The organism is Paenibacillus sp. JT22N7 (genome assembly GCF_059383875.1).
Map to the genome: position 1 here is coordinate 574044 of NZ_JBXENY010000005.1, position 51371 is coordinate 625414.

At 49.5% G+C, this 51371-nt stretch carries 39 protein-coding genes, 1 tRNA gene, 1 rRNA gene and 2 pseudogenes (1 of these 43 only partly in view); 4 read left to right on the plus strand and 39 right to left on the minus strand.

What is annotated here, in order from left to right:
- The 6 genes and pseudogenes from AC50Y5_RS16900 to AC50Y5_RS16925 all read right to left on the minus strand — a co-directional run.
- Positions 1 to 1118: pseudogene (locus AC50Y5_RS16900) on the minus strand (glycoside hydrolase 5 family protein); its annotated part reaches 25 nt to the left of the window's first position; the annotation flags it as partial.
- Between the two features lie 196 nt (positions 1119 to 1314).
- The gene (locus tag AC50Y5_RS16905) at positions 1315 to 4224 is read right to left on the minus strand and encodes a cellulose binding domain-containing protein (protein WP_494862335.1); all 2910 of its coding nucleotides are present in this window, start codon (positions 4222 to 4224) and stop codon (positions 1315 to 1317) included.
- A gap of 287 nt (positions 4225 to 4511) precedes the next feature.
- The gene (locus AC50Y5_RS16910) at positions 4512 to 5174 is read right to left on the minus strand and encodes a vWA domain-containing protein (protein WP_494862337.1); all 663 of its coding nucleotides are present in this window, start codon (positions 5172 to 5174) and stop codon (positions 4512 to 4514) included.
- A 147-nt stretch (positions 5175 to 5321) separates the two neighbouring features.
- Positions 5322 to 5855 (minus strand): annotated as a pseudogene (locus AC50Y5_RS16915) (TerD family protein); the annotation flags it as partial.
- Between the two features lie 185 nt (positions 5856 to 6040).
- Positions 6041 to 7324, minus strand: a complete 1284-nt coding sequence (locus tag AC50Y5_RS16920; protein WP_494862339.1) for a cellulase-like family protein — start codon at positions 7322 to 7324, stop codon at positions 6041 to 6043.
- A gap of 208 nt (positions 7325 to 7532) precedes the next feature.
- Positions 7533 to 8444, minus strand: coding sequence for a LysR family transcriptional regulator (locus AC50Y5_RS16925; protein ID WP_056037452.1), 912 nt, complete (start codon positions 8442 to 8444; stop codon positions 7533 to 7535).
- 105 nt (positions 8445 to 8549) lie between these two features.
- On the opposite strand from AC50Y5_RS16925, the gene aroA reads away from it, so the two are divergent.
- Both aroA and aroC read left to right on the plus strand, forming a co-directional pair.
- Positions 8550 to 9902, plus strand: coding sequence for a 3-phosphoshikimate 1-carboxyvinyltransferase (gene aroA / locus AC50Y5_RS16930; RefSeq protein WP_056037455.1), 1353 nt, complete (start codon positions 8550 to 8552; stop codon positions 9900 to 9902).
- Between the two features lie 19 nt (positions 9903 to 9921).
- On the plus strand, positions 9922 to 10977 hold the full coding sequence (gene aroC, locus AC50Y5_RS16935) for a chorismate synthase (protein ID WP_056037458.1): 1056 nt from the start codon (positions 9922 to 9924) through the stop codon (positions 10975 to 10977).
- Between the two features lie 87 nt (positions 10978 to 11064).
- On the opposite strand, the gene pckA is transcribed toward aroC, so the two are convergent.
- The 23 genes from pckA to AC50Y5_RS17050 all read right to left on the minus strand — a co-directional run bounded on the left by pckA (position 11065) and on the right by AC50Y5_RS17050 (position 37460).
- On the minus strand, positions 11065 to 12642 hold the full coding sequence (gene pckA / locus AC50Y5_RS16940; protein WP_056037460.1) for a phosphoenolpyruvate carboxykinase (ATP): 1578 nt from the start codon (positions 12640 to 12642) through the stop codon (positions 11065 to 11067).
- Positions 12639 to 12860 (minus strand): hypothetical protein, encoded by a 222-nt coding sequence (locus AC50Y5_RS16945; RefSeq protein WP_494862255.1) that lies wholly within the window; start codon positions 12858 to 12860, stop codon positions 12639 to 12641. Before AC50Y5_RS16945 ends, pckA begins: the two co-directional genes overlap by 4 nt.
- Complete coding sequence (gene gap, locus AC50Y5_RS16950; protein ID WP_056037463.1) at positions 12842 to 13873, minus strand: type I glyceraldehyde-3-phosphate dehydrogenase; 1032 nt, start codon at positions 13871 to 13873, stop codon at positions 12842 to 12844. Before gap ends, AC50Y5_RS16945 begins: the two co-directional genes overlap by 19 nt.
- A 452-nt stretch (positions 13874 to 14325) precedes the next feature.
- Entirely contained in the window at positions 14326 to 15999 is a 1674-nt protein-coding gene (locus AC50Y5_RS16955) for a ribonuclease J (protein WP_494862258.1), read from the minus strand.
- Between the two features lie 118 nt (positions 16000 to 16117).
- Positions 16118 to 16753 (minus strand): spore coat protein, encoded by a 636-nt coding sequence (locus tag AC50Y5_RS16960; protein WP_056037540.1) that lies wholly within the window; start codon positions 16751 to 16753, stop codon positions 16118 to 16120.
- Positions 16754 to 17007: 254 nt separating this feature from the next.
- Positions 17008 to 18678 (minus strand): glycoside hydrolase, encoded by a 1671-nt coding sequence (locus AC50Y5_RS16965; protein WP_494862260.1) that lies wholly within the window; start codon positions 18676 to 18678, stop codon positions 17008 to 17010.
- A 9-nt stretch (positions 18679 to 18687) separates the two neighbouring features.
- Positions 18688 to 19704 (minus strand): carbohydrate ABC transporter permease, encoded by a 1017-nt coding sequence (locus tag AC50Y5_RS16970; RefSeq protein WP_494862262.1) that lies wholly within the window; start codon positions 19702 to 19704, stop codon positions 18688 to 18690.
- 20 nt (positions 19705 to 19724) lie between these two features.
- Positions 19725 to 20624, minus strand: coding sequence for a carbohydrate ABC transporter permease (locus AC50Y5_RS16975; RefSeq protein ID WP_494862266.1), 900 nt, complete (start codon positions 20622 to 20624; stop codon positions 19725 to 19727).
- A complete protein-coding gene (locus AC50Y5_RS16980; protein WP_494862268.1) occupies positions 20621 to 23182 on the minus strand; it encodes a DUF5696 domain-containing protein in 2562 nt (853 codons plus the stop codon). The genes AC50Y5_RS16975 and AC50Y5_RS16980 overlap by 4 nt, the downstream gene beginning before the upstream one ends.
- Before the next feature lie 16 nt (positions 23183 to 23198).
- Positions 23199 to 23822, minus strand: coding sequence for a YIP1 family protein (locus AC50Y5_RS16985; protein WP_494862273.1), 624 nt, complete (start codon positions 23820 to 23822; stop codon positions 23199 to 23201).
- Positions 23800 to 25248: an SMP-30/gluconolactonase/LRE family protein gene (locus AC50Y5_RS16990; protein WP_162241909.1), complete on the minus strand. Its 1449-nt coding sequence runs from the start codon at positions 25246 to 25248 to the stop codon at positions 23800 to 23802. The genes AC50Y5_RS16985 and AC50Y5_RS16990 overlap by 23 nt, the downstream gene beginning before the upstream one ends.
- A 19-nt stretch (positions 25249 to 25267) precedes the next feature.
- Positions 25268 to 26131, minus strand: a complete 864-nt coding sequence (locus AC50Y5_RS16995; RefSeq protein WP_056037486.1) for a carbohydrate ABC transporter permease — start codon at positions 26129 to 26131, stop codon at positions 25268 to 25270.
- A 5-nt stretch (positions 26132 to 26136) separates the two neighbouring features.
- Positions 26137 to 27009 (minus strand): carbohydrate ABC transporter permease, encoded by an 873-nt coding sequence (locus AC50Y5_RS17000; protein WP_442952539.1) that lies wholly within the window; start codon positions 27007 to 27009, stop codon positions 26137 to 26139.
- 115 nt (positions 27010 to 27124) lie between these two features.
- Positions 27125 to 29989, minus strand: a complete 2865-nt coding sequence (locus AC50Y5_RS17005) for an extracellular solute-binding protein (protein ID WP_494862342.1) — start codon at positions 29987 to 29989, stop codon at positions 27125 to 27127.
- A gap of 161 nt (positions 29990 to 30150) precedes the next feature.
- On the minus strand, positions 30151 to 31560 hold the full coding sequence (locus AC50Y5_RS17010; RefSeq protein ID WP_494862344.1) for an ABC transporter substrate-binding protein: 1410 nt from the start codon (positions 31558 to 31560) through the stop codon (positions 30151 to 30153).
- A gap of 37 nt (positions 31561 to 31597) precedes the next feature.
- Positions 31598 to 31792 carry a hypothetical protein gene (locus AC50Y5_RS17015; protein WP_056037493.1) on the minus strand — a complete coding sequence of 65 codons (195 nt, stop codon included), beginning with the start codon at positions 31790 to 31792 and terminating at the stop codon, positions 31598 to 31600.
- Positions 31793 to 31823: 31 nt separating this feature from the next.
- Positions 31824 to 32873 (minus strand): LacI family DNA-binding transcriptional regulator, encoded by a 1050-nt coding sequence (locus AC50Y5_RS17020; RefSeq protein ID WP_494862276.1) that lies wholly within the window; start codon positions 32871 to 32873, stop codon positions 31824 to 31826.
- A gap of 192 nt (positions 32874 to 33065) precedes the next feature.
- Positions 33066 to 33147, minus strand: a tRNA-Leu gene (locus AC50Y5_RS17025).
- A gap of 111 nt (positions 33148 to 33258) precedes the next feature.
- Positions 33259 to 34716: a DHA2 family efflux MFS transporter permease subunit gene (locus tag AC50Y5_RS17030; protein WP_056037554.1), complete on the minus strand. Its 1458-nt coding sequence runs from the start codon at positions 34714 to 34716 to the stop codon at positions 33259 to 33261.
- A 66-nt stretch (positions 34717 to 34782) separates the two neighbouring features.
- Entirely contained in the window at positions 34783 to 35367 is a 585-nt protein-coding gene (locus tag AC50Y5_RS17035) for a TetR/AcrR family transcriptional regulator (RefSeq protein ID WP_494862278.1), read from the minus strand.
- 115 nt (positions 35368 to 35482) lie between these two features.
- Positions 35483 to 36055: a nucleotidyltransferase family protein gene (locus AC50Y5_RS17040; RefSeq protein WP_494862280.1), complete on the minus strand. Its 573-nt coding sequence runs from the start codon at positions 36053 to 36055 to the stop codon at positions 35483 to 35485.
- A 275-nt stretch (positions 36056 to 36330) separates the two neighbouring features.
- Entirely contained in the window at positions 36331 to 36465 is a 135-nt protein-coding gene (locus AC50Y5_RS17045) for a hypothetical protein (RefSeq protein ID WP_257790757.1), read from the minus strand.
- Between the two features lie 38 nt (positions 36466 to 36503).
- Positions 36504 to 37460 (minus strand): carbon-nitrogen hydrolase family protein, encoded by a 957-nt coding sequence (locus tag AC50Y5_RS17050; RefSeq protein WP_494862283.1) that lies wholly within the window; start codon positions 37458 to 37460, stop codon positions 36504 to 36506.
- A gap of 191 nt (positions 37461 to 37651) precedes the next feature.
- Here AC50Y5_RS17050 and pdxR point away from each other — a divergent pair, with 191 nt between their 5' ends.
- Complete coding sequence (pdxR, locus tag AC50Y5_RS17055) at positions 37652 to 39097, plus strand: MocR-like pyridoxine biosynthesis transcription factor PdxR (protein WP_494862285.1); 1446 nt, start codon at positions 37652 to 37654, stop codon at positions 39095 to 39097.
- Positions 39098 to 39161: 64 nt separating this feature from the next.
- On the opposite strand, the gene AC50Y5_RS17060 is transcribed toward pdxR, so the two are convergent.
- The 8 genes from AC50Y5_RS17060 to AC50Y5_RS17095 all read right to left on the minus strand — a co-directional run bounded on the left by AC50Y5_RS17060 (position 39162) and on the right by AC50Y5_RS17095 (position 48024).
- A complete protein-coding gene (locus tag AC50Y5_RS17060; protein WP_494862287.1) occupies positions 39162 to 40244 on the minus strand; it encodes a GGDEF domain-containing protein in 1083 nt (360 codons plus the stop codon).
- Positions 40245 to 40306: 62 nt separating this feature from the next.
- Positions 40307 to 41320, minus strand: coding sequence for an HD-GYP domain-containing protein (locus AC50Y5_RS17065; protein ID WP_056037515.1), 1014 nt, complete (start codon positions 41318 to 41320; stop codon positions 40307 to 40309).
- Between the two features lie 126 nt (positions 41321 to 41446).
- A complete protein-coding gene (locus AC50Y5_RS17070; RefSeq protein WP_494862289.1) occupies positions 41447 to 42604 on the minus strand; it encodes a GNAT family N-acetyltransferase in 1158 nt (385 codons plus the stop codon).
- A gap of 31 nt (positions 42605 to 42635) precedes the next feature.
- Entirely contained in the window at positions 42636 to 43949 is a 1314-nt protein-coding gene (locus AC50Y5_RS17075; protein ID WP_056037519.1) for a F390 synthetase-related protein, read from the minus strand.
- A complete protein-coding gene (locus AC50Y5_RS17080; protein WP_494862291.1) occupies positions 43946 to 44791 on the minus strand; it encodes an MBL fold metallo-hydrolase in 846 nt (281 codons plus the stop codon). Before AC50Y5_RS17080 ends, AC50Y5_RS17075 begins: the two co-directional genes overlap by 4 nt.
- Entirely contained in the window at positions 44788 to 45786 is a 999-nt protein-coding gene (locus AC50Y5_RS17085) for an NAD-dependent epimerase/dehydratase family protein (RefSeq protein ID WP_081418895.1), read from the minus strand. Before AC50Y5_RS17085 ends, AC50Y5_RS17080 begins: the two co-directional genes overlap by 4 nt.
- Positions 45787 to 45803: 17 nt before the next feature.
- The gene (locus AC50Y5_RS17090) at positions 45804 to 47015 is read right to left on the minus strand and encodes an ATP-grasp domain-containing protein (protein ID WP_056037524.1); all 1212 of its coding nucleotides are present in this window, start codon (positions 47013 to 47015) and stop codon (positions 45804 to 45806) included.
- Positions 47005 to 48024, minus strand: a complete 1020-nt coding sequence (locus AC50Y5_RS17095; protein WP_056037527.1) for a beta-ketoacyl-ACP synthase III — start codon at positions 48022 to 48024, stop codon at positions 47005 to 47007. Before AC50Y5_RS17095 ends, AC50Y5_RS17090 begins: the two co-directional genes overlap by 11 nt.
- Before the next feature lie 791 nt (positions 48025 to 48815).
- Between AC50Y5_RS17095 and AC50Y5_RS17100 the strand changes: the two genes are divergently transcribed.
- Positions 48816 to 49595, plus strand: coding sequence for a YheC/YheD family protein (locus AC50Y5_RS17100; RefSeq protein ID WP_494862300.1), 780 nt, complete (start codon positions 48816 to 48818; stop codon positions 49593 to 49595).
- 34 nt (positions 49596 to 49629) lie between these two features.
- Here the strand turns inward: AC50Y5_RS17100 and AC50Y5_RS17105 are convergent, their stop codons facing one another.
- The gene (locus tag AC50Y5_RS17105) at positions 49630 to 50901 is read right to left on the minus strand and encodes an MFS transporter (protein ID WP_056037532.1); all 1272 of its coding nucleotides are present in this window, start codon (positions 50899 to 50901) and stop codon (positions 49630 to 49632) included.
- Between the two features lie 360 nt (positions 50902 to 51261).
- A 23S ribosomal RNA gene (locus AC50Y5_RS17110) occupies positions 51262 to 51371 on the minus strand; the annotation flags it as partial.

Genomic DNA, 51371 nt, shown 5'->3' on the forward strand with positions numbered 1-51371 from the left:
TGATTAGTCAGCAGCGTAGCCGTCGCGCTTGGATATATGATGCGGAAGCCGTCATAATCGGGATACAGCGTATTATCATCCTGAATGCCTGTTAAAATCCAAAACTGGCTGCCCGCACCGCCATATTGCTCAACCGCACCGAGCCAAGCAGCATAAACCTGATTGCGGGTCGCTTGATTTTGATAGCCGAATTCCTCCAGCACGACTGGCTTCTGCGCCGCATTGCCGTCCTCGATATGGTCGATAATCCACTGCGTGCCCCACTGCGCTGTACGGTTCCAATGATCCGGATATAGGTGAAACGTGCCGTAATCAATATTCGGAAGCGCAATCAGCCTTTCCCAATCAACGCCTTCCCCGCCGCCATACATCCAATCCGAATGCCCCGGAATGTTATAAAAGCCTTCATCCCCTACAGCGACCAAATGATTCGCATCGAGCGATTTGACGTAGGTGCTCATCTCATCCGCCCAATTAACAAGCTTGTTGCCCGTTGTGTCGGATTGGGCCCGCGGCTCATTCGCCAGCTCCCATGCCATAATGGCAGGATCATCTTTATATTTAACGCCTGTGTACGTATTCACCCGGTTGAGCATGTAGTTTACATAGTTTTTATAAGCTTGTTTAATAGAAGCATTCGTATAAAAAGCATCATGCGAGCCAGCATTAAACCATGCAACATACTGATTCATGCCGCCAAAATCATCCCAGTTGTTTACGAATGGAATAACCAGCTTAACGCCCGATTGTCCAGCCTTATAAATCGCATAATCCAGCTTGGTAAATCCCGATTCGTCATATACGCCGGGAGTCGGCTGCAGGACGGCATTATCCTGCGGCTGTCCATTATGGAAGCCCCAAATTCGGATCACCTTGAGATTCATCGCCACCATGTCCGCAAACACGTCATCGACCATTTTTTGCGACTTATAGTGGAAATAATAATTGTTCGTTCCGGCAAAATAAAAGTCTTCGCCGTCCAGCTGAAACTTGCTTCCTGAAGTCGTAACGAAAGCATCGCTATTTGCGGCGCTGGCCTTCGTATCGGCCGTCATCCACCCGCAAACGATAGCTAGCGCCAGTGAAAAAATCATGAACCGTTTGAGCTGCTGCTTCATGCGTAATAGCCTCCTTTTAGTTTTTTCACCCGAAATGGAAACGCTTGCTTATATTATCAAGCAAGGAGCCGCCTCGAAACTAGTCGAATCGTTACCTCTTTAATATCACTTTGGTGACCAAAAACGACGGCAGCGCCTGCATAAAAGGCCCATGCACCTTGCAAACCGGTGCATGAGCCTTTTACTCTTTTTTAAATTAAGATGGCTCTACGCCCCATTGCAGGCTGCCCGCTGCATAGCCGGTTGTTTTGTTCCAGTCTACATAGCTTGTCGCGCTGGAATTGAACGAATAATCGCCTGTTTGTGTATAGTTGCTCCAATTGTCCTTCGAAATCCGCGTTTGCAGCTCGATGCTTTGGCCTGCTGCCACTGAGCCCGCAGCGCTGGCAAAGCTAATTTCGACGTAGTAGTCTGCTCCCGTTACGGCCGTCGGCAGCTTGACGAAGGAAGCAAGGACGTTGGCGCTGCCAACGGTCGCCCAGTCGCACCAGAAGCTTTGGGCTTGCTCGCCGTCAATCGTGTAATAATAACGGAGCTTTACATCGGCCAGATTGAGTGAACTTGTGCCTGTGTTCACCAGCTTGATTTTTGGACTTAGCGTGTTTGTCGTTGCCGCTGTACCGCCGTTATATAGCTGCACTTTAAAGCTGCCTGCTGGGGACGGCGTTGACGTCGGCGTCGGCGTCGGTGTCACTGTTGGTGTTGGTGTCGGTGTTGGTGTTGGTGTTGGCGTTGCTGTTGGTGTTGGCGTTGCTGTTGGTGTTGGTGTTGGTGTCGGTGTTGGTGTCGCTGTTGGAGTCGGTGTCGGTGTTGGGCCATTCACCGTATCGCCATAGACGATACCGCGGCCATTCGTGCCGATATATACGCGTCCGAAGATGCGCGGATCACCCGTAATCGTTTCGCCTGTAAACGCATATTGATGTTGGTCATCATTAATTCTCACCCAATTTGCCCCGCCATTATCGGAGCGGAAAAATCCTCTGACCTGATCGATTTGCGCGGATACATAAAGTGCAGGATACGTCTGGCCCGGCGCTGCCATACCGAAGCCAACGACATCTGCTTCCTCGACGTTGCTAAGCTTCGTAAACGATGCGCCCGAGTTCGTCGAATGCCACAATCCATACACGCCGCTGTCCTCGTTGCCGCCAGCCAGCCAAATATCGCCTTCCACGCCTGGAAGCGCTTTAAATTTCATGTTGCCTTCAGCTGGAAGCCCTGCTGCTGCCGACATCGTGAACGTTGCACCGCCGTCGGTGCTTACATAGAACTTGCCTGCTGCTGCTGCATAAAACTTGTTTTTGTTGACGCGGTCTGAGACAACCTTTGCACCAGCTGGAACGCCTGTGCTTGCAGTCCATGAGTTGCCTGTCGTTTTGGAATAATAAACGCCGACATCAGAGGTGCTCCATACGAGCGAGCTGTTATCAGCCGCAACGGCTATGAAACCGCCGCCCGTTGTATTGGATGGCTCTGCATTCGGGCTATACCAGTTCGTTCCGCCATCGTAGGACAGAGCAATCGATTTTTCATTAGGATATTTCGCCTTGTCTGCATTTCCAACGCGCGCAATGAATCCAGCGTTTAGTTCAGCGAAGTCTATGCTCGTGGAGCTGCTTGGACTGATGAACATTTTTGCAGGTGCCGCCGTTAAATCATTATGTCGGTAGCCTGACACATCAAGCATGGCGCTTAACAGGTGAGCGCCAGTCGGCGGGCTAATCAATTCTTTGATTGACGTTTCCTCAATGCCCTTGGCCATAACAGACAAAGCCACTTTGCCTCCGCTATCCCAAGCCGTCAAGTTCGTCGTGCCGTAAACCGTAGCGCCTGTGCCATATAGCATGCGGTCAGAGTTGAAAGGATCAATTTCAATATCCCCAATCATCCAGCCGAGCTTAGGCGATACTTCCGGCGGCGCAGAACTTACGCCCCAATCGAGCCATGGAGCAGCCGAAATATCCTGCGTGTAGGAGAAAGTGCGGTTCGGGTAAGAGCCATACTGCCAAATCGGCTTCCACGTTGCACCGCTATCCGTACTGCGATAAAGGTTGGCGTCCGGGAACCATGAATTTAGCGTTGCGACGATCAGTGTGCCCGGGTTCTGAGCATCCACCGCAAGGCCGCCATAGCCGAAATAATTGTCCGCGCTGCTTGAAGGCACGGGGCTAATGTTCGTCCACACGCCAGTGGCTGTATTCAGCCTCCATACATCGCCCTTCGAGCCGTTATATGGACCTGTACCGTTGCTATATGTAACATACAGCTGCCCATTCGAATCCAGCTCGCCATGATGCGGCAAATAGCCCGTCGGCTGTCCTGCAACGGCAGACCAGGTTGCGCCGCCATTCGTACTGCGGTAAATGCTGCTCGCTGTATCCGCTACACCGACATAAATCGTTTGCGTCGCCGTTCCAGGCGAGCCCGTCGATTCGTCAAAGGTGATCCAGGCGAGTCCCATAATATCCGCCGTGTATTCATAAGAGGGGTCCTCGACAAAATTACCCGGATTCGGGAATGCCGTTACTTTGCTCCACGTCACGCCGTAGTCGGTACTTTTCCATAGGCCGTTGCCGCTGCGTGCGCCAAAATACAAAATATTGTTTTTATTCGGGTCTACCATCAGCCGCTCGCCCATGGATCGCCCTGGCATATTGCCGCCAACCTTGAAAGGCAGCTGCGTTTCCTGCCAGGTGTCTCCTTTATCCGTGGAGCGCATAATATAGCCGTTATGCGGGTCCCAGTTATTCGTATATGAGCCAGCCGCAATATACAGGCGATTCGGATCAACCGGATCGGTTGCCAGCGCATCCACGCCGGTCTTATTCCATTCATCCCAGCCCACATGGTCCAGCAGCGCTTTCCAGCTGCCTGTAGCTGGGTTATAACGATAAGCACCGCCCACATCCGTACGAGCATACAGCAGCCCAGGCTCTTTTTTATTAAAAACAAATCCCGGAACGAAACCTCCGCCCCCGCCAGTCACTACATTTTTCCACGTGTACGCTTCACTTGGTGCCGCTTGCGCCTCTAGCGGGTTTCCGATTATTACGGTGCCGGCTACAACTGTGATCGCTAGGGCCAGCGTGCCCAGCTTGCGCATTGAATGTTTGATCAAATGAATACCCTCCTCAATTGGAATGATATAACGCAAACACCTAAAATATAAATATGGATGAGCACCCACTCCCTTCCAAATGTATACGCTTTCATTTTAGCACATAAATTTTAAGCCAAGCACTATATAAAATGGATATATTTTCATATGAAAATCAGTTATTTGAAACTCGCCGCACGCAAAAAAAGCTCTGAACCCGGGCGCTCTAGTCAGCTGCAATAGCCTTTGAGTCGCTTCGTCCTGGTTCAGAGCAGTGCATAATTCCCTTTTGGTTATGGCCGAATAATGCGTTGTTCCTTCGCCGCTTTTATCCACATCGGGAACTCATTCAGCAGCTGATCATACAAATTCTCATCCGATACGGCCGCAATATCGTCCAAATGGAAAAAGCTCGCATTATCTACGATTCGCCCCTCCATCGTATCCAACCGCTTCAATACTTCGAAATTGGAGTTACCAATGCCGACAAACTGCCAGAAAATCGGCTGCACAGCCGAATGGGTAATCGTATGCTTAATCGACTTGACTACCCCGCCGTCGTTAATAAAAATAATGAACACAGGTGTAGGATCATTTTCCTCTACCGTATATTTGCGAATGACATCCTCCATCACCGGAGGCTCATTATTGCGTCCAAACTTATGAATAAGGTCATTGTTTAAAATATTTTTATCGACATATTGGCCAAAATCGCGCTCCGTTACCGACGGCAAACGGCTGTATTCATTATCGTATACCCACACGTCGAGCGTGCCGTTGTCATCGAACTTGCTGGCAACGGCCAAAATCCGCTCCACGACTTCCTGAACGGTGCCGTTTTTATACAGCGTCTGCATAGACCCGGAAATATCCAGCACGATGCCTACTCTGGCCACGACGTTCGTCAGCTGCTTTTTCTCCAGTGTGTATTGCACGAGCTTTTTGCGGAAATCAATTTTGCTAAGGGAGGCGGTTTGTACAGGTGCTTCCAATGTCGCCGACGCAGCTGCCTCTGCCCGAGCTTGGTCATGAGCTAGAGCTTGGGATGACTCATTCTCGCCCGCCGACGCATTTCCTTCCAGCTCCAGCCCATAATTCAAGCATAATGCAGCAAGTCCGCCGTAAAACCCGCTGCCAATCGCGCTAAACTTCCACTCGCCATTGTGACGATACAGCTCCCCCGCTACGACCGCCGTCTCCTTCACCAAATCCGCACCGTATTCGTAGCGCAGCAGCTCTTCCCCCGTGTCCAGGTTAACCAGCCGCACATAAAGCCCCGTTACATCCTGAAAAGCATGTCCGAGCTGCTCGCCATCATAGATCGTCACCGTAAAGGCCACTTTCGCTATTTGCTCTGGCAGGCGCCCAAGCACTAGCTCGATTCCTTCTTGATCGCCCGCTTCCATGCCATGCTGCTGGCTGCTTGATTTATGCTCGGCCGCGCCATTCGCCGCCAATGGATTGCCATAAAAAATAAAATCCTCATCCCGCTCACAGCGGCCGCGCTCTGACAGCAGAAACGCCGCAGCATCGATGCCAAGCTCGCTTTTTCCAGCTTTCCAGCCAAACTGGACAGCCAGCTTGCCGAAGCTTTTCCCCTTGGTCACGTCTGCTTTTTGCCCTTTCAGCAATGGCATATATGTATCTTCCTCTCGCCTATTAGATTGGTAAATAAGATCATCTATACCGATTATAGCAAATAGGGCGGGCGAATGGAGAGAAAAAGCCTCTTTCCCCGCACGCCATCGGCATGCTCGAAAAAGAAGCTTTATCTCGTCTCTATGTGATTTTCGCTTGCGCTATCATTGCCTCATGAATTTATTTACGATTCCAAAATAAACCGGTTCCACTTTTGCTGCCACGCTATATCGTCCCAGAACGGATGATGGGGCGCGCAATTGGAGCAGAGCACCATCCCCCAGAAGCCCAGCTTCATCCCTTTGCGAATCGCATATTCGGCAATAAATTTGCCGATCGGCCCTTCCTCAAAGCCCGCATGCAGCGGCGTGTAGCCCACATAACCTTCGCCAATGACAATAGGCAGCTCCGTTTGCCCCGCCCATTCATGCAGCTCCTCAAAACGAAAATCCGCCTTCTGGAGCATCGCCAGCTTGTGGCTGCCATAATGGTCGTACAAATACAAATCCCATTGATCCGGATCAGCCCAATCATGCAGATAAAGCAGCTTCATGCCGACCGGATTGCCCTGCATCCGCCATTCCTGCCCTGCCGGAAGCTGCCAGCTCTCGAATGGCGGCGCGTCCTCCCGCAGCAGCGATTGCACCAGCTCATTTGGAAACGGCTCCGCTTCATTGTCGATGCCTGCCTGATCCATCAGCTCCTGCAGCACGCCTTTAATGTACAGATGAAAATGGGCCACCTGCATATTTCGCGCCACATAAGCTTTCGGGTAAGCCTCATTCAGCGTATAGCTTGCCGTCATTAACAGCTCAGGATGCTGCTCGCGCAAAAACGCAACCGCTTCTTCGATGTAGGGCTGCATAATTTGCACAAGGCCCGGCGTATTGGAGCCAGCAACGCCCTGCTCAGTTGCAATGTCGGTCAATTGTCCAAATTCGACCTCATTATGCAGCTCGGCATAAGCGATTTGCTCGCCATAGCCCGCTGCCTTCACATATGAAATGAGCTGATCCATCGACTTCGCCAGTGCCATAAACCGCTGGTCCGGCGGAATATCCGCCAGCAAATCGCGCAAATAGGGCTCCGCCAGAAAGCTCGGACTTTGCTGGTATTCCCACGAGGAAAGAATAATATAGCAGTTGTGAGCCTTCGCTTGCTTGAATAGCTCCAATAGCTGCGCATGCCCGTCCAGCTCTGCTCCGCCTTTGCAATTGTACCAGCGCGTCCGCTGCCCCACCTCGCCCAAATTGCCGAAGCGCAGCGGTCCAGGGCGAACGCCCGATTCCGTAAACAGCATGAGTGGCATTGCACAAATGCGAATCGTATTGTAGCCCCGCTCTACCGCTTCTTTATATCTTGCAGCTAAATCGCTGTAAGGCTCCCCCGGCGTCGTCATCGTATACCAAGAGAAATCCCACATTGTAATTGTCAGTTTACGGGGCAGCTGCCTGCTCGCTGTGCTCATATGGCCACCTTTTCTGTCCTCTATGGATAGGGTGATCATCTCATCATCCGCTACCACACTAGGTTGTGCAGAGAACGCTTTTTCTTTATGGTACATGGTTCACACCAGCAGGCGCCATGAACAATGTACGGATGCTGATGGAACATATTCGGATTTACCGAGTGATGTACCGAGTAAGCTTGGCAAGTCTAATCTGATCAGAACTTATTTAATTTCCCTCATCGCCAGCTGGCATAAACAGCTCGACGAAGCGTTCAGCCGCAACCGACAGCTTTCTGTCCTGACGTACGGCAAGTCCGATGCTGCGCGGTGGAAGCGGGTCTTCTACTAATAATTCAAACAACATGCCATTATTTAATTCTTCCTGCACAAAAGAACGGCTAATGAAGGCGGCCCCGTAACCGAGCCTGGCGAACTGGGCGAGCAAATCAATGCTGCCAAGCTCGATATCCGGCTTTACCACCTGTCCCTTGCCCGCAAACCATTGTTCAATAAACTCCCTCGTGCTGCTGCCCGGAGATAATAACAGGAGCGGCAGCTCAGCCAGCTGCTGCATCGACAAAGCTCCATTCGCTGCCGAACGGCGGGCTAGCTCCGCATAAGCCTCCCCAACTACAAAACAATCCTCCAGCACCGCAAGCGTCTGAATATTCAGCTGTGAATCGTTTATGGGCAGATGGATGATGGCACAATCGATTTCGCCTTCCCTTAAGCGCTGCGTAATATCAGGCGTTTTCCCATGCGAAAGCCGGATTCGAATACCCGGATAATCGCGATGAAAGGTATTTAATTGCGGCAGCAAAAGATGCTTAATCAGCGAATCGCTCGCTCCGATGCGGATTTCCCCCTCATTCAGCAGCTTCATATTTTGCAAATGCTTTTGCGCAGAATCCAGCATGGAAAAGGATTGCTCTACATAGCCCAGCAGAGCTTGCCCTTCTTCGGTAAGCTCGACACCCTTCGACAGCCGATGAAAAAGCTTGAGCTGCAAAGCCTCCTCCATCTGCTTAATCGCATAGCTGACCGATGGCTGCGTAATATGCAGCTCCTGCGCCGCTCTTGTTAAATTTTTGCAGCGTGCTGTATGCAGAAAAATACGATACCATTCCAGATTGAACATTTGGTATAGACCACCTCTATATCATTTTTGATAAAATCCAATTTCACTTATTTCATTTTCTTCATTATAATCGGGTTTAGACAAGAAAACAAAAGAGGTGGAAATATGGACGGATTCCAGCCCGATCTAGCTGCACGCTCCCCATGGTCGGCCCATAGCGATAAACAGCAGGTGACCCTGAATCCTCCAAGCGGAGCATTGGAAGGAACGGTGCGCATACCGGGAAGCAAAAGCTTAACTAACCGTGCCCTCATTATAGCCGCGCTTGCCGTAGGAAAATCGCAAATTGACGGTTTATTATTAAGCGATGATTCCTACTGGTGCATTGCCGCATTAAAGCAGCTCGGAGTAAAGATCACTATCGAAGGAGACACCGCTTATGTGGATGGCTGCGGAGGAAACTGGCCTATCTCATCTGGCGAGCTGTACGTCGGAGCTGCCGGCACGATTGCGCGTTTTTTGCCCGGAGCTTTAGCCATTGGAGACGGCGTTTGGGCGATCAAAGGCACTAGACGGTTGCACGAGCGGCCGCTGGCTCCCTTGCTGGATGCACTGACGCATTTAGGAGCAGCGTTTGAATACGAGCAAGCCGAGCGTTCACTCCCCTTCGTCCTTCGGGCAAACGGATTGCAGGGCGGGACGGTGCTGCTGCCTGGCTCTACATCAAGTCAATTCATAAGCGGTTTGCTGTTAGCCGCCCCTTATGCGAAAGCGCCGATTACAGTGCGCATAGATGGGGAAGTCGTGCAAAAAGATTATGTCGAAATGACCCTTGCGATGATGGCTTTGTTTGGTGCAGCACCTGTTGCATCTCTGGACACAGACGCCCCCTGCATTACGATACCTACGGGAAAATATGAAGCGCGCTCCGTCCTTCTGGAGCCTGATGTATCGACCTGCTGTTATTTCTGGGCTCTCGCCGCGCTTTCCGCAGGGCGCATAAGAACGGAAGGCATTGACGCCAGCCGTACAAGCCAGCCAGATATTGCAATGCTCGGCGTGCTGGAGCAGATGGGTTGTACGATTGTCCGCGGCGCAAGCTTTATTGAAGTCCAAGGACCAGAGCGTTTGAAGGGCGGCTTTACCGTCAGCATGCAAAAATGGTCGGATCAAACGCTGACGCTCGCTGTCCTTGCTATTTTTACAGATGGCCCCATTACACTTAAAGATGCCGCTCATATTAGACATCACGAATGTGACCGGATAGCTGCTATTTGCACGGAATTGGGTAAACTAGGCATTCGCGTATTGGAATATGAAGATGGCCTAACCGTTTTTCCCGGCAAGCCGCAAGCCGCTTTATTAAATAGCCATGATGACCATCGCATGGCTATGGCCCTTTCCTTAATGGCTTCGAAAGTTTCTAATCTACAAATTTCCGATCCGGGCTGTGTCTCCAAAACAAACCCGAATTATTTTGAGCAATTGGCTGCACTAGGCTTTCAAATAAACGAATAGACGCAGAGGATGATCCATTATGGCAGGAAACACATTCGGAGAAGCTTTTAAAATCACAACCTTTGGCGAGTCCCATGGCGAGGCGGTTGGTGTCATTGTCGATGGCGTAACGCCGGGCATCGAACTTGATGAAGCCTACATTCAGCGGCAAATGGACCGGCGCAAGCCCGGGCAATCGTCCGTCACTTCCCCGCGCAAGGAATATGATATCGTTCATATTTTGTCGGGCATGTTCGAGGGAAAAACGACTGGAACGCCGCTCTTCGTTATTTTGCATAATCAGGATATGAGGCCGGATGCGTATAGCGATATCCAGCATTCCTTTCGCCCGGGCCATGCCGATTTCACTTATTTGCAAAAGTATGGCATTCGCGATCACAGAGGAAGTGGACGGGCTTCTGGCAGAGAAACGGCGGGAAGAGTAGCGGGCGGCGCCATTGCCCGCAAGCTGCTGGAGCAAAGGGGCGTGCAGGTGCTTGCCTATACGCAGGCTATCGGAGGCATTGAATGCGAAACCTTCGATGAGAGCATCATAGAACAAAATGCCGTGCGTGCCTGTGACGCCACCGCCGGAGCGAAAATGATCAGCAAGATTGAACAGCTCGCAGCCATTGGCGACAGCTGCGGCGGCATTGTAGAATGCCGGATTCGTGGCGTAGTGCCTGGTCTTGGAGAGCCGGTATTTGACAAATTGGATGCGGAGCTTGCGAAAGCGATGCTATCGATTGGCGCCGTGAAAGGCATTGAATTTGGCGCTGGCTTCGCTGCCGCCTCCATGCTCGGCAGCGAGCATAATGACGGGATGAGCGGCGACGGATTTCTCAGCAATCATTCGGGCGGCATCATAGGGGGCATCAGCACGGGACAGGATATTATTTTTCGTATAAGCGTTAAGCCGACCTCCTCCATTTCGGTCCCGCAGCAAACGGTCAACATTCACGGCGAGGAGCAGGAAATTAGAACCGAGGGGCGGCACGACCCTTGCATTTGTCCGAGAATTGTCCCCGTTGTGGAAGCGATGGTCTGCCTCGTATTAGAGGATCAGTACAAGCGGCAAGCCGCCATGCTAGGGTAGAACTTAACTGAAAAATAACAAGGGACTGCTTCAAGGCTTCTACAGCCTAAAAGCAGTCCCTCGTTTTACCACTATCCCGTTCTTCTATCAGCGCTCGTCTGGCAGTCCCACTGGACCAGCGGCGGCAATTTCCGCGCTTACGCCAACGAATTTGCGGAAATTATTCTCAAATTGTGCGGCAAGCTTGGCCGCCTGCTGATCATAGGCCGCCTTATCCTGCCATGCTTCACGGGGCAGGAGCACCGCATCCGGCACGCCTTCTACCGTGAGCGGGCAGCTCAGGCCAAACACCGGATCGGCGATAAATTCAGCCTGCTCAATGCTGCCATTAATCGCGGCCGTTACCATCGCCCGCGTATATCGCAGGTTCATCCGCTGCCCTATGCCGTGCGGCCCACCGGACCAGCCTGTATTTACCAAATACACTTTGGCATCATGCTGGGCGATTTTTTCACCGAGCATTTCTGCATATACACTTGGCTCGAGCGGCAGGAACGGCGCTCCGAAGCAAGCGGAAAACGTCGCTTCCGGCTCCGTTACACCACGCTCCGTACCCGCAAGCTTGGACGTATAGCCCGATAGAAAATGATACATAGCCTGCTCCTTCGTCAGCCTGGAGATCGGTGGCAATACGCCGCAAGCGTCGGCGGTCAGAAACAAAATAACGTTCGGATGGCCTGCTTTTCCGGCCAGCACCGCCCCTGGAATATGCTCCAATGGATAAGCAGCACGCGTATTTTCCGTCAGAATATTGCTGTTATAATCAGGCTGCCCTGTCTGCGCATCTAGCGCTACATTTTCCAACACAGCGCCGCTGCGGATGGCCTGCCAAATTTGCGGCTCCTTCTCTTCGCTCAGCCCAATGCATTTCGCATAGCAGCCGCCTTCGAAGTTGAACACGCCATCCTCCGACCAGCCATGCTCGTCATCTCCGATGAGGCGGCGCGAAGGATCGGCAGAAAGCGTCGTCTTGCCCGTGCCCGATAGGCCGAAGAACAGCGCCGTATCGCCCTGCTCGCCTACATTCGCCGAGCAATGCATCGACAGGACGCCCTGCAGAGGCAGCAAGTAGTTAAGCACGCTGAAAATCGACTTTTTCATCTCGCCCGCATATTCCGTTCCGCCAATCAGCACGATTTTTTGCTCAAAAGAGATGCAAATAAACGTTTCGGACGCTGTACCGTCACATGCAGGATCTGCCTTGAGCCCCGGAAGGGCGATGACGGTAAATTCAGGCTTATGGGAGGCAAGCTGCTCCTCGCTTGGACGAATAAACAGCTGGCGGGCAAATAGATTATGCCAGGCATATTCATTAATAACGCGAATCGGCAGGCGGTACGCTTCATCCGCACCAGCATAGCCGTCAAAGATGAACAGCTCTTGCTGCTCCATATAACGCTTTGCTTTTTCATACAATTGGTTAAAATGCTCCGGCGAAAGCGGCTGGTTCACTTTGCCCCAAGCCACTTGCGGCAGCGAAGACGGCTCGCATACAATAAACTTGTCTTTGGGCGAACGGCCTGTATATTGCCCTGTCAGCACCCGAAGCGCTCCCGATTCCAGCTTCGTTCCTTCGCCGCGTTTAATCGCTTGTTCCATTAGCTGCTCTGTCGTCATTTGATAATGTACGCCTTGCTGACGCAGTCTCGACTCCATGATGCTCATGCCTGACTTCCTCCCGTCTGTGTGTATCCGCCTGCCCCATTTCCACTTACTTGCATGTGCCCCGAGCTGACTAGTCCGCCCCCAGACCTCGACACCACACATGCCTCTTCCTTGCATTCCGAATAATAATTAGTTACCTTCTTCGTTGGTTGTGTATCAATCAGCGTCATGCAGTGCTTGCAATAAATGGCTCCCATTTCTATACCGTGATTTCGCATGAATCCTTCACCCTTTCCATCATTAGATTGGCTACATCCATTACGCGGCATGCATATGCCCATTCATTGTCATACCAAGCAATTACTTTAATCTGATTGTCCATGACCATCGTCGAAAGCCCGTCTACCATAGCCGATTTCGAACAGCCAATATAGTCGGCCGATACGAGCGGCTCCTGTGCAAAGCCGATATAAGAAGACTTGCTGCCTTCTGCAGCCGCTTTCAAAACTGCATTTACTTCCGCGGCTGTCGTATGGCGCTCCGTTTGAACGGTGAGGTCAATTAACGATACATCCTGCGTCGGAACACGCAGCGACATGCCCTGAATGCGCGAGGACAAATGCGGCAGCACATCTGCAAGCGCCTTGCCGACTCCTGTCGTCGTAGGCACAATAGACTGGGTGCAGGATCTAGCTCTGCGCAAATCCTCGTGCGGATTGTCCAAATGATTTTGATCAGAAGTATAGGAATGCACCGTCGTCATCCAGCCAGACTGGACACGGAACGCTTGATCCAGTACATGAAGGACCGGAGCCACACAGTTTGTCGTACAGGAGGCGGCTGATAACAGCTGATGCTCCTCCGGGCGATAAAGGTGCTCATTAACACCCATCACAATCGTCAAGTCCATTTGCTTGCCAGGCGCTGTAATCAGCACCCGATCAGCCCCTGAAGCAATATGCTTCAGCGCACCTTGCCGATCATTGAATTTCCCGGTTGCGTCAATGGCCAGCTCGACGCCATAACGATGCCACTTAATGTTTTCCGGCGCTCTTTCATATACGACCTGTATGGGATGTCCGTTAATGACCAGCTGCTGATCGCGAGTCCGTATATCTGCCTTCCAGCTCCCATGTACCGAATCGTATTTCAATAGATGAGCAATGGTCTCCACTGGATAAACGCTGTTAATCGCCCTCAACTCAACTACTGGATTCGGATCAGACAACATTTTCCTAACGAGCAGCCGTCCGATTCTCCCCATTCCGCTAATGCCAACCCCGCGGTGCATTTCCTCATTCCCCCTTCGCTTATTTGCTAATAGCATACATCATTACACTTTTATAATACAACATAAATATTTTTATGACGCACTAAATAAATTTTTATCACCTTTAATTGTCACATATATGTCGAATTAATCAGGGAATACCGCTATATGATGCATCACAGAGATAAAGCTTTCGATGGCCACCAATCTCTTGCCCTTACGCACCTGTGTTATGAAATACAAATTAGCCCTTAGATCATCGCTGATCTAAAGGCTGCAATGGTGGATTAATGGTCGATAGCAACTAAACTCTTTTTTACTATGATTTATTTCCGCCCTTGCTCGCTTTACTGCCTTGCTTGTCCGAGGTGCGAGTAGTTGTATTTTGTGCGCCATGCCCTTGCTGCTTAGCCAATTCATATCCCTCCTTTCGAAAAACATCCCTATATGATTTACAAAACAAGCATTATTATTCACACCTCTATAATGATCGGGAGAATCATTGGCCTTCTTTTGGTTTGGGCAAATAAGAACCGTCCCAAGGTGTCTCTTAACGTCTTCTTCATCATATTCCACTGGCTTCCGTGCTCCTCCAGCAGTTTATCAACTGTCGATTCCACAAGTTGATTGATCTCTCGCATAAGCGCTTCGGAGTCCCGAACATAAACAAATCCCCGGGAAATGATGTCCGGACCAGAAAGAATATGCCCTTCCGTTTTACTAAGCGTGATGACAATAACAAGAATGCCGTCAGCCGAGAGCTGTTTGCGGTCGCGGAGTACAACATTCCCAATATCTCCAATCCCTAATCCGTCCACCAACATATTGCCCACAGGGATTTTACTACCTTTACGTGCAATTTGGTTTTCGATTTCCACGGTCTCTCCATTGTTCACGATAAAAATGTTCTCCTCGGCAACTCCCACCGACCTCGCAAGCTGCTGGTGTTGATAAAGCATGCGGAATTCGCCATGAACCGGAATAAAATATTTGGGCTTCATTAAGGTAAGCATTAATTTCAGCTCTTCTTGGTTACCGTGACCGGATACGTGCATACCTGTTGCGCTCCCCGAGCCATATATAACATTCGCGCCAAGCAAATAAAGATTGTCAATGATGCGCGCAACATTGCGCTCATTACCCGGAATAGCGGTTGCGGCAATAATAACCGTATCGCCCGGCATAATTTCGATTTGCCGATGATTCGAGCTTGCCAAACGCGAGAGTACAGCCATAGGCTCTCCCTGGCTTCCTGTACATAGGACAGCAATATTTTCAGGGGCATAACGATCCGTATCTCCAGCATCTATAAGCATATCCTCTGGAATGGTTAAATAGCCTAACTCCTTGGCTACAGAAGTTACATTCACCATGCTTCGGCCAAGCAGGACAAGCTTTCGGCCCGTTTTAGCGGCCGCGTCAACGATTTGCTGAACCCGATGGACATTAGACGCGAAAGTTGAAATAAACACCTTCTGCTGAGCTTTGCTGAATGCTTCTGTAATGTGATCCCCAACAAGCCGTTCCGATGGCGTAAAACCAGGCCGTTCGGCATTCGTGCTTTCTGACAGCAGCAGCAGCACGCCACTTTTACCAATATCAGCCATTCGATGAAGATCAGGATATTGATGATTGACAGGTGACATATCAAATTTAAAATCGCCTGTATGTACAACTGTTCCTTCAGGTGTATGCAGGGCAATTCCCAAGCAATCCGGAATACTATGGTTAGTGCTGAAAAATGACACCTGAATCGGACCAAAGGCGATACGCGAATTCGAATCAATTAAATTTAGCTGCGTTGTACGAAGAAGGCCATGCTCCTTCAGCTTTATTTCAATCAGGCCAATGGTTAATCTTGAGGCATAAATCGGGATATTCAGTTGTTTCAAAAAATAAGGAATGCCGCCAATATGATCCTCATGTCCATGTGTTATGATTAGAGCCTTTACCTTTTCTGTATTATTTAACAAATAGGTTACATCCGGAATAATGAGGTCAATACCCAAAAAACTCTCATCAGGAAATTTAGATCCACAGTCAATAACGATGATATCGTCCGCGTATTGTAAAATGTACATATTTTTGCCGATCTCATTAACCCCGCCTAATGCAGCAACCGATAGTTTATTCCGCTCTTTCACCACAATCAGCCTCCAGTTCTATTTAGTAGAAAGACGCCCGGAATGGGGACCGGGCGTCTTTTTAGTTGCATAGGGGTACTTAATTCAACAGTAAACTTTTATTTTTTTCTAAATGTTGCTGTTAATGAAGGGCTGTTCCTTTATTAGGCTCTGGCATTTGCGGTGTTTCGGAGGTTGGTGAAAATGTATTCAAAATTTGCTGCATATCAGCATCATTTAATTGCGGCACCTGATAATAAGCATTTTTATTTTGATACAGAAAGAGCTCATAGGACATTTCAATAAAATTTTGCACTTGGGAAGCGAGTACACGACGGACAACCGGGTTTGTTGCTTCAAGAGCAGACGTCGTTAACAGCGAAGCATGGCTTTTAACGATGCCTTGCATAAAACCGCATACTCCGGCATCGTTGACATCGGCTAGTGATTGTATCGGTTTTTTCGGCGAGCTTTGCTTCATGCCGAATATGGTTGGTGTTACCTCTTTAATCAAATAGGTTGAAGTTTTTTGGCTTGGCTCCTGCCCGGTCTTAAAGCATTCGGCCGTCAAATTGTATTGCGATTGCATAAATTGATATTGCTTGTCGATAAGATTAAGCAGTTCCTGATCCTGTGCATATTGTCTGAAAATCATAAATTGATCCATTGCGCTAATGCTGCAATTCAATACCTCCTGCAAATCAAAAAGCTCATGTCCTCCGTGATTTTTGTTCATTGAATTCTGTGTATCGTTATTCGCTGTAGTTTGCTGCTGCATCATCAATTCTCCTCCTTGTTATTTCTCCATTTATAATTGTTAATATGAAAGCTGGAGGCTGAATTTATACATCCCAGATTTCTACGAGACATATTACCAACTCAATGGCTGTTTTCCAGCCCCGTTCGGGAACTCCACCCTAGAGATGACGATCATGCTGGGCGTACAACAAAAAAAAGCGTTGATGATCGGCCATCAACGCCTACTGCTTCCTGCTTATTGATTTCACTTATTGTTTTGATTATTATTTTGACTTAATGTTCGGCCGTGCCTTCTGCCCCGCCTCCCGTCAACGTGACGACAGACTTCGCTGGAATAATCGCTTCAAACGAATAATCGCCTTGTACAGGAATGCTCTCCCCTCGGACAAGATCTCGACCCGCCGACGTAATATACGGTTCCATGAATGCAATGGAATGGTGCTGATCCACGCCATTCAATGAAACCCGAACGCGCTTGTCATCCTCGCTGTCATTGACGAATACAGCCGTAACCGTCTGCTCTCCTTCATGTACATAAGCTGATCCCAGCAAGCCGCTGCGCGCTTCTTCATCCAGTCCTGCAAGCGAGATGCGCTGCGCACCGGGACGAATAAATTTGCTGTAATTGCCGAGCGCCCACATCATTTTGGAGGTCAGAATATTTTGCTCGTCACCCGCTTCGCTAAAATCCGTATAGATCAGGCCATCCTTGTAATCGACCTTGGACACTGCGGTCCACCACTGCCAAGCAGCTGCATTTGCTTCCGTCAAATCAAAATGAATCGTACGCGCCACATGCAATGCAGGCTCCATGCCAAGGTCACGCCCGGGACCATATTCGCCAAGAATACAATATTCCGTTACCCAATATTTAGCCTTTTCGTCGTATTTTTTCAGATTGGCAGCCAGCAATTGCCTCAGCTTGCCCAGCCGGTCATCGCCCGGATTGCTGTAATCGGACCAATAGGAATGCGAAGCGATTTTATTCCCAATCGCTTTCTTGAGTACGGGATCGCCGAGCAGCTCCTTAATATATTCCCGGTATTTCCCTGTTCCGAGACTATTGGCCCCGCCCGAATAGGTCCCGCTCCCTGCATACTGCCCATAATATTCATCATCCAGCAGCGCTGTAATTTCTACGCCGTCTGGGGCGCTGATTTGCGCCTCAAGGCCGCTTGCTTTCAACTGCCGGTGCAATTCAAGGATAACACGCTTAAGATCGTCGTTGTTATAACGGTTGCTTTCTTGCTGGGCCAAATTCCAATCCCAGGTCGGCTCATTAATCGGGCTTATATATTGGAATGCCAAGCCTTCCTTTCTAAAATGCTCCAAAACATCGATTAAAAATGCCGAAAATTTTTCCTCATAACCCTCTTTCAGATTGGTAGAGCCGACTTCTGAATCCGGCTGGGCATGACCATTTTTTGTCATCCAGACCGGCGGGCTGTTCACGAATGCGATTAATGTGTCCACGCCCCGATCCTTTGCCGCCTGAAGAAACCATTGCTGACCCGACTGGCTGCTCCAATCATATTCCCCTTCCTCCGCAAGCTTGAACGATTCCGCCCGCCTCCATGGATCTGGAATACGCGTCTGGTCCGTGTCAATCGAGCCTGCACCGATATTGAAGCGCCAGGCCGACAGGCCAATTCCTTTCTCTCTTGAAAATAGCAAATCCGCAATGCGATTTTTATTTTCTTCCGTCCAATGCTTGCCCAGAGGCTCCATCGACCATGAGTCGGACGCGCCGAAATTATCGATCGTTTGATAGCGGATAGCTGCGTCGAGCGATACATTTACATCCGGCGGCGTCAGCTGCTGGACCTGGGCTTCCTCCTTTTTCGGGCTGCCTGCGCTATCCGAACGATTCGATGCGAAATTGAAATACAAGCCTACAGCTGACGTGAACGCCAAAACGATTACAACTGTCAATTTCTTTTTCATCCGCCTCTCCTATCCGACCAAGCCTGATCGTTCAACACTCTCTACAAAATGCCTTTGCACAAACAAATACAAAATAATAAGCGGCAGTATAGCCATCAGGACGCTGGTATTCATCATCATGGACATAAAGAACGGATCCTGAACATAGGAAGCCGTTTCCGCCTGCCCTCCTCCGCTAAGGAAAGTAGCAATCGCATAGCCGGAAGAAGCCATCATCGACGACATCACCTTAGGCTCATTCAAATACATGTTTGTAAAAAAAGAGTCGTTCCACTGCCACACAAACGAGAACAGCATGACGGTCACCATGGACGGGAGCGCATTAGGCAAGATGACGCTTCTGAAGGTTGTAAAGTAGCCAGCCCCATCCACATAGGCGGCTTCTTCAATCTCTCGCGGAATCCCTTTGAAAAATTGGCGAAAAATATACACATACAAGCCGGTCTTGACGCCCATGCCTAGCACTGCCGAAATAATAAACGGCCAGTAGGTGTTGATCAGATTGGCGGGCTCGCCTTGGATCAGCTTCATCAGCCCGAAAAGATCAAAATTTTTAAATTGCAAATAGAGCGGAACCATAATCGTTTGGGCTGGAACCAAAATGGTAAAAATAACGCCTGCGAACAAAAGGCCGCTTCCTCTGAATTTCACCCGGGCAAAGCCATAGCCAGCAAGCACGCATGTAACCGTCTGCAGCAGCATGACCGCAGAAGATAGGAGCAGCGTATTGAGCAGCACTTGCGGGTAGTTCATCGCTTGGAATACAAGCTTGAAATTGTCAAGCGTCAGCGTATGCGGCACCCAAATGACTGTAGAGTCATACAAATCATCCATGCTTTTGAATGCAATCGACAGCTTTAATAGAATCGGGTAGACGATGACAAACGATATGCCAAAAATGAGTACGAATCGGACGGTCATCCACAGCCATTTTTTCGCAAATTCTAGCCAATAGGCAGCGGATGCCATGCGATGATGCAATTTTTCTTTCGTTGACTGTTGCATCGCAGCGGTTTCCTTCTTCATATCCTTCCTCCCTTAAACCGCTAATCTTGATAAAACACCTTGCGTGAAACAATCGATGTCGTAATCCACAGCACAAGTGCAATGACAGCAAAATACATCCACGCCATCGCCGCGCTGAGGCCAAAATCATAGCTTTTGAATGCCGTATCTACAACAAGCCGGCTCGTTTCATCACTAATGAAGCTGTCAATAATCGTATAAACGAGATTCGTCAAAATTAACGGGCTAATCATCGGAAATGTAATTTTCCAGAACGCCTCGTAGCCAGTTGAGCCTTCGATTTTAGCCGCCTCGTACAAAGAAGGAGAAATCGACTGCAGACCCGCCAGAAAAATCAAAATTTGCACACCCGATTGGCTGATGATTTCATAAATTCGGCTGACGGCACCTGTCAAATACTCCACAAAGGTGATGCTCACCCCTGATTCGATGAGCAGGGCAGCGAGCTCTAGATTTTTCATAATGGACAAGCCGCCGCCGGTTGTATCGTTTGCGCTGCGAACGACGGATTGCATCAAATCTCCGTTCTCAATGCTGGCGATAATGCCCGATGCCAAAATAACGGGAAGGAAGAAGATCGCCCGGGCCAGCACCCGTCCTCTAAACCGCTGATTAAGCAGCACCGCAAAAAACAAGCTGAATATGATGATGAGCGGTGTATTAACGGCGATATCTACGACCGATTCCGTCAATATTCTGACGTACGATTCATGCGAGAACAACGCTTCCCGGTAATTGGACAGTCCGATAAAGTCCAGGCTAAAGCCGTCATTCGTAACTTGCAGATTGCTAAAGCTGTACCTGAGCGATGACAGCAGCGGCACCATAAACAGGAACACAAAGCCTGCAAACCAGGGAAGAATGAAATACAGTCCGTAATACCTGTTTTTTTGTTCAAGCGAAAGCTTCCTGAACCTCATCGCTGTGCTTCACCCCCAACCCAATAATCCTTTGCCTTAACTGTAATTCCGCCCACTTGAGCTAGCGCATCGGTATAATTGACGATAATGGTTTTCCCTTGTTCGAACGTGGTCTGGTACACCCCATCTGCCAGTGCCCGATGATCAATAATCGCTTGGTCTTGCACATCATGGAGAACGTCGTTAAGTTCTCCGTATCTTTGCGCTGCTTCGTCGATCCAGCCCCGGTAATCGGCGGAATACAAATAGTCGAACTCCGTCATTTTGATCGCGGATGAATCAGCAAAAAACCACGTGTAATGCAATGAAGAGCCTGTTTCGAGCGCTTTTAGAAAGTTGTAGGTGGAATCCTGGTCATCTGCCATGTTCCAGGCGCTTCCAGCGGTATGCACATAACCGTGATAAACCAGTTGAAAGAAAGGAACGCTCTCATCGGTAATATTAAAGCCGCTGCTCGTTAACGGCGCATTCACAATATGCCGCGCATAGGGGATCGAATAGGCGTTTCCGCCTTCTACCAGCACTTCCTGGACGGAGCCGCTCATTTGCTTCAGCTGTTGCTTTACGATCTCTTTCGCTTCCTCCCGATCGATGACCTCGGAACGATTGAAATCGGAGTTCAGCTCGCTGCCAAGATCCCGCAGCGACAAACCAGAGAGCTGCAGCTTCCCGTAATCGTCCATAAATGCTGCTGTCATTTTCGGCAGCGACTTCGGACTGACTACATAACCGGGCTCGCGTTCATCCTCTTGACTGAAGCTGGCCGCGCTGTAAGGATAAATTTCCGCCAGCCTGCCCGTAATGAATCGGGAAGCTTCGCTCGACTTTTTGAATCCTTCCGCTTGCGGAGCTGCCTCAAGAAAAGCCGCATCAGGAAACAGCGATATGCCATTGGCATCGGCATATGCCTTTAGCTCGCTTAAACCTTTTCTTCCGCCGAGCTGCTTGTCAACGGCAATCGACTTCGGCAGATTATGGTTTAGGCCCTCGTTAAACCAACCCGTATAACGCAGCTTGATGCCGCTGATTTTCTTATCCAGCATTTGGCTCAAAATAGACTCCGCTTGATCGAAAGTCGTAAGCGGCTCATAGGCGTTATAAGGAATGCCCAAGAAAAATTTCTTTTTCGGTATGCCGCCAATTAGCTCGACATAGAACGGAACATCCCCCTCATCCGACAGCTTCGTTAAGCCCGTTTGCTTGATTAAATAATGGCGATAATGCGCCGCCATGCCCGAATAGCTGGCCTCACCCGTGCCGAGAAAGCCATAACGGACCGTCATATCCCCAGCAAAAGGCTCCGATTGAAACTTTTTGACCGTGCTGGAGCGCCACCCGTTCGTCAAGGTAACCTCCTCCAAATTAGTCAGCGTAAAGCTGGGAAATACGGTATTGTAATCGTTCAGCCTGCCGCTTACGTCCGCTTCAACCGCGGCGACCGCATCACCCTTTTCTATAATCGCAACAAATGCCCGGTTCTCATATTTCATTCCGAATACAGGCAAGCGCGCAGCTTCCTCTTTCTGAATTTTAATGAGCTGGCTAATAGATGCGTCGGAACCGTAAAGGGCCGTCCGGAACGGCGCGTCGTAGGTTTTGCCATTGTTGAAACGGATCAGCGAACCCGATCCATCCGGCACGAACGTATAACCTTCATCCTCCCGCCCGCTTGCGCCAAAAAACGGTAGCAGCGACAGCGTCTGAATTTTCATACTAGCCGGATATTCGATTTCGCCCGCCGCAACTGTCACCGTCAGATGCTCACCATCCAGCCGATAATGCAAAGGAATCCGAACATTGGCGCTGCCAGTGGACGCTTCGCCATATGCCGCCTTATCGATTGCTTTCTGCTCCTCGTCATAGCCGATCCGATTAAAGATTTCGGTAACCTTTGCTAATCCGATTCCTTTAAAGGAGGAGTCCCTTCGTTCATAACGCTGCTTTTCCTCATCAAATTTAAAGCGCTTTTCAACTTCTCTTTTGTCCACAGACTGTTCGATTTTATCCAAAATGACGGTTTGAAAGCGATCCGCGCTAATATATTTAGGGATCGCATCGATGTCGCTTTTGACCTCCCCCAGCGTATAGACGATATCAAGTCCATCGTTTGCCTTCTCTATGGCATATTGGCCGTTCTGAACGCTATGGGTGTAATTGTCATACTTCAATGCATTTCCCGCGCTGTCAAAATAAGCGATCTCGACCTGCACGCTCAGCTTCGTCTTGTTATAGCCGGTTGCGACCGGATCGTCTTCGCGATTTTGCGGATTGGAATACCAAATCGCTTGGCTGCGCTTGTCCCGAACGGCAATTTCCGTCGTTTCGGGATTGACGTACAAGACTAAAAATTCATTTTCAGCCGCCGATTCCATCCCTTCAGGCAATGCAGACAGCTTGCCGGACTGGCCGCTTGCGGCTGCAAGCCCGCTATGTTGTCCATTGCTTGGTACTGGCTCGGCTACAACCTCGGACGCATATTCCGCGAAATTGGTGCCTTGAGCTATAAGCAAGCAGCCAATAAAGACTGCCGTCATGATGATCGCAAGCTTCCGCTTCACCGTTTGGCCCCCTTTCTTAGGCTCGCAATGATAGTTCCTGATAAATCGTGTACACAAAACTAACGATTTGCTGGATCAAGCTGAAGAAGAGCAGCCCAAGAAAAATAATTACGCCCATCACTACAACCGTTAACAGCATCGTCATGATCGTCTTCGTAACCGTATATTGATGAACCGTCATCGTTCCAATAAACAGCAGCCAAACGAACCATAGCGCTGCCGCCGATTCCAGCAAGTAATAGAATGAAGCCTCGCGCAGCGTAATCACATTGCTGAGCAGCATATTGGGCAAATAAATCAAAATCAAAGGAAGCAGCGCATAGCCAGTAGCGATGACGATTTCTTTGAATTTCCCTTCTCCGTCCATCAGCGTAGTGAGCGACCAGTTCGCGACACACCACAGAAGGAAAGGAAGCACAATGTACTTTAATTCATCAAAGCTGTTTAATTCCAGCGGATGATTATAGTTGACGACATAGCCAGCATACTGGCGTTTCAGAATCATCGTAACCGTCACCGCGAGCAAAATGGCAAGCGCGATCCGGAGCTTTCCTTTATTCTCGTATTTCAGATCCCAAAACCCGTCAAAGGGATGGAATGCAACGTGCAGCGAGTACCTAGCCTCCTTGAGAAACTGCATCCTGTTTCAGTTCCCCCTTTCTGAGCCTCATGCTTCGGCGAACGGCGATAACGACCAAAATCAGCGGGATCAGTACCGTCATATAGATCCCAAAGTGCTCACGCATATATTCCCTGCGATATTTCGTTAATGCTTTGGAATAATATTCCCTGTCGTTGCCCAGTTTTAGAAAAGTCATCGCTTGCTTATATTCGCCTTGGCGCAGCATCGACTTGCCAATGCCGATATAGGCCATTTCGTAGTTCGCATCGAGCCGAAGCACTTCCTTCCACAGCTTTGCTGCATCATCGTGCTTGCCTATGCTGTATAATCCGTTGGCTTCATTAACGAGGCTTCCGAATTTGGTCGCTGCAAACTCGGTAATTCTCCCCTGATCGCGGTCCAGAACAAACACCCGATTGCCGGAGCTTTCAACCGCAACCGGATTTTTAAACGTGCCCTGCTGATTGCCCAGCTGGCCAAATACATATAATAAATTGCCGTCTTCGTTATAAGTAAAAATCCGTCCCCGGGTCGAATCAAGCGTCCGGTAAACGCCATTGCCGCTAACATCGATGTCAATGAAGGCCGAGCGATTTCTGCTCAAATCGCCTACCGGACCTATATTCCCATTTATCCGAATAACGTCAATGCCGGATGGGTTCAGCCTTTTGACAGGGGCCGAGGTTTGCTTGTCGGCTGTAGTCGTAAAGATGAAACCATCCAAATCAACATCTACATTGTTAAATTCAATGGGAACAAACCGGATGAGCTTTTCCCGCTGTTCTTTAGTCGATACCGTCTTCCAGAATAAATCTACAGGATCAAACTGCACCCGGTTCGTCCCCATAAATCCAGTAAAGCCGCCCTCGCTGTCAAATTCGATAATGCCCTCGAAGACGCCTCTGGCGACAACGTAAATACGTCCGGCTTTATCCACGATGACCTTTCGCGGGAAATATTCAAAATTGCTGCTGATGACCTCCGACTTTGGAGCGGAAATTTCTCTGACGAACGATCCGCTGCCGTCCAGCTCGACGACACGCCTATTTTCAGTATCCGCCACAAAAATATGACCACCCTCCGTTACGAAAAGGCCTTCCGGATTATTGAAACCGTCCTGCTTGCCGTTATTCTGAAAGCTCTTAATTTGACGGACTGCCTTCCACTGGCTGTCAAGCACGACAATTCGCCCGTTTCCTGAATCCAGAACGTACAAATGGCCGTCAGGCGCAACAAACATATCAGCGGGAGAGCTCCATGGCCCTACCCCTATTTCTTGCCCCGTTATCGTCTTGGATGGAAGATACGCAATTGGCGAATGAACGGTCTCCCCCCAATAGGAATAGGTATACCCCTCATACGGCGACGCGTGGGCCAGCTTCGGACTTAAGCCGGCGAAAAGCAGCACAGCTGCCAAAAACAGAATCGCTCGCTTTATTTTCAATCCATACGCCCCCATCGCTTTAGTCCTTCATTCCAGATGAAGCCATCGTCTGAATGACATTGCTCTGTGAAAAAACAAACGTCACGATCGGCACGGTCATCATAATGACTGCAACTGCGGCGCCTACCCCTGCGCGGGCAATACCGCCTTGAATGATTTGCCCCATCGCATAATGCATCGTCTTGAGCTGTTCGCTGTAAATGAAGCTGCCTCCATCCGTTCCCCAAAGCATTTGCATCATTAGAATTAACAGTGTCAGCCAGGCAGGCTTGACGAGCGGCATAACAACCTGCCAAAATATCCGGTATTCGCTGGCGCCGTCGATCTTGGCAGCCTCCAGCAAAGCATCCGGTATTTGCTCCATGAACTGCTTCATTAAGTACAGGCCAAGCGGATAAGCAAACGCCGGAACGATTACCGCTTGGTACGAATCCATCCATCCCAGCACGGACATAATCATATAATTGGGAATCGCCGTCACATGCGGGGAAAACATCAGCGACAGGACAATAACCGTGAACAGCACTTTATGTCCGCGAAACTTATGCTTGGCCAGCGGGTAAGCCGCCGCCGATGCCAGCAAAATATGTCCTGCCGTTCCTGCCGCCGTAATAAAAACGGTATTGAAAATGTATCTGGAAAATGGAACCCATGAGTTTTTCATAACTTGAAACAAATCCGCGAAATTTTCAAGCGTTGCATTCCTGACGAACAACGTAGGCGGGAATATAAACAACTCATCAAGTGGCTTAAAAGCATTATTCATGACATAAATCAACGGAACTGCCATAAAGGAACCGAACAAGCCCAGTACGAGGAGCAGCATTATATCCACCTGCCAGGACCGGTTCACTCTTTTTTTCAGACGCATGGCCAGCTTCATTTCGCCTATTCCCCCACCCTCTTCAGCAACTTTTGAACGGCCAGATTGGTGCCCAGCATGAGCATAAACAATACCGTTGCGATAGCAGACGCATAGCCCATTTCAAAACGAATTGTCCCGTAATCGACCAAATGGGTCACGACTGTATGTGCTCCGTACTGCACGCTTGGAAAGCCAGCCAAAGCCATCGCCACGTCGGCTACTGCAAGGGAAGACGTAATCTGGATGACGGCGCCAAACATCAGCTGCGGCCTCATGGAAGGAAGGGTAATAAACCACAGCTCCTGCCAGCGATTTTTCACGCCATCCACCGCCCCTGCCTCATACAATGTGCGGTCAACCGTCTGCAAGCCGGCAATAAACGCGAGAAAGCTGGTTCCAAGGCTGAGCCACAGCTGGACGATAATAATAATTTTGAGCATATAGTCAGGATTCTGCAGCCATTGAATCGGCTCGTAAATAAACCCGATCTTCATCAGAAAGCCGTTCATAATGCCATACGAATCGCTTGAAAAAATAATTTGCCAAATAAAGAAGACGTTGCCCGAAATCGAAGGCGCAAAAAACACGAGCGTCATAAATGCTCTAATTTTCGGATTAAGCTCATTAATAAGCCACGCGAATACAAAACAAGCGATATAGCTGACCGGGCCGGTTATGACTGCAAAAATAAGCGTATTTTTAAGTCCAATGAGAAATACATCGTCGTTCCAAAGCAGCTTGGAATAGTTTTCCCATCCGACCCAGCGCGGAAATTCAAGCATATTAAAATGCGTAAAGCTGAAAAAGATTGAAATGACGACCGGCAGCACCGTAAATAACAGAAACAGCACCATATAAGGAGCCAGCAGGACAAACAAATGCTTATCCCGCTTCATATCCTTGATGAACAGCTCCCATTTTCGCTGCGGCCTAGCAAGGCGGCCCTTCGGCTGGAGCATGATCTCAGCCGCGATTTTCGTTTTCTGCAAAAGAGTCCCTCCTTAAGTCCCCTCATTTCAAATGAAATTCGTCTCTTTTTTGCTCAATTTCATAGTCGATTTCTTGGACATAATCGTATAAGGAGTCGGCTGTATTCGTTCCATTGTTAATGACTTCCCGCAAAGCATTGTCCAAGTGCCTTCCTGTAAAATACCCCCCCGGCACCTCCGGCACGCCCTGCACCCATTGCCATTGTTCTTCGAGGCTGCGATAATTGCGAGCCGGCCATGGCAGCTCCTTGAGCGCTTCGATATTGGCGGTCGGATAACGCGCTGCAGCGCCCATCAATCCCTCCATCTCTCTGCCGAAACGAACCTGGGCATCCTTGCCCACCCACCATTTCATAAATTCCCAGGCTGCGTCCTTGTTTTTAGCCTGCTTAAGCATAATGGCGGCCGTCCCGCCGCTAGCCACATCCCGGCGAATGGAACCGTCCTGCTGCACGGTGCCCGGAACGGGAATAAACTCCCATAAGCCTTTAATTTCTGGCGCGGATACGCTCAAATAATTGTAAAAGGTATAATCCTGTATGCCGACCGGCATTTCTCCTGTGCGAAAGCGCATTGGAAAATCAAAGATGAGCGGCAGTTTGTAGCTCGTATAGAAGTCGGTCCATTTTTTGAATGCATCTAGCCCGACCTCTGTATCGAGCCCGCTTTTGGCCCCGTTGTTCAAATAGAAGGAGCCGTCCATCTGGTACAAAAGCATGGCAAACGCCCGATTCGCTTCCAGCACAGGAACACCCGTCGTCTGGGCAATCGGCAGCGCGAAATCCATATGATGCTTTTGCAGCACCGGAATCATGGCGTACACATCATCCCACGTTTGCGGCGGCTCAAGCTTCAGCTCCTCGAGTATATCCTTCCGGTAAAAAAGCATATTGAAAATTTGCTGCTCAGGCAGAGCAAACACCTTGTCCTCATAGCGGTAAGGCACTATAGCGCTGTCCCTGAACTGCTGCACGACCGCCCTATAGCCTGAAAATTGCGACAAATCTTCCGCTGCGTTCCGCATGCCGAAATTTACCGGCACATCGTTGCCGACCTGCATAGCTACATCGGGTCCTTCCCCCGCCAGAGACGCACGCAGCAGCACATCCTGATTGACAAGCTTAAGGTTCACTCCCACACCGGTTAGCGGCGTAAAGGTATCGTCGATCATCGCTTTCAGCACTTGAGCCTGATCGCGGCCGGTTCCGATCCATACTGTTATCGATTGCTCATCCTGCGCCATGTTTCCAATCGTATCGTAATCTTCAAAGAAGGAATGAAAGAAGGAAGATACCTCATGAACGATTTTTTTAGAAGCTGAAGCATTCGCACCGGGCAGCTCTACATCAGACGAAGCCAAGGCGAGGTAATCGATTTCAAGCGGCTGCTCCCTCACTTGCAAAATCCAAGCTCCGACGCTGCCAACATTGATTTTGAATTGAGACAGCCGCTTCTGGACCGTTTCCGGTTTTTGGGCCAAATCTGCTAATTGATAGGCAGTTTTATCCAATATGGCCGTCTTGTCGCTCTTCTCTCCTGTCAGGCGCACTAGCTCCTTCGACACGGCGTACAAAATGTCGCTTTGCTCCTGAAACACGCCGACCATGTCGGGTATTTGTTTATCTAATTGATAATCCCTATAAGGATCGGGCACATTGCCGGTAATCATCAGGATTTTGCGATACATCGCATTGATGTCGAGCAGGCTTGCTTCTACTTGGCGAATCAAAGGAGCCATTGCGCCTAAGCTCACCTCAAGCTTCAACTCATGCTTCCCTTTCGTCATATAAAATAAATAGGGCTTTTCCTCGCTGCCGAGCACATTCATCTGCCAGTCCGAATCATAATAAAACGGAATTTGCGTCATTTCTTGAAACGGAATGGCCCCATCAATCCATAGCGAGCGAGTGGAATAAATGCCCCGCAGCAATTCTTGCCTATTCTTGATCGCAATCCGGTATAATCCATCCTCTGGCGCTTCAACATCCCATGCGATCCATTGGCCCGGCACCCGCCAATTGTTGCCGCCAATCGTATTCATCTTAATCTTGGATACGTCATAAGGCTCTGTAGACGGGCTTGAACGGTCGGAAATTGGATATAAGGTCGGAGACGATTTGTAAGCGGCATATTCGCCTTGCAGCTTAATCAAATGTCCGCTAGTCTCCGCATAGCCCTTGGACTTGTAGCCCAGCTCTACCTCCTCGTAAGATGAAGGCTCATCATAGCGGTACACTTTCAAATAGTCGATCGCCATCGCTTCTCTGGAAGATACCAGCGTCATCGTGTGCTTGCCAGACGAAAAATAAAAGACATACGGCTCCTCGTAATAGCCCTCTGTATCCCGCAGCAGCGCTTCCTGCCACATCGGCGATTCTACCTGGCGCGGCCGCAGCTCATTTCCCCGGTTATCCTGCAAAATCTGATCACTTTCATTTTTCCATATGCGCTGAAAGGTCAAATTTCTGGCGCTGGTGAACGGCAGCACTCCGTCGATCAACAGCTCCCGCTCGATTGCCGAGCTTTTTCCTTCGATTGGAAAATAGCGAATGGCGATATGATACAGGCCGGATTTCGGCACCTCAAGTTCCCACTCCATGGAGCCGCTTTCTCCCGTCTTGACGAAGTCGCCCGATACGCCGCCGAGCTCATGGATGATCTCAGGTTCCATATCGCTTGCGCTTGTATAATCCGCCCCTTGAATGACAATCTCCTCTTGAGGCCGTTCTTCGTCCTTGTAGCGCTGCATGTAATGGCCGTAGCTGTTTTCCGATTCATTTGTCAAAAAGCTCTGGTCGCCGTTTGGATCGGCTGCTGTCGTTGAGTCAGCTTGAACACTCGCTGCGCCGGACTGAGATATAGGGAAAACCAATATCGAAATCAGCATAGCGATAACTATTATCCTAGCGGCCGTTTTTCTGGTAAATACGATTTCCACCTAATTCCCCCCTTTTATAAACTGGCGAAATTTTGTTTGACGGCAACCGCCCGGTTTTCCCAATCGGAAAGCCGGGCAGGCCGCTTTTTTATGGGCAAAGCTTTCGGCATTTACTTTTTGTCGTCTTTCTTGTCTTGCTCGCCTCTAAGCACTTTTTCAGCAGCCGCTTGCGCAGGCCCAATGACTTGGGCGACGCCTGTTGCCGGCGTAATTTCGCCTTTGACGAATTTGCCGGTTACGGAGTCGAGCTGATCCTTAATACCGAGCCCCCCGAAGCGTCCGCCGAACACACGCTGTACCTTTCCATCGTCATTCATGGCGTTAGCGATGGAGCTTTCATCCGGCAGCACATTTTCCTGCCATAACCTGCGATTTTCCTGCCAGTTATCGAAATCCTGAAGCTCCTCCCAAATTTTCACGATGACATCGGCATCCTTGACCCCTTTAGGTATGACGTAAGCTGCCGTTTGACCAAGCGGATCTAAATAGGTGTCTGCCTGCGGTCCCTTAGGAAGATAAACGTATCCCCACTCATCCTTCATCTTATCCTGGAGGCGTCCTTCGATTTCCCACAAGCCGCCCGGATACATCGCAATCGTACCTTCTGCAAAATATTTCGCCGGATCCTCCCAGTCGTTTCCTTCATTTTTCTTCACAACTTTATTCTCGTTATACAGGCTATACAGGAAGTTAAGCGCTTCCATAGAAGCGGGTGAATCAAAAGCTACTTTTTTGTTCGCCTCGTCGTAAATAATGCCGCCGTTGCTGGCAATGAGCAGCTCCGAGAACACATAATGCGCACCGGCAAGGCCATATTGGTCTGCTTTTCCGTCACCATTATTGTCTACGGTCAGCTTCTTCGCGGCATCCAGCATCGTCGTCCAACTCCAATTGTCCTCGTCCATTAGCTGCTGCGGATCTTTTAAGCCCGCTTCCTTGAAAATCCTTTTGTTATAGAACATCCCGGTGTCATTCGGGTTATACCAGCTTTCTAGTCCAAATACATGATCCCCGCCAAAGCGCATCGCTTCAACGACATCCGGTGCAATTCGCGTATCTTTAAGGTAATCTTCCAATGGCGTCAAAAATCCCCCTTGCATCAGGCCCCATATGAAGCCGTCAGGCAGTCGGACAATTTCAGCGAAAGGATCGTTGGACATCACAGAGGAAGACAGCTTCTCTGTAGTCGACCAATATTCCGTATTTAAGTATTTGATTTTCACGTTATATTTTTCTTCCACTTTTTTGATTCTTTCACGTGCCAATTCATCCGCTTCGGAATCTCCGTCAGGGGCAGCATCCCACCAATGCGAGATGCGAATTTCTCTGCCGCCCAAATCGGCGGCTGGAGGCTCAGGCTCCTGGCTAGGAGCAATCGTTTCCTCCGCATCTGTTGCCGTTGCCGTTGCGGCAGGCGCTTGGGTAGCTATTGCATTTCCCGCATTGTTGCTACTGCAAGCAGACAGAATCATCAATCCAGCCGTTAATAAAATAAGCAACATCGATTTCATCTTTTTCATCTGTTTCACTGTTCAGCACGCTCCCCTTAATTGATGGTCAATTAAATGTAAAGGCTTTCATGAAACCCATTTCAGTATAGCTCGCATCCTTACTATGGTCAACATTAAAGTTTAGATCTTCCAGATATGGATCGATGCGAATAATCGCTGTCTCGCTCATTCCATTAGGCCTAAAAAAAGAGCAGCAAGCCATAAACATCTGGCTTGCTGCTCTTTCAGGGCGTTCTTGCATCAGGCGCGGAAAGCTCCCCTCATGCAGCCTTCTAATTCGAGCTGACCTTCTTTTGGCCGCTCCGCGCTTCCGTACTTTGCCGAACAATAAGCTGTGGTGCCAAAGAAGTAAGCTGTTTGACCTTTTCCTTCTTCATGATCGCTTTAAGCACTTGAACCGCCATTCGCCCAAGCTCATGCGCCTGCTGGGAAACGGTAGTGAGCTCAGGGATAAAATGATGCGCCAGCGGAATATCATCAAATCCAACAATCGAAATGTCAGTTGGAATGGTAAGTCCAGCCTCCGTCGCCGCCTTAATTGCCCCGATCGCGGTATAATCGTTGACGCAGAAAACAGCGGTTGGTCTCTCTTCCATGTCGAGCAGCTTCAGCATTTGGCGCTTGCCCGAATCGATGGAGAAGCTGTCCGGCAGCAGCCAATTGTCCCGAATTCTAAGCCCCTCATCCTTCATCGTCTTTCGGAAGGCCCGCAGCTTGATTGAAGTTGTCGTCATATGGCTTTCCCCGCCAATGAAGCCGATTTCGGTATGACCCAGCTCGATTAGGTGCCGGACCGCGAGAGCAGTACCTACCGCTTCGTCCGTAGCAACTCTAATCAAGTTCGTATTGCGCAGCCCGCCGTTAACGAGCACAGTCGGAATGATGCTGGCATGCTGCACGAGCTCCTGCACCAAATGCTCATCGCAGTTTTTTAAATTAATTCTTCCCCCTAAAAAAATAACACCATCGACGCGTTTCTCCCGCATAATGCTGAGATACTCCGATTCTTTCGCGTAATCCCCGATAGAATTGCTAAGCAGAAAAGTATGCCCAGACTGCTGTCCCTCCTCCTCCGCTCCAGCGAACACTTCCGGGAAAAAGGGATTGGTTAGGTCAGGAACAATGACACCAATAATGCCGGTTTCTTTTTTTAGTAAGCTTCTGGCCATTGCGTTAGGCTGAAAGTTGTATTTTTGAATAAGCTCTTCAATCTTGGCTCGTGTAGATCCCTTTACCGGGGCGGTATCGTTCAATACCCTGGATACGGTGGCAACCGATACTTTGGCCTCTTTGGCAATATCATAAATGGTGACCTGTTTCAAGCCCAACGCTTCCCTTCTGCTATCATATATCGTCCCATTATAGCAAAATCGGACATGTTATGTAATAGATGACATCCCTTACTGCTAATAGAGAAAAAAGGGGCGGATAACAAATAAACAAACATAAAAGAAAAGGACTGTTTCTCAGTAGTTAAAAACTACTTGAAACAGTCCTTACTCTTCCATTCATAATGCGCGTGGAGGGACTTGAACCCCCACGTCGTGAAACGCTAGATCCTAAGTCTAGTGCGTCTGCCAATTCCGCCACACGCGCGCGATGTTCGCTAACAGCGAATAAATATAATATATCAGAAAACATCGCAACACGCAAGCATTTTTCAAAAAAAGTTTCAAAAATAATTTGGGCTTCTATTTAGAGCCGAAATTAAGCTCCTTGTTCGCCTGCTGCCGTCACCTTCACTCGCTTAATAAAGAAAGCAATGGCAAGCCCAACAAGGGCAAGCACCATGGCAAATATAAAAGCATTTTGCACGCCAACGGTCAATCCGCTAACCAAGTTGGCTGGCGATTCTGGATTTCCTTCTGCTGTCTTCAGGAATTTTTCCATTCCTGCTGTCATAATACTCACTGCCAGCGCTGTACCAATGGCACCCGCAACCTGCTGCAAGGTGTTCATAATCGCTGTTCCATGCGGATACAGCTCAGGTGGAAGCTGATTCAAACCATTCGTTTGCGCAGGCATCATAATCATCGAAATCCCGATCATTAGCAGGGAATGCAGCACGATGATCAACGCAGTCGTCGACGCGGTAGAAATATCAGAGAAAAACCATAGTACAACCGCAACAACCAACAGGCCCGGAAGAACGAGCCATTTTGGTCCATACTTATCAAACAGTCCGCCCATTACAGGAGACAAGAAGCCATTAATAAGCCCACCTGGGAGGAGAAGCAGCCCAACGGTCAACGGACTCATCATAAGGCCGCGCTGCAAATACATAGGCAGTATCAGCATGGAGGACAAAATAACCATCATACAAATAAACACCATAATTAAGCCGATCGTAAACATGGGGTATTTAAACGTCGTCAAATTAATCATTGGCTCTTTCATTTTAAGCTGGCGGATAACAAATAAAATGAGTGCAACGATACCTACGGTCATCGCGATAATGACCTTCGCGCTGCCCCATCCATCCTCTCCTTCTCCCGCGCTGCTAAAGCCGTAAACGACACCGCCAAAGCCGAGGGTAGACAAGCAAATCGACAATATGTCGATACGCGGCCTAGTCAAGGTAGAAACATTTTGCAAATAGACAAGCCCTACAAATAACGAAATAATCAAAAACGGCAAGGACACCCAGAAAATCCAGTGCCAGCTTAAGTTTGCGATCAAAATACCGGCAAAAGTGGGCCCCGTTGCTGGTGCGAACATCATAATGAGGCCGATAATCCCCATCGCTGCGCCACGCTTCTCAATCGGGATAATGACGAGAATCGTATTAAATAATAACGGCAGCAGCAGCCCTGTTCCCGTTGCTTGAAGCACACGCGCAATAAGCAGCGTTTCAAAGTTCGGTGCAAGAGCCGCTACGAATGTTCCTATAATAGAAAAAATCAATGACCATACAAACAGTTGCCGTGTTGTAAACCATTGCAGCAGCATGCCTGAAACCGGCACCAGTACTCCCAGCGTCAGCAAAAATATAGTCGTAAGCCATTGTACAGTGGCCTCGTTAACGCTCAAATCTCTCATTAAATCAGTCAATGCTACATTTAGAGCGGTCTCACTAAAAAAACCGATAAATCCGCTAAGCAATAGCGAAATCATAATCGGCATTACTTTGTAAGTCTTATTGGGTGATGTTGAAGTCTCTTGCATCGTTCCTGCTTGCACTTATGTCATCCTCCTGCGAATTAAAAATTCATTTTGCTGTAACCTGTTGTTCTAGCTTGCTGGGCCACCATTAACAATTGACGGCACGAGACGCGAAATATGGACGAGCGGCTTCTCATCGCCATGAGTGATGGCCAAAATAAGCGCACCTTCCACTAAGGAAAGAATCACATTGCTTATTTCAGCAGCGCTGTTGTCATTCGCTCCATTGGCAACGAGCTGCTGGGCAATATACTGCTGCCATTCAATAAAAACGACTTGGCACGCTGCTCTCAGTCTTTCGCTAATCAGGCATGTCTCAGCAGCCATCCAAAAGCTGAATGGCATAAATCCTCTAAACTGCGATTGCTTCCCATCGTGAATGATGTCGGAAATATGGGCCTGGATGGCTGCTACAGGACTAGAAGTCTGTTCAAAATTCATCCGCCATTTTTCCAGCACAAAATTCTTAATCGTTGAAATACATTCAACCGCCAGTTCCTCCTTGCCTTCAGGAAAATAGTAGTACAAGGACCCCTTCGGACAAGAGCTTTCCTTAATAATTTGATTTAACCCCGTTGCATGATACCCTTGCACACAAAACAGCTTCATTGCTGTATCTATGATCTGCTGGCGGGCATTCGGCTTTGAAGCCACCTTTTCACCACCTTAATTATAGAGAACGGTCTATTTAATTAAACGTGAAAAAAGGCAGGCTGTCAATGCGCAAACTCGTAATTACAGTACTAATTTTTGTTAAGATATGATGTTGTCATCCCTCCTGCTGCTCTGCTTTATGAACTTTTGGCCATGTCGCCTTCCAATTTTTCTTAACGATTCTTTGTTCGTATACGTGGTAATTGACCGTCCCCTGCTCATAATAAACGGTAGGCCTTAGCACAGCTTGAAGGACATCAGCTACTCCGCATGGAGCCGCTAGCTGAAGCTGGCCATTCGCATCCAGCGCCACCCCAAGCGAAGTCGCCGTTTCTGGAAATTTGGAAATCGCATCCACCGCGCAGGAATAAGGCGGCAAGCCGCTGACGACATGCATTCTCGCCTGATTTTTCACTGACCAAGGGATCTCGGGTCTCAGGCCCCGCAATTGCTGCTCCAGCTGCTTCTCGATGTGCTCACTCGGATACTCGGCATCGTAATAAATAACATCCACATCCGCAAGCGGCGTCCGCTTCTTAAAATCATGCAGCACATCCCACAATTTAGAACGCACAAACCCGGCGCATACCCACCAGTCCGGCAAATCGAGCGCCCTTGCCGTATGCAGGATGTCCATCATCCAATCGTCTCCCCGAATAATATCCATAATGTATGACTCTTGATTCATCAATCCGCCCCCAATACCGAACATATATTCTCATATTAACTGAAAAACCGCTTATTGGGAAGAGCTTTTACAAGGTGAAACGGATGTGACCGTCCTTTGGCGGCGCAGCGCGTTTCAATCCTAGAAATATAGAGAAGGTATCGCGCAATGCTATACTTTCCTATATTTCATAAATGCAAAAAAACGCCTTGCCAGGCTGACCACACCCCGGCAAAGCGTTCGAAAAACTTGAAATATAGGAAACCATGTTCTGCTGAAGCTTTAACTGCACTGCTTTAATTTTTCAGCTTGTCTTCGTCATTTTCATCCCATTTTCTGGAGTAAGCCTTGTTCGTAATCCAAAAAGTAATCCATGCTAAAATGCCAACGATAACAACCGCTGAAATCCATACGCCAACTGGTACATCCATTATAATGCTCCCTTCTGCTGTACAGCTGCTCTTTCCCTTTACAATGTGCTCTTAAAAAATACATTAGACTGCGTGGATTCATTAACATGCAGCTGAAACACGTCCGGCCGGCTGTAATGCCCGACCACATCAAAGTCAAATCGGCTTTCGGCGATTTTCGACATATCCAGCTCTGCCACGAGCAGCGCCTCCCGCCCATAAACAGGCTCTGCTATATATTCCCCTAGCGGCCCAACGATAGCGCTGCCGCCCCTGCTCAGCACCTCATCCATCTGCTCCAGCTCGGCAAAACTCGCCAAATCCTTCGGATATAAGGACTTCGTAGCAAACTGATTGCTCGACAGCACATAGCAGCGGCCTTCGCAGGCAATATGACGAATCGTCGATTGCCATGTATCGCGGGCATCCGCTGTAGGCGTTATAAAAAGGTCTATACCTTTCGCATACATGGCGGTCCGAGCTAGCGGCATATAGTTTTCCCAGCATATCAAGCCGCCTATTCGTCCAAAAGGGGTTTGGATAACCGTTAATGTGCTGCCATCGCCTTGCCCCCAGAGCAGACGCTCCGCAGCTGTAGGAATAAGCTTTCGATGTTTGCCAAGCAGCCTGCCATCAGGACCTACATAAACGATTGAATTATATAAAGTCGCACCGCTATATTCCTGATCGCGCTCCAGTGCACCAACGATTAGATATAAGCCATGTGCGGCAGCAATTTCCCCTAACAGGTCGGTATCCTCGCCCGGAATCGTTATTGCACTTTCCGCATAACGGCGAAAGTCTTCCCGTCCCTCCGCTGTTCGGCTTCCAACGCGATTCCCAAACGTCATGCCGCGCGGGTAACCGGAGATAAATACTTCAGGAAACACCAGCAGCTTGACCCCTTGTCTGCTTGCTTCGCCGGCATAGGCAGCTATTTGCTTGAACGCCGATTGCTTATCCAATAAACTAGGCGCAGCCTGCACAACACCAACTTTCACCTTGCGGTGCTCCATATGTTCATCCCCCACCCTAAGACAACTGCCCTTACATGGGCAGCCACCTCTCTTATTAACAATCATAAATGGATTGGCTGATCATGTAACCATCCATTTATCCACTAAAATGACCATCCAATTCGCTAAAATGTACTATAATGAATGGAATAATCCGAATTAGACAAATCGATAATGAACGGGGTGTACGTATGACGTGGAAGCTGGATCGAACATTAAAAACGCCTGTTTACTTGCAAATTGCCGAGCTGCTGGAACGCAGCATTGCCTCCGGCGAATATCCGCCAGGCAGCCCGCTTCCCTCCGAACGCAAACTGGCGGAGCAATTAGGCGTTAATCGCAGCACGATTGTACAGGCGTATGCCGAGCTGCGCTCAGCCGGCTTGGTGGAAAGCAAAGTAGGGAGCGGCACAACCGTGAGCCGCAGTAAATGGGGGATATCCCCTTCGCATACGCCCAATTGGCGGCAATATGCAGAAGGAGGCAGCTTCCTGCCTAATTTGCCCTTTATGAGGCGCATTCGTTCATCCATGCGCCACCATGGCCAAATGATTGACATGGCGAGCGGCGAACTGGCGGAGCCGCTGTTTCCGAGCCGGCTCCTCCAGTCCATTATGCAGGAGCAGCCATTCACGGAGCCGCTCGGCTATGATCATCCACAGGGCAATCCGCAGCTGCGGGTGGAGCTAAGCGCTTTTTTGCGGAAACAGGGCATTGCGGCTCCTGAAGCTTCTATTCTCGTTACTTCCGGCTCGCAGCAATCGCTCTATTTAATAACGCAATGTTTGCTTGCCCCAGGAGATGCCGTTGCGATCGAAGATCCCTCCTACTGCTATTCGCTGCCGATGTTCCAATCTGCAGGACTGCGTATTTGCCGTCTTCCGGTTCATCATGACGGCATTGATCCGGATGATATTGCGCGATTATATCGCGAGCATCGCATTCGCATGCTTTTTCTCAATCCGAACTATCAAAATCCGACAGGCACTTCTTTGAGCATGGAAAAAAGGCAGCGCGTATTAGCCATAGCTGCCGAGCTGCGTATTCCGATTGTAGAGGACGACCCGTTCAGCCTGACTTCCTTTCACAATCAGCCTTTGCCATCACTAAAAGCGCTGGACAAGGAGGATATCGTGCTCTATATTGGCTCATTATCCAAAATCGCTGCATCGGGCCTGCGAATCGGCTGGCTGGTCGCACCGCAAACGGTTGTGAGCCGCCTCGCCGATGCCCGGCAGCAAATGGACTTTGGCCTTAGCATTTTGCCTCAATGGCTGGCTGGACGCCTGCTCGCTTCAAACGAATTTCCGCTGCATTTGCAAATGTTGCGAAAGGCGCTTGAGGCCAAGCAGCAGCGAATGATCGGTGCGCTTGCGCATTATTTTTCAGAAAAACTTGCATTTACCGCGCACCAAGGAGGGCTTAATCTATGGTGTAAATCCAAAGAGAACATCAGCGATCATCGCCTGCTGGAAGAAAGTATTCAGAGAGGGCTCGTGTTCGTTCCTGGCAGTGTGTATGGCTCGGAGGAAGGCTTCATTCGTCTTAGCTATGCCCGGCCGGAGCCGGAGCAAATGGAATCGGGAATCGAACGGTTGGCCGCCGCACTGCACGCCAGTTTAGCCCGGAAGAGCTGAAGCCGTATGGCTGGCACCATGAAGCAAGGGCAATACAAGACGATAAACAAGATGCCATGCCGCTTTAGGAGCGCCACAATATCGTCTTGTTTCTGCCGGAAAGCTTAGCCTGATACAAAGCCTGATCGGCATAATCAATTAGAAACTCCTGCTCAACCTCCGGATAGCAGGCAATGCCGATCGAGACGGTCACGCCTACCTTTTGCTTGTCATTAACGGCAATTTGACATTTCTGAATCGTGCTGCGTAAATTTTCCGCCAAAGCATAAGCACCGGATGGCGAACAATTAGGCAGCAAAATCGAAAATTCTTCGCCGCCATAGCGTGAGGCTACATCTTCTGCCCGAATCGTACGCCTAACGATAGCAGCAAGCTCGCGCAAAACGGCATCTCCTGCGGGATGGCCGTAGGTGTCATTAATCTTTTTGAAATAATCAATATCCAGAAACAGGACAGCCAGCGGCTCCTTTCCGCTCTCCGCCTGAATAAACAAACGGTTAAACGCTGCATCGAATGCTCTGACATTGGCCAGCTGAGTAAGAAAATCCGTTGTTGCTTCCTGGTCCTTCTGCTGGAACAGCTCATCGCGCTGCGTTAAATAACGCACGCAATAAGCGACGACAAGGCCGCTGGCAATCATCGGCGGGAACAGAAATTTATAGAGCGAGCTGGACCATTCTAAACCATATGTATAACAAGCATTTCCATAAAGCAATGCCATTAACACCAGCAAAGAAACGCTCCATTTTGTCCAAAATCCACCTAGGCGCTTGTATGCAAAAATAATGCCTGAAAATACCCCAAGCAAGAGAATGAAAGCCCCAGCGGTGATGGATGCCTCATTCAAGCCGCCAAATAGCAGTGCCCGTCCCCCTGCAATAAGCGCAGATGCCAGTATAGACGCATGCAGTCCCCCGTAATACGCAGCGATAATAATAAAGAAATACCTAAAATCAATGATGCCGTGATCGGATACTGGCACGCCAAAAAACATGATCAAAATGCCGCAAACGCCGTATACCACGCCAAACATAAGTCTCCTTCTAACTTCGAAGCGCAATAAATCCATATGAAGCAAAGCATTTATGAGCTGCTTGCTGAAAAAAAACAATGTGAATGTAACGGATAAAATCGTTATTATTGTCATAAGATGTCCCTTACCTGCCTTGCTGCGACGGCGTTTTCCACAGGAATAGCATGCGGCTTGCCTTAAGGCGCAACTTTGAGAATATGCAAACTCGTATCTCTGCTTAAATCAATAAAGTTGTCATTCATTTTCACTAACGGCCTAAGTGCATTTTGCGGATTGATCAATACGATGGAGCCGATTTGATTGTTGGTGAGCAGCACCTGATGCCCAAGCATCGACTGCATCATTTTGTCCATAAACAGCTTGCTGATTTGCGGATCAAACTCGCCAAAAATATTATTGTTCATTTGGATAAGCGTCTCATAAAAGGGCAGTGCTTTGCGATATGGCCGATCTGAGGTCATCGCATGAAAAACATCAGCTACCGCTACGATTTTGCTAAGCGGGGCGATTTGCTCAGAGCGCAAGCCGAGCGGGTATCCGCTGCCATCTTGCCGTTCATGATGCTGAAGCGCTACCAAAGCTTGGACATGATTAATGCCAACGGTCCCTTTGAGCAGCTCATAGCCAAAAATCGTATGCTTTTTCATCAGGTCAAACTCTTTCGGATCAAGCAATGCCGGCTTGTTCAAAATTTCATTTGAAATTTTCGTTTTGCCAATATCGTGGAGAGTAGCCGCCATCGTAAGCTGCATGAGATCGCGCTCATCCATATCCATCCATTTTCCAATTAAAGCAGATAATACACCTACCCCTATATTATGGCGGTAAGAATAATCATCTTTGGATTGCAAAGCGCCCAGCAATTCGTAAAAATCAGGAAGCTCCGTCAGCTCATTAATCGAAGGAATAATTTTTTCACGGATTTGCAGCACTGGAATTTGCTTGGCATAACGAATTTGCTCAAACAGCTCCGCCATGTACAGCGTACAGCCGTCCATTTTTTCCTGTGCCTGCGATTTCTCCTTATCCCGCTTAATCTCCCTTTCTTCCAGTTCGATCGCATGGCGATAAATCAAGTCGAGCTGTTCCTGATCCAATACGGTATGGGCAGGAGCAACAAGCACTCCGTTATGATTAAACAAATCCTGAGCCAGCTGCTTTCCCAAAAACAATTGATTGCCGTTGTCCACCCTCAAAACACCTGCGCTCTCAAATGAAGAATATGTATTTATACGTACTCTTCCATTATACTTTACAGGTTTGAAACTTTTTTGAATTTTATTGTATTATCTCCTCAAACAGCGAAAAATTTCTTCTTACAGTTTATATTTTCTCATAAGCGGAACGCCAGCCGTCAATAAAAGCTTGCTAAGTCCGCGCCAAACCGCTCTCCTCCCTGCCGACAGATGCTTAATGTACACTGCGCTGTATTCAATTTCCGCTTCTGCCCCGCGAACGCGCTTGAATTCAGCTGCGCCAGAGCTGAGATGCAGCAGCTGTCCGCGATCCGCTGCAGCCTGCATCGCCAAATGCATCAGCATCCGGTAGAGGCCGTTACTTTGGGCAAGCGCCGTATTGTAGCCGACCAGCGGTACCGATATGACCTCGCCATGAATAAAGCAGCCCATCACGCCTTGCAAAACCCCTTGCTCATCGCGGAGTCCGGTCATTTCCAGCAGCCCCTTCTGATGGCAGTGGCGAATATATTCAGCGGTAAACTGGGGATTGAGCGCCGAATATTTGCCTACATACAGCAGGTCATACAGCTCTGCAATACGCTCATAGTCCGGCTCGCCGAGTTCAGCATGCGGTACGATACGATAGTCAGACTGGGCGAGCAGCTTGCCGTCCCACTTCGTATTTTTTTTCTTCAAGTACAACGGAACAGCTCCATTGAAAAAATAAACCTGCCTGCTCGGGACCAGCACATAGCCCTGCTGCAGCAATTGTTCAAGCAGCTCCCCATTCGTTCGCCTGTTAAGCGAACGATAAATAATCGCATGCTTCGGATAGCTTGCTGTTAACGTCTGTATAGCCCCCTCCAGCTCATCCGAGCTTATTTCGGTATACAAATTCGTTGAAAGCAGCCAGTTGTTCACATGAACGTTTCGGTCAATCTGAGCCCAGCGGAGCAGCGGCGCAATTGCCTTAAGCAAGGAGCCGCACAGGAAGCGCAGCAGCGGATTTTCCAACAAATAAAGCTCTTCTTCCGCATACTTGACATACGTTCCATAAGGGGAGCACACATAGGAATTGTCATATTCCTGCTCATTAACCGTCATGGGCAGCCATGCTTGGCCCGCCTGCAGCAGCCGCAGCTCCGTGCGCACGTTGCGGATAAATAAATTTACCCCGTTTTGCATCAAAGGAAGCATATATTCAACCGCTTTATTTCGTTCCCCCTTTTTTGTTGCGGCAAGCTCTGTTATTTCTGTTAGGTTCAGCTCTTTAACGACCGTCTTAGATAGGGGCAAAGCTGACCCTCCTTTCTTTCCTTCATCTGTTCTAAACCTTCCACTTTCGCTCCACCCGCCGCAGCTTGCGCAGCCCCTCATCCGCTTCATACGGGACAAATGCAATTAGCGGCGCCATGCAGCCGCGTGAAGTAAACAGCTTGGACAGCGCAGCGGCAAGCTCCGGCTGAAGCTCCTCAGGCGCTCCATCGACGCGCAGAGCTACTTCCAGCTGCCGATCCGATTGCTGAACGACCTTGTATTCCTTTATACGCTCCGAGGACATAATGACCGCCCGCCTTATAAAATCGGGAAAAATCGGCACAAGCCGCTGTGTATCCGCATCGCGTCCATAAAATAAATCATCCGTCCTGCCTTCAATGGAGGCAATCGCCGTAAAAGTGGAGCCACAGGCACAAGGCTGCGTCGCCTCCGTCAGCAAATCATTAAGCCGATATCGCATGATAGGCTGGGTTTCCCGTGAAAAGTCAGTGATGATTGGCGAGAAGATACGCTGCTCCTCGTCCACATACTCCTTCTCAATGACGAGTATATCCTCGTTCAGATGCAGGGTACCCTGTGAGCAGGTGGCAGCGAGGAAGCCTTCTGTGCATTGATAAATTTGATCGACGCGCACCCCAAAAGCCTGCTCGATAAGCCGCTTGTCCAGCGGCTCAAGCACTTCTGCAACCGAGATCAATTTACCCGGCGCAATGAACAGCTCTCCGGCAAGCTGCGCTTCAGCGAGCAGTCGCAGCATGGACGGCGGTGCAACCAGCAGCGTCGGCTGCTGCTCGCTTAACAATCGCACATTGTCCTCTACTGGATGGATCATGTCGTAAAAACGGAATTGCAGCCGCTTGGAGCGCACGCTTTGGTACAAATGGCTGTCCGCCCGCAGAAAAAAAGCGATCCGCTGCCGCACAAGCAGCGAGGCTGGCAGCGCCTTTGCCAGTACCGTTCCCGCCCACGCTGCGCGTTCCTTGGCACTGACCAGAAACAAGCCGCGGCTGCCTGATGTGCCTGACGACAGTCCGACCGCAATATCGCCGATCTGCGCGGAGAAGTCCCGTTCCCGCTCGGCGCGCAGCGCGATTCGGAATGCTTCCTCCTTCGTAATACCCGCTGTGTTCAACCGGTCAAAATGGTCCATCATTACCGCTTTATCGATCGTCGGGAAGCTGCGCCAATTTTGTGCATCCAGCCCTTGATAATAGCTTCGGTAAAAGGGCGATTGCTGGCGTACCCGCCTCACAAGTGCCACAACTTTGCGGTGCTGCCAGGCTTCCAGCGCCTTCCGGCTGCGAAAGCGCCGGGCGCGCACCCGTGTCAGCACATAATAAACCAGCAGCCTTAATACTCTCATGCTCTCGCCCCCTGCCACGCGGTGCAGCGTTTCCACGTTTCCCCGCAATGCGTGAAAACTTGCTGGAGCTCCGGATTTCTCCGCTTCAGCTCGACGAGACGGTCGAACGTTTCCTTAAACTCCACCCGGTTGTCGAACACAATGGAGGCTAGCGCATGAGGAGGGCGATTTTCCCGCACCGCCGCCTCCGACCAGCTAGCGTCTGCGCCGAGCAGCAGCTCCTGCCCCGTATCTCCCTGCAGCAGCAGTCCGAATTGGTCGGCCGCATGGCCAGACAAACGGATAGCCGTTACGCTTCCATCATTAAATAAATCGTACCCCTTATGGAAGGGGGCATATTTCGCTGGCAGGTCCACCTCGTTCGACTGCTCGATCCAGCGTGCCCGCTTGGCGAAATCAGGCGGCAGCAGCTCGGGCAAAAAAGCTTTTTTCACCGCTGCAAATCCGTTCAGCGGCTGGACAGCCTCATATGCCTGCTGCGAGCAAATAAACGTCGCCTCGGAAAAATCTCGCAAGCCGCAAACATGGTCGGCATGGAAATGCGAGACGATAATATGCTTAACCTCGCGCAGCGAATAGCCTGCCGCCTGCACATGCTCCGCCGCAGAGCGTTCCCCGGCAAGCGTAACGGGGGTCGTCCAGCGGTAAAGCGCATAAGGCAGCCGCTTCGTCGCTTCGAGAAAGCGCGGCGAATAGCCGGTATCAAATAATACCGGCCCTAGCACAGGATGTTCCATTATAGCAAAAATACCTGGAAATGCTTGCTGCCGCCAGCGCCCCCCGCTAATCGCTAGCGCCTCCAACTGCTTGCAGTAGCCCGTATTATGAAAGGTAATTTTCATCGTGTCTCCTCCTGCTCTTTCCACCAGGCCGCGAACCTCCTAAGCCCTTCCTCGACGCTCACGAGAGGCCGATAACCCAGCTCCCGCTGCGCCTTCTCAATAGAAAGCGTTTGGCTGAACGCAAGAATGCCGACCGTATAACGGGTCAGCAGCGGTTCTTTGGCAAGCCCCGGCAGCTTCGCCGCCAGCTCCAGCAAAGAGGCCGCACTATACGCCGCGGGGTATGCAATCTTCTTGGTCCGGATCGGTTTATTCAGCATTTCAAACAGCCTCGCCATAGCTTCCCACAGCTGAATAGGCTCGCCATTCGTAATATTGTATTTCTGTCCAAGCACAATCGGATCGGCGTACAGACAGCGCATGAGCGCCTCCGTCACATTATCCACATACGTAATATCGACAAGCGGCTGACCGCTTCCGAACACTGGTATAAACCGTTTGTCATTTGCCCGCAGCAGCCTTGGAAAAATCGCCTTATCGCCAGGTCCGAACAACGCTCGCGGCCGGATCGTCACAACGCGCAGCCCCTGCTCACGATAAGCGTGGTCAACCTCTTGCTCGGCAAGCAGCTTCGTCGCCGCATAATGATTGACCGCTGCTTTCGGCAGCGGCTCATGCTCTGCAATATTAAAGCGATGGCGATAGTCAAAATAGATCGAAGGCGTCGACACATGCACCAGCCGCTGGACGCCGTGCTCAAGGCAGCCTTGTATGACATGGCGCGTGCCCCTGACATTGGATGCATAAAAGTCGCGATACTTGCCCCAAGGCGAAGACAAGGCGCCGCAATGAAACACGGCGTCATGACCGGCAATCGCTTCGCTCATTGCACTGGAGGCTAAATCCAGCTGTAAAAATGCCGCCCCCGCCTCGCTGAGCCGCCCGCCTGCCTCTTGATTACGCCCGGCCGCGGTCACCGTATGGCCTTCCTTCAGCAGTCGATATACCGCATTTTCTCCTAAAAATCCGGTAGCCCCTGTTACCAGTATGTTCATCCTCGCCTTCTCCTTTCTCATCCATTCCATTCAATATCAGCAGTTGTAAAAGCAATAAGCGGCTGCTCCGCCTTGCGTGCCCGCCGCCATAAATCAAACCAAACATAACCTTGCATCAGAAATGGACCAGGGTCCTTCCAGCTGAAAATAACATCCCGGCCGCCTGCCATGCTCGCCAGCCAGTGCCAAGAGCCCCGCCATAGCCCACGCTGGCGCCGCTGCTGCGAAAGCCCATAGGCCAGCATCGCTGCCGCGATCATTTTGCCCCGCGATTGCTGCGGCATAATGATGCTGCTGGGCTGGCCAGTCCCCCACAAGGCGCGGCCGAGCCGGTCGCGCCTGTCGAACAGATGCAATCCGCTCGTCGCTCGCGGATTGCACTCAAGCGGCCATACCGCGCCGCTCTCGTCTATTATAAAATCAAAAGCAATTTGGCCTGTAAACTGCGTATGCCCGGCAAACGTCTCCACCCATTGCCGCAGCTGCGGCTGATGGCATGGCTTAAAGAAGGTGCTGGCTCCCCGTCCAGCAGTAAAGTCGACTGCATAATCGGAATAGGCAAGCAGCTTGCCATCCTTTGCAATTGAATACGTGCAATATTCCTGTCCTGCTACGAATGCTTGGGCTACCCAAGGGGAATCTGCGGATAGCTGCAGTTCCGCAGCAGGAGGCGGCGACTCGTTTGCATGCCATATATGCACTTTCGTTGCAAAGCGGGAATAGACCGGCTTCAGCACCCATATTTGCTCTGAAGCGGGATTATGCAGCTGTTTTAGCTCAGTGTAGGAACGCAGCTGCTTTGTCTCTGGGGCGGCAAGCCCCGCCTCCCGAACCATTTCAATGAACGCCCATTTGCTATGCAGGGCGGTGAGCTTCTCCGCTTCATCGGTGAAAACCATGCAGCTTCCAAGCTTGCCGCGCAGCTTGGCAATATAATAAATTTCCTCGCAGGTTGGAATAAGCAGCTCGATGCTGTACTTTTCCACCATTACCGCAAGCGCTGTGCCAAATGCTGCCTCGTCCACTCGTGGCGCTGGAAGCATCTCATAACGCTTAATGCAGGTTGAAAAGCGAATGAGCGGACTCGCCATACTGTCCGCTGCATAAACCTCATAACCCTGCTCCGCCAGCTGACGGGCTAAATCCAGCGCAGCTGGCGCTCTGCCTCCCGTAATAAGGATGCGCCGCCCGGTGTGTATTCCCTGCTCTTGGCCTGTTTTAATATTCAATAATCATCCCGCCTAACGAAATGCCCGCTGAAATGCCAATGAGCGCAAAGCGGTCACCACGCTGCAAGCGGCCCTGCTGGATGGCCAGATGAATGCCCATCGGCAGAGAAGCCGCAATCATATTGCCGTGATTTTCAATAATGTTCATGAACTGCTCGGGCGCAATGCCAAGCTTTTTCTGAAGCAGCCGCATGGCAAGGGCGCTGCCTTGATGCGGAACTACGAGCTTCAGCTCGGACATGTCGATGCTCGCCTCCTGAAACAGCCGCTTGATAAAGTCGGGCAGCAGCTTAGACGTTTTGCGAAACAGCGCCTCGCCCTGCATTGCAAACAAATATTGCTCCGCATTTGCCGCCCCGTACTGTGTGGAAGGCAATCCTGAGCCGCCTCCGCGAATTTCCGACAGCTCGCGTCCCGATCCGTACGTCTCCATACGGGAGGCGATAATGGATGAGCTTTCGCCTTCACCACTTCTGCCAATGACTACCGCTGCTGCCCCGTCGCCGAACAGCGTCGCGCTTTCGGGATGCTTGTCATTAAGGCCGCTTGATGCAATTTCCGGCGATACAAGCAGCACTGTGTCATATCTGCCCGCTTCTATCATATAAGACACCATATCAAGCGCCGCTAGAAACGACAAGCAGGTCGTATTAATGTCGAAACAAGGAATACCTGATTCGCCTGCCCACATCTCATCTTGGATGAGCGCCGCTGTGCACGGGATAAGCTGCTCAGGAATCGCATTGGCACAAATGATGCAGTCCATGTCGTCAAGCTCAAGTCCTGCATCCTCCAAAGCCGCAAAGGCAGCCTTTGCGCCCATGACTGACGCGGCTTCGCCAGCTGCATAATGCCTGATTTTCACGCCTGATTTCTTATATACCCAGCCTTGCGGCTTATTCAGTTTTTCGTCCAGCTGCTCCGCTGTCACCATTTGGGATGGCAAGTAGGAGCCTGTCCCCCATATTCGTACATTCCGTTGTTGCTTATGCTTGTTTCTTGCATGCATAACCCTCACCGCCATCTATTAGCTTGTTGTCTATCTTAATGTGTATTGCTACTTTATCTTACTAGATGGTGCATAGCTGGACATAGTACCAAATTTTATTAGTACCCTTTTAAATTACATTTAATTTACATATTTTCTTTTAAAATCCAATCTATTGCCACTTATTACTGGAATGTAGCTTTACGAGCTTTACGAGCTTTACCGCTATGCACGCGCGGCTTCGAGCCTATACCAAGCTTTCTATATTAATCACTCTCATAGTTGTGCTCTACTAAGCTCATCCATTAAACTCAAGCAGCCTATTATTACCCTTGCTGAGGAAATTGAAATCATGAGCAGCTAGGTGATGAACCAAACGTTTTGTTTCGAGGAACGGCTCAGCTACATAATTGATATTCCCTAGTCCAGCCAGAAGACAGCGCCGAATTTAAGCAACTGTTTGCAATCAAAAATATTGCCGAGGAAATACTTTCCGTTCCTCTATTCGGCGCAACGATTGTCAGCCATGTGCTCATGCTTAAGGTGGATTTGGAGCTAAGCGCTTAACTTTTCATCTCCAACCCTAAATCGACTGCTGGGCAGCTCATATTTCCAACAACCTCGAGTGAGCTTTTCGTCATTCGGCCTATATAAGGATGAGCCTTGGGCCCTTCTCCCTTCAGGCAAAAGCCCTCCGCCGCTTGATACAAGCGATTGAGGGCTTTTGCTGATTTCATTATTTTTCGTAAACATTCTAGTTATCCGTACAATTTCGTTGTTTCCTGCTATCATACACTGGCTACGAGGTGACAATGATGTATACGAAAACGTATCGCAGCGCGACCATTCGTGGCAAGCTGAAGGTGTGCCGTTTTTTGCAAAAAAATGCTTCAACTAAACCGCTCATACCAAGCACCACCAGCTTCACCTTATCCAATCTGAAGATGATGGCTGCTGCCCATCACACGCTATACATTAAGCCAAATATCGGCTCGCTTGGCGTCGGTGTGCATAAGCTTGAGCCCCTAAACGACGGCTACAAGCTCCTTTATACAAAAAGCAAAAAGCAGCTTTCCAAATTTTTTCACAGTCTAGATGACGTTTATGAGCATTTGCTGCCTGCCAAGCCTTCCCGCCTTATTATTCAACAAGCAGTCAGCCTCGATCAAGTCGAAAATCGTCCCTACGATATTCGTGCCATGGTTCAGCGAAAACCGGGCGGCATATGGCATCTTACCGGCTTCCTTATTAAAGTAGGCGCCAAAGGTAAAATCGTCACCAACTACCATCAGGGCGGCGAAATTTGGACGATGCATAAGCTGGTGCAGCGCAAAGGATATGAAGATGCCAAAAGCAGCGAGCTCATTGGCCATTTGACACAGCACTCATTGACAGTAGCCCGTGCCCTCAGCAAGCATAAAGCGGGCATGTTTGAAATGGGCATCGATTTTGCCTTGGACCGCAACACGCACCTGTGGATATTGGAGGTCAATTCCAACCATCCCCAATTCCGTCCGTTAAAATGGATTGATCGCCGCGCCTACAACCGGATTATGCGATTTGCCCAAAGCTATGGCCGAAAGGACGATTAGCTTATGCTACGTTTGCCTGTTGTTGAAAGGCAGTCTAGCCTCCTGCGCGTTCAGATACCTTTGCTTGATCGGGCTGCTTCTCGCTAATTAATAAAGATAGCAAATATTGTGCGAGTGCAGCCCCGAACAGTACGACCGGCAGCCAGACAGACGTCACATCGCCAGCAAACAAGATCAAGCAGCCAATCGACACAACTCTGCCGACATTCAGAAACAACTCACGCATAACGACGCATTCTACACGCAGTTGTCCTTTAAGAGGAAGTGTGCCAATTAGCCGATAATAATAAGAGGTCAATGTATTGACAGCAAGCGGATTACAGATGGAGAACAAAATCATAAACAAAAGCACGGACCAAAAATCAACTGCAATTAGCAGCAGCGCAGCCCCTATGGCGACTCCTGTTGTAGAAAATAGCACATATCTCTGGACTTGCTCCTTCTGTGCTTTCCTAGATATGACATACCCCGTCATAACGGTAAGTGCTGAAAAGGCTACGCCTAAGTAACCGACCCGATCTTCACGCCCCACCGTCTGAAACAATAAAATATTCGGTAAAAACAACATAATCCCTTGAAAAAGCCCAAGTATAAAAAAGCTGACGAGCGCCTTGAACCACCGCCTGTTTTTATTCATCGCAAGCCCCATAAATTTTAAATAATAAGCACGGTGATGCGATTTCACAATGGGAATCCGGAAGCTCACGATGGCCGCTATAACAAACATAACGAAGGCGAGTAAAAAAATAATAACATATCCCTGCAGCCCTTCATTACGGGAAATAATAAATCCGGCCAGCGCCGGGCCCAGCAATCCCGCCGTGTTGAACACAATCATATTCAGCGCTAGAAAACGAATCCGATTCGCCTCTGTAGAAACATCATATTGGATGACTAAATATCCGGTCCAATATAGTCCCCCTGCAATACCATTACATATGGCGAACAAAACATAATAATTAACGACCTGCTCACCCGTAATAACGACCATTAAATAAAAGACAGCTATTAAAACGATGCCAATCCTGTACGTCACCATTCGGTCTTTGCGTTTCGCGATCCAACCCCCAACTGCAAACGTAATTGGTGTCATTAGAAATACAATAATGTTGTAGAGCGCATTTACCGTTAAATCCTGCGTTAACCGCCACAAGTACAAATTAAGAAACAATCCAGACATGGATGCACCAAATTGAAAACAACCATGAATGACAATCGAGATAATAGCCTCCCTGCCTAGCCTTCTCTCTGGTGGAATAGCCGCTCCCCTGCTGAAAAAATAGTCCAATCTCGGCCATGTTCGCATATGTATACTGCCCCTGCCTCTCTCTATTTACATGAACTTCATCTTTCCCGTTCATTTTAGCACAAGGGCTAGACGGTCAGCCGTTGCCTGAAAGCGTTAACGGTTTGGAAAACAGCCTTAAATGCTGTTGTACGCCCGTTTCAAGGGGGTTTAAGCTATTTATTGAACGTTAACGAGTGTTTTCATACAATATCGGCTATGTATAAAGTTAGGCAAATAGTATATTCGTTTTTGTGTAAAAATAAACAAGCCTGCCACATGATTAGTGGCAGGCTTGTAATATGAAGCTAAAGTTTCCTATGTGTGTTGCACACTGAAAACTGGATGCGAAAGACAAAGTCTGAAACTTTAGCGTGTTGTTAGGATAAGCCCTCGACCGATTAGTATTCGTCAGCTGCACGCATTGCTGCGCTTCCACCCCGAACCTATCAACCTCGTCGTCTTCAAGGGGTCTTACTAAATTGGGAAAT

Bases quoted from the DNA above. Each gene is read 5' to 3' on its own strand.
- AC50Y5_RS17015 (WP_056037493.1), bottom strand. From the start codon at position 31,792: ATGCAAGAACGCCCTGAAAGAGCAGCAAGCCAGATGTTTATGGCTTGC.
- AC50Y5_RS17080 (WP_494862291.1), bottom strand. From the start codon at position 44,791: ATGAAAATTACCTTTCATAATACGGGCTACTGCAAGCAGTTGGAGGCG.
- pckA (WP_056037460.1), bottom strand. From the start codon at position 12,642: ATGAGCATCATGGAGTCGAGACTGCGTCAGCAAGGCGTACATTATCAA.
- AC50Y5_RS17075 (WP_056037519.1), bottom strand. From the start codon at position 43,949: ATGAGAGTATTAAGGCTGCTGGTTTATTATGTGCTGACACGGGTGCGC.
- AC50Y5_RS16975 (WP_494862266.1), bottom strand. From the start codon at position 20,624: ATGAGGTTCAGGAAGCTTTCGCTTGAACAAAAAAACAGGTATTACGGA.
- AC50Y5_RS17060 (WP_494862287.1), bottom strand. From the start codon at position 40,244: ATGACAATAATAACGATTTTATCCGTTACATTCACATTGTTTTTTTTC.
- AC50Y5_RS17030 (WP_056037554.1), bottom strand. From the start codon at position 34,716: ATGCAAGAGACTTCAACATCACCCAATAAGACTTACAAAGTAATGCCG.
- AC50Y5_RS16985 (WP_494862273.1), bottom strand. From the start codon at position 23,822: ATGCAGTTTCTCAAGGAGGCTAGGTACTCGCTGCACGTTGCATTCCAT.
- AC50Y5_RS17010 (WP_494862344.1), bottom strand. From the start codon at position 31,560: ATGAAAAAGATGAAATCGATGTTGCTTATTTTATTAACGGCTGGATTG.
- AC50Y5_RS16970 (WP_494862262.1), bottom strand. From the start codon at position 19,704: ATGAAGAAGGAAACCGCTGCGATGCAACAGTCAACGAAAGAAAAATTG.
- AC50Y5_RS17105 (WP_056037532.1), bottom strand. From the start codon at position 50,901: ATGCGAACATGGCCGAGATTGGACTATTTTTTCAGCAGGGGAGCGGCT.
- gap (WP_056037463.1), bottom strand. From the start codon at position 13,873: ATGCACCGCGGGGTTGGCATTAGCGGAATGGGGAGAATCGGACGGCTG.
- AC50Y5_RS17005 (WP_494862342.1), bottom strand. From the start codon at position 29,989: ATGCTGATTTCGATATTGGTTTTCCCTATATCTCAGTCCGGCGCAGCG.
- AC50Y5_RS16945 (WP_494862255.1), bottom strand. From the start codon at position 12,860: ATGCGAAATCACGGTATAGAAATGGGAGCCATTTATTGCAAGCACTGC.
- AC50Y5_RS16920 (WP_494862339.1), bottom strand. From the start codon at position 7,324: ATGAGCACAGCGAGCAGGCAGCTGCCCCGTAAACTGACAATTACAATG.
- AC50Y5_RS17095 (WP_056037527.1), bottom strand. From the start codon at position 48,024: ATGCATGCAAGAAACAAGCATAAGCAACAACGGAATGTACGAATATGG.
- AC50Y5_RS17045 (WP_257790757.1), bottom strand. From the start codon at position 36,465: ATGGATGTACCAGTTGGCGTATGGATTTCAGCGGTTGTTATCGTTGGC.
- AC50Y5_RS16995 (WP_056037486.1), bottom strand. From the start codon at position 26,131: ATGAAGCTGGCCATGCGTCTGAAAAAAAGAGTGAACCGGTCCTGGCAG.
- aroC (WP_056037458.1), top strand. From the start codon at position 9,922: ATGGCAGGAAACACATTCGGAGAAGCTTTTAAAATCACAACCTTTGGC.
- AC50Y5_RS16965 (WP_494862260.1), bottom strand. From the start codon at position 18,678: ATGAAAAAGAAATTGACAGTTGTAATCGTTTTGGCGTTCACGTCAGCT.
- AC50Y5_RS17040 (WP_494862280.1), bottom strand. From the start codon at position 36,055: ATGAATCAAGAGTCATACATTATGGATATTATTCGGGGAGACGATTGG.
- AC50Y5_RS17050 (WP_494862283.1), bottom strand. From the start codon at position 37,460: ATGGAGCACCGCAAGGTGAAAGTTGGTGTTGTGCAGGCTGCGCCTAGT.
- AC50Y5_RS17085 (WP_081418895.1), bottom strand. From the start codon at position 45,786: ATGAACATACTGGTAACAGGGGCTACCGGATTTTTAGGAGAAAATGCG.
- AC50Y5_RS16925 (WP_056037452.1), bottom strand. From the start codon at position 8,444: ATGTTCAATCTGGAATGGTATCGTATTTTTCTGCATACAGCACGCTGC.
- aroA (WP_056037455.1), top strand. From the start codon at position 8,550: ATGGACGGATTCCAGCCCGATCTAGCTGCACGCTCCCCATGGTCGGCC.
- AC50Y5_RS16960 (WP_056037540.1), bottom strand. From the start codon at position 16,753: ATGCAGCAGCAAACTACAGCGAATAACGATACACAGAATTCAATGAAC.
- AC50Y5_RS17000 (WP_442952539.1), bottom strand. From the start codon at position 27,009: ATGAAGCGGGATAAGCATTTGTTTGTCCTGCTGGCTCCTTATATGGTG.
- AC50Y5_RS16905 (WP_494862335.1), bottom strand. From the start codon at position 4,224: ATGCGCAAGCTGGGCACGCTGGCCCTAGCGATCACAGTTGTAGCCGGC.
- AC50Y5_RS17100 (WP_494862300.1), top strand. From the start codon at position 48,816: ATGATGTATACGAAAACGTATCGCAGCGCGACCATTCGTGGCAAGCTG.
- pdxR (WP_494862285.1), top strand. From the start codon at position 37,652: ATGACGTGGAAGCTGGATCGAACATTAAAAACGCCTGTTTACTTGCAA.